At 70.7% G+C, this 57,671-nt stretch carries 47 protein-coding genes (2 of these 47 only partly in view); 10 read left to right on the forward strand and 37 right to left on the reverse strand.

Annotated features, from left to right (window positions below):
• Both ACWFR4_RS09235 and fdxA read right to left on the reverse strand, forming a co-directional pair.
• Window positions 1-245, reverse strand: the beginning of a protein-coding gene (locus ACWFR4_RS09235; protein WP_453651706.1) for a bifunctional succinyldiaminopimelate transaminase/glutamate-prephenate aminotransferase. It extends 883 nt beyond the left edge of the window; the window shows 245 of its 1,128 coding nt (coding positions 1-245); the start codon lies at window positions 243-245; its stop codon lies off the left edge, out of view.
• Window positions 246-347: 102 nt separating this feature from the next.
• On the reverse strand, window positions 348-668 hold the full coding sequence (gene fdxA / locus ACWFR4_RS09240) for a ferredoxin (protein WP_030573070.1): 321 nt from the start codon (window positions 666-668) through the stop codon (window positions 348-350).
• A 141-nt stretch (window positions 669-809) separates the two neighbouring features.
• On the opposite strand from fdxA, the gene ACWFR4_RS09245 reads away from it, so the two are divergent.
• Window positions 810-1,823, forward strand: a complete 1,014-nt coding sequence (locus ACWFR4_RS09245; protein WP_453651708.1) for a GNAT family N-acetyltransferase — start codon at window positions 810-812, stop codon at window positions 1,821-1,823.
• A gap of 11 nt (window positions 1,824-1,834) precedes the next feature.
• On the forward strand, window positions 1,835-2,677 hold the full coding sequence (locus tag ACWFR4_RS09250) for a transglutaminase family protein (protein WP_453467561.1): 843 nt from the start codon (window positions 1,835-1,837) through the stop codon (window positions 2,675-2,677).
• Window positions 2,678-2,681: 4 nt separating this feature from the next.
• On the opposite strand, the gene ACWFR4_RS09255 is transcribed toward ACWFR4_RS09250, so the two are convergent.
• From ACWFR4_RS09255 to ACWFR4_RS09290, 8 genes are all read right to left on the reverse strand, one after another.
• On the reverse strand, window positions 2,682-3,296 hold the full coding sequence (locus ACWFR4_RS09255; RefSeq protein ID WP_266560518.1) for a response regulator transcription factor: 615 nt from the start codon (window positions 3,294-3,296) through the stop codon (window positions 2,682-2,684).
• Window positions 3,293-4,465: a sensor histidine kinase gene (locus tag ACWFR4_RS09260; RefSeq protein ID WP_453651866.1), complete on the reverse strand. Its 1,173-nt coding sequence runs from the start codon at window positions 4,463-4,465 to the stop codon at window positions 3,293-3,295. The genes ACWFR4_RS09255 and ACWFR4_RS09260 overlap by 4 nt, the downstream gene beginning before the upstream one ends.
• A 5-nt stretch (window positions 4,466-4,470) precedes the next feature.
• Window positions 4,471-5,211: an ABC transporter permease gene (locus ACWFR4_RS09265; RefSeq protein WP_266673817.1), complete on the reverse strand. Its 741-nt coding sequence runs from the start codon at window positions 5,209-5,211 to the stop codon at window positions 4,471-4,473.
• On the reverse strand, window positions 5,208-6,128 hold the full coding sequence (locus ACWFR4_RS09270; protein WP_227297070.1) for an ABC transporter ATP-binding protein: 921 nt from the start codon (window positions 6,126-6,128) through the stop codon (window positions 5,208-5,210). The genes ACWFR4_RS09265 and ACWFR4_RS09270 overlap by 4 nt, the downstream gene beginning before the upstream one ends.
• 143 nt (window positions 6,129-6,271) lie before the next feature.
• Window positions 6,272-8,224, reverse strand: a complete 1,953-nt coding sequence (locus ACWFR4_RS09275; protein WP_453651709.1) for a hypothetical protein — start codon at window positions 8,222-8,224, stop codon at window positions 6,272-6,274.
• A gap of 143 nt (window positions 8,225-8,367) precedes the next feature.
• Entirely contained in the window at window positions 8,368-8,847 is a 480-nt protein-coding gene (locus tag ACWFR4_RS09280) for a DUF6113 family protein (protein WP_453467565.1), read from the reverse strand.
• Window positions 8,847-9,740 carry an N-acetyl-1-D-myo-inositol-2-amino-2-deoxy-alpha-D-glucopyranoside deacetylase gene (gene mshB / locus ACWFR4_RS09285; RefSeq protein ID WP_453467567.1) on the reverse strand — a complete coding sequence of 298 codons (894 nt, stop codon included), beginning with the start codon at window positions 9,738-9,740 and terminating at the stop codon, window positions 8,847-8,849. Before mshB ends, ACWFR4_RS09280 begins: the two co-directional genes overlap by 1 nt.
• Window positions 9,741-9,771: 31 nt before the next feature.
• Entirely contained in the window at window positions 9,772-9,966 is a 195-nt protein-coding gene (locus ACWFR4_RS09290; protein ID WP_100596611.1) for a hypothetical protein, read from the reverse strand.
• Window positions 9,967-10,131: 165 nt separating this feature from the next.
• Here ACWFR4_RS09290 and ACWFR4_RS09295 point away from each other — a divergent pair, with 165 nt between their 5' ends.
• On the forward strand, window positions 10,132-12,264 hold the full coding sequence (locus ACWFR4_RS09295; protein WP_453651711.1) for a prolyl oligopeptidase family serine peptidase: 2,133 nt from the start codon (window positions 10,132-10,134) through the stop codon (window positions 12,262-12,264).
• Between the two features lie 159 nt (window positions 12,265-12,423).
• On the opposite strand, the gene ACWFR4_RS09300 is transcribed toward ACWFR4_RS09295, so the two are convergent.
• The 13 genes from ACWFR4_RS09300 to ACWFR4_RS09360 all read right to left on the reverse strand — a co-directional run bounded on the left by ACWFR4_RS09300 (window position 12,424) and on the right by ACWFR4_RS09360 (window position 31,446).
• Window positions 12,424-13,497, reverse strand: coding sequence for an ABC transporter ATP-binding protein (locus ACWFR4_RS09300; protein WP_453468604.1), 1,074 nt, complete (start codon window positions 13,495-13,497; stop codon window positions 12,424-12,426).
• The gene (locus ACWFR4_RS09305) at window positions 13,490-14,464 is read right to left on the reverse strand and encodes an ABC transporter ATP-binding protein (RefSeq protein ID WP_453468603.1); all 975 of its coding nucleotides are present in this window, start codon (window positions 14,462-14,464) and stop codon (window positions 13,490-13,492) included. The genes ACWFR4_RS09300 and ACWFR4_RS09305 overlap by 8 nt, the downstream gene beginning before the upstream one ends.
• A 6-nt stretch (window positions 14,465-14,470) precedes the next feature.
• Window positions 14,471-15,487 carry an ABC transporter permease gene (locus ACWFR4_RS09310; protein WP_453468602.1) on the reverse strand — a complete coding sequence of 339 codons (1,017 nt, stop codon included), beginning with the start codon at window positions 15,485-15,487 and terminating at the stop codon, window positions 14,471-14,473.
• The gene (locus ACWFR4_RS09315; protein ID WP_453468601.1) at window positions 15,480-16,403 is read right to left on the reverse strand and encodes an ABC transporter permease; all 924 of its coding nucleotides are present in this window, start codon (window positions 16,401-16,403) and stop codon (window positions 15,480-15,482) included. Before ACWFR4_RS09315 ends, ACWFR4_RS09310 begins: the two co-directional genes overlap by 8 nt.
• Before the next feature lie 63 nt (window positions 16,404-16,466).
• Window positions 16,467-18,095: a peptide ABC transporter substrate-binding protein gene (locus ACWFR4_RS09320; protein WP_453651713.1), complete on the reverse strand. Its 1,629-nt coding sequence runs from the start codon at window positions 18,093-18,095 to the stop codon at window positions 16,467-16,469.
• A gap of 84 nt (window positions 18,096-18,179) precedes the next feature.
• Window positions 18,180-19,493 carry a serine hydrolase domain-containing protein gene (locus ACWFR4_RS09325; RefSeq protein ID WP_453651715.1) on the reverse strand — a complete coding sequence of 438 codons (1,314 nt, stop codon included), beginning with the start codon at window positions 19,491-19,493 and terminating at the stop codon, window positions 18,180-18,182.
• Between the two features lie 140 nt (window positions 19,494-19,633).
• Window positions 19,634-20,764 (reverse strand): ABC transporter ATP-binding protein, encoded by a 1,131-nt coding sequence (locus tag ACWFR4_RS09330; protein WP_453459043.1) that lies wholly within the window; start codon window positions 20,762-20,764, stop codon window positions 19,634-19,636.
• 27 nt (window positions 20,765-20,791) lie between these two features.
• The gene (locus ACWFR4_RS09335; protein WP_453459040.1) at window positions 20,792-21,853 is read right to left on the reverse strand and encodes an ABC transporter ATP-binding protein; all 1,062 of its coding nucleotides are present in this window, start codon (window positions 21,851-21,853) and stop codon (window positions 20,792-20,794) included.
• A gap of 10 nt (window positions 21,854-21,863) precedes the next feature.
• Window positions 21,864-22,841 carry an ABC transporter permease gene (locus ACWFR4_RS09340; RefSeq protein WP_382998426.1) on the reverse strand — a complete coding sequence of 326 codons (978 nt, stop codon included), beginning with the start codon at window positions 22,839-22,841 and terminating at the stop codon, window positions 21,864-21,866.
• A gap of 109 nt (window positions 22,842-22,950) precedes the next feature.
• On the reverse strand, window positions 22,951-24,747 hold the full coding sequence (locus tag ACWFR4_RS09345; protein WP_453459037.1) for an ABC transporter substrate-binding protein: 1,797 nt from the start codon (window positions 24,745-24,747) through the stop codon (window positions 22,951-22,953).
• Window positions 24,748-24,851: 104 nt separating this feature from the next.
• Window positions 24,852-25,883 (reverse strand): ABC transporter permease, encoded by a 1,032-nt coding sequence (locus ACWFR4_RS09350; protein WP_453459035.1) that lies wholly within the window; start codon window positions 25,881-25,883, stop codon window positions 24,852-24,854.
• 913 nt (window positions 25,884-26,796) lie between these two features.
• Window positions 26,797-28,671 (reverse strand): translational GTPase TypA, encoded by a 1,875-nt coding sequence (gene typA / locus ACWFR4_RS09355; RefSeq protein ID WP_453651717.1) that lies wholly within the window; start codon window positions 28,669-28,671, stop codon window positions 26,797-26,799.
• Between the two features lie 327 nt (window positions 28,672-28,998).
• The gene (locus ACWFR4_RS09360) at window positions 28,999-31,446 is read right to left on the reverse strand and encodes an ABC transporter family substrate-binding protein (RefSeq protein ID WP_453651719.1); all 2,448 of its coding nucleotides are present in this window, start codon (window positions 31,444-31,446) and stop codon (window positions 28,999-29,001) included.
• A gap of 401 nt (window positions 31,447-31,847) precedes the next feature.
• On the opposite strand from ACWFR4_RS09360, the gene ACWFR4_RS09365 reads away from it, so the two are divergent.
• From ACWFR4_RS09365 to ACWFR4_RS09380, 4 genes are read left to right on the forward strand one after another with little or no spacing between them, the layout of a single operon-like run.
• On the forward strand, window positions 31,848-32,135 hold the full coding sequence (locus ACWFR4_RS09365; RefSeq protein WP_453459028.1) for a hypothetical protein: 288 nt from the start codon (window positions 31,848-31,850) through the stop codon (window positions 32,133-32,135).
• 20 nt (window positions 32,136-32,155) lie between these two features.
• The gene (locus ACWFR4_RS09370; protein ID WP_453651721.1) at window positions 32,156-32,983 is read left to right on the forward strand and encodes a hypothetical protein; all 828 of its coding nucleotides are present in this window, start codon (window positions 32,156-32,158) and stop codon (window positions 32,981-32,983) included.
• A gap of 17 nt (window positions 32,984-33,000) precedes the next feature.
• Complete coding sequence (locus ACWFR4_RS09375; protein WP_453651723.1) at window positions 33,001-34,929, forward strand: fumarate reductase/succinate dehydrogenase flavoprotein subunit; 1,929 nt, start codon at window positions 33,001-33,003, stop codon at window positions 34,927-34,929.
• Window positions 34,926-35,699 carry a succinate dehydrogenase/fumarate reductase iron-sulfur subunit gene (locus ACWFR4_RS09380; RefSeq protein WP_116510382.1) on the forward strand — a complete coding sequence of 258 codons (774 nt, stop codon included), beginning with the start codon at window positions 34,926-34,928 and terminating at the stop codon, window positions 35,697-35,699. The genes ACWFR4_RS09375 and ACWFR4_RS09380 overlap by 4 nt, the downstream gene beginning before the upstream one ends.
• 12 nt (window positions 35,700-35,711) lie before the next feature.
• Here the strand turns inward: ACWFR4_RS09380 and ACWFR4_RS09385 are convergent, their stop codons facing one another.
• Together ACWFR4_RS09385 and ACWFR4_RS09390 are read right to left on the reverse strand one after the other, a co-directional pair.
• Complete coding sequence (locus ACWFR4_RS09385; protein WP_453651725.1) at window positions 35,712-36,176, reverse strand: hypothetical protein; 465 nt, start codon at window positions 36,174-36,176, stop codon at window positions 35,712-35,714.
• On the reverse strand, window positions 36,173-36,394 hold the full coding sequence (locus ACWFR4_RS09390) for a hypothetical protein (RefSeq protein WP_453651727.1): 222 nt from the start codon (window positions 36,392-36,394) through the stop codon (window positions 36,173-36,175). The genes ACWFR4_RS09385 and ACWFR4_RS09390 overlap by 4 nt, the downstream gene beginning before the upstream one ends.
• A gap of 124 nt (window positions 36,395-36,518) precedes the next feature.
• Between ACWFR4_RS09390 and ACWFR4_RS09395 the strand changes: the two genes are divergently transcribed.
• The gene (locus ACWFR4_RS09395; protein ID WP_453651729.1) at window positions 36,519-38,624 is read left to right on the forward strand and encodes a TPM domain-containing protein; all 2,106 of its coding nucleotides are present in this window, start codon (window positions 36,519-36,521) and stop codon (window positions 38,622-38,624) included.
• A 55-nt stretch (window positions 38,625-38,679) separates the two neighbouring features.
• Complete coding sequence (locus tag ACWFR4_RS09400) at window positions 38,680-39,393, forward strand: PspA/IM30 family protein (protein WP_453459014.1); 714 nt, start codon at window positions 38,680-38,682, stop codon at window positions 39,391-39,393.
• 23 nt (window positions 39,394-39,416) lie between these two features.
• Here the strand turns inward: ACWFR4_RS09400 and ACWFR4_RS09405 are convergent, their stop codons facing one another.
• From ACWFR4_RS09405 to ACWFR4_RS09430, 6 genes are all read right to left on the reverse strand, one after another.
• The gene (locus tag ACWFR4_RS09405; protein WP_453651731.1) at window positions 39,417-42,110 is read right to left on the reverse strand and encodes a SpoIIE family protein phosphatase; all 2,694 of its coding nucleotides are present in this window, start codon (window positions 42,108-42,110) and stop codon (window positions 39,417-39,419) included.
• Window positions 42,111-42,409: 299 nt separating this feature from the next.
• Window positions 42,410-42,892, reverse strand: coding sequence for an ATP-binding protein (locus tag ACWFR4_RS09410; RefSeq protein ID WP_453459008.1), 483 nt, complete (start codon window positions 42,890-42,892; stop codon window positions 42,410-42,412).
• A 185-nt stretch (window positions 42,893-43,077) separates the two neighbouring features.
• A complete protein-coding gene (locus tag ACWFR4_RS09415; RefSeq protein ID WP_453651733.1) occupies window positions 43,078-43,473 on the reverse strand; it encodes a (deoxy)nucleoside triphosphate pyrophosphohydrolase in 396 nt (131 codons plus the stop codon).
• A gap of 31 nt (window positions 43,474-43,504) precedes the next feature.
• A complete protein-coding gene (locus ACWFR4_RS09420; RefSeq protein WP_453651735.1) occupies window positions 43,505-43,696 on the reverse strand; it encodes an SPOR domain-containing protein in 192 nt (63 codons plus the stop codon).
• A gap of 195 nt (window positions 43,697-43,891) precedes the next feature.
• Window positions 43,892-45,577 carry a purine-cytosine permease family protein gene (locus tag ACWFR4_RS09425; protein WP_453651737.1) on the reverse strand — a complete coding sequence of 562 codons (1,686 nt, stop codon included), beginning with the start codon at window positions 45,575-45,577 and terminating at the stop codon, window positions 43,892-43,894.
• 154 nt (window positions 45,578-45,731) lie between these two features.
• A complete protein-coding gene (locus ACWFR4_RS09430) occupies window positions 45,732-46,484 on the reverse strand; it encodes a GntR family transcriptional regulator (RefSeq protein WP_453458998.1) in 753 nt (250 codons plus the stop codon).
• Window positions 46,485-46,756: 272 nt separating this feature from the next.
• Here ACWFR4_RS09430 and ACWFR4_RS09435 point away from each other — a divergent pair, with 272 nt between their 5' ends.
• A complete protein-coding gene (locus ACWFR4_RS09435) occupies window positions 46,757-49,426 on the forward strand; it encodes a glycosyl hydrolase family 65 protein (RefSeq protein ID WP_453651739.1) in 2,670 nt (889 codons plus the stop codon).
• 81 nt (window positions 49,427-49,507) lie between these two features.
• Here ACWFR4_RS09435 and ACWFR4_RS09440 read toward each other — a convergent pair whose 3' ends face one another.
• The 6 genes from ACWFR4_RS09440 to ACWFR4_RS09465 form a co-directional block, all read right to left on the reverse strand.
• Window positions 49,508-50,935: a sodium:solute symporter family transporter gene (locus tag ACWFR4_RS09440; protein WP_453651741.1), complete on the reverse strand. Its 1,428-nt coding sequence runs from the start codon at window positions 50,933-50,935 to the stop codon at window positions 49,508-49,510.
• The gene (locus ACWFR4_RS09445) at window positions 50,932-51,162 is read right to left on the reverse strand and encodes a hypothetical protein (RefSeq protein ID WP_453458989.1); all 231 of its coding nucleotides are present in this window, start codon (window positions 51,160-51,162) and stop codon (window positions 50,932-50,934) included. Before ACWFR4_RS09445 ends, ACWFR4_RS09440 begins: the two co-directional genes overlap by 4 nt.
• 60 nt (window positions 51,163-51,222) lie before the next feature.
• A complete protein-coding gene (locus ACWFR4_RS09450) occupies window positions 51,223-52,704 on the reverse strand; it encodes an amidase (protein ID WP_453651743.1) in 1,482 nt (493 codons plus the stop codon).
• Window positions 52,705-52,864: 160 nt separating this feature from the next.
• Window positions 52,865-53,866, reverse strand: coding sequence for an Lrp/AsnC family transcriptional regulator (locus ACWFR4_RS09455; RefSeq protein ID WP_453651745.1), 1,002 nt, complete (start codon window positions 53,864-53,866; stop codon window positions 52,865-52,867).
• Window positions 53,867-54,135: 269 nt separating this feature from the next.
• Window positions 54,136-54,534 carry an Imm7 family immunity protein gene (locus tag ACWFR4_RS09460; RefSeq protein ID WP_266744082.1) on the reverse strand — a complete coding sequence of 133 codons (399 nt, stop codon included), beginning with the start codon at window positions 54,532-54,534 and terminating at the stop codon, window positions 54,136-54,138.
• A 5-nt stretch (window positions 54,535-54,539) separates the two neighbouring features.
• Window positions 54,540-57,671 carry the 3' portion of a putative T7SS-secreted protein gene (locus ACWFR4_RS09465; RefSeq protein ID WP_453651747.1) on the reverse strand. Its footprint extends 1,533 nt past the window's final position, so 3,132 of the gene's 4,665 nt are visible here — the last part of the coding sequence; its start codon lies beyond the right edge, outside the window; its stop codon occupies window positions 54,540-54,542.

Below are 57,671 nucleotides of genomic sequence, written 5' to 3' on the forward strand. Positions count from 1 at the left end.
GCGCCGAGGCGCCGCTCGCTCCAGCCCACGAGTGCGTCCCGCAACTCGGGCGTGCCCCACACCGTGGGATAGCCCGGCGAGTCCGCGGCCGCGATCAGCGCTTTCTGGATCAGCTCGGGCACCGGGTCGACCGGCGTGCCGACGGAGAGGTCGACGATCCCGCCCTCATGGGCGGCGGCCGTCTTCTTGTACGGCTCGAGCTTGTCCCAGGGGAACGTGGGAAGGCGGTCGGAGACTGCGGACACCTGGCTCACTTCTTTCGTACGTGCATCTCGCTTGGGCAAACGCCTCGGTCCCGTACGGCGGGCGTGCCGTACGGGACCGGGGCGGCGCGATATGCGGCCCGCTTACTGGTTCTGCGGCGGAAGCGCGGCGATGAAGGCGTGGTCGCGCTCGATCAGGCCGAGCTTGCTGGCGCCGCCGGGCGAACCGAGCTCGTCGAAGAACTCGACGTTCGCCTTGTAGTAGTCCTTCCACTCTTCAGGAGTGTCGTCCTCGTAGAAGATCGCCTCGACCGGGCAGACCGGCTCACAGGCTCCACAGTCGACGCATTCGTCCGGGTGGATGTACAAGGACCGGGAGCCCTCGTAGATGCAGTCGACCGGGCACTCCTCGATGCACGCCTTGTCCTTCACGTCGACACAAGGCTGCGCGATGACGTAGGTCACGCTGTCGTTCCTCCTCGATAGGGCGCGGCGGGCCGATCTGCGGCTCCGTCCGCGTGGCGCGCGGGAGCGCGGCGTCGTCGATGCCCGCACCTAGTATCTCCGTTCCTGGGCATGATCCGAACAGGAGGGGTGGACCGAGCTGTGGAATTCACTGCGGGCGGACGGCTCGAGGTTCGCTTGACGGCCTCTGACGTGGGAAAACGCGTGTCTGTGCGCCGGCTGACCGAGGGCGGCTCGCCGGGTGCGAAGTTCACCGACACGGTCGGAGTTCTCACATCGTGGAACGACGGTGTGCTGCTCATCACAACGCGGGGCGGCGAACAGGTCCGTATTCCGGAATCGTCGCTGGTCGCGGGGAAGGTCGTGCCGGCCGCGCCCGCCCGGCGCCGCGGGCCCGCCACGTCGTACGAGGAGCTGGCGCGGGTGGCCGCGCGCGCGTGGCAGCCGGTGGAGAGCGAGCGGCTCGGCGGCTGGGAGCTGCGGGCTGCCTCCGGGTTCACCCGACGGGCCAACTCGGTACTGCCACTGGGTGATCCGGGGCTCCCCCTCGACGAGGCGCTCACGCGCGTCCGCGCCTGGTACGAGCTGCGCGGGCTGCCCGCGTACATCCAGACCGCGACTGGCGCCGAGGGCACGCAGGAGCTGCTGTGCGCGGAGCTGGAGGCGCGGGGGTGGGTGCGTGAGGTCACCGCGGAGATGTGGATCGCGGGACTCGCGCCGGTCGCGGACGGCGTGGACCCCGGCGACGGGATCGAGCTGACGCGGGAGCCGGGCGAGGCGTGGCTCGGCCGGTATCAGCGCAAGGGCGCCCGCGAGGTGGCCCTGAAGGTGCTGAGCTCCGGGCCTTCCGTGTGGTTCGCGACCATGCCGGGCGAGGGCGGGGAGCCCGAAGCGATCGGGCGGTGCGTCGTGGACGGGCGGTGGGCCGGCTTCGCGGCGGTCGAGGTGGCTCCGTCACGGCGGCGCCAGGGTTTGGCGTCTGCCGTGATGACGGCGCTCTCGCGGCGCGCACTGGAGGAGGGCGCGTCGGCGGCCTGGCTCCAGGTGGAGGCGGACAATGAGGGGGCTCGGGCGCTGTACGGGCGGCTGGGTTTCGCCCCGCACCACGCGTACCACCACTACCGCGCACCGGCCCCGGCCCCGGCCGGACACTGAGCGAGGCACGTATGTCCCCCCACATCTCACCCCGATCCGAGGAGCTGCGCCGGCGGTTCGCCGAGGAGGCGCGGACGGAGCGGCCCGATCTGTCGCTGCTGTGCCTGCTGGTGGCCGCCGAGGCGGACGGCTCGCTCGACGAGGCCGGTATGGACGCCGTCCAGATGGACCTCGACAGGCTCGCCGGGCAGATGCCGTTCCGGCCCGGCGGGCCGATGGCGTGGGCGACGGCGCTGGCCGAGCTGCTGGGCGCCCGCTGCGGTTTCCATGGCACGCCGGGCGACTACGAGCGCCTGGAGTCGTCGCTCCTGCACGAGGTGGTGCGGCGCAGGCGGGGGCTGCCCATCCTGTTGTCGGTGGTGTGGATGGAGGTCGCGCGGCGGGCGGGGGCGCCGGTGTACGGGGTGGCGCTGCCGGGGCACTTCGTGGTCGGGTTCGGCCACGCGCAGGATCAGGTGCTCGCCGACCCGTTCGACGGGGGCCGGGTGCTGACCGGCGCGGACGCGGAGCTGCTCGTGGCCGGTGCGACGGGGGCGCCGCTGAACGCGGCGATGCTGCAACCGGCCGATCCCCTGGATGTCGTGCTGCGGATCCTGAACAACATCGGCGCGTGGGCGGCCGCGCGGCCGGAGCGGTCGGACGTGGCGCTGTGGGCGGTCGAGCTGTCGCTGCTGCTGCCCGCGCACCCGGCCCGGCTGCGCTACGAACGGGCCCAACTCCTCGTCCGCAGCGGGGACTTCCTCGCGGGGGCGGCGGAGCTGGACGCGTATGCGGATGTGGTGGGCGCCGTGGACGCCCCGGCCGCCGAGACAGTGCGCGCGCAGGCGCGGGCGGCCCGGGCCATGCTCAACTGACCGGCTACAGCCACCCCTTCTCGCGGGCGATCCGTACCGCCTCCGCCCTGTTGCGCACGGCGAGCTTCTGGATGGCCGTCGAGAGGTAGTTGCGGACCGTGCCCTGCGACAGGTGCAGGGCCGCCGCCAGCTCGGCGTTGGTCGAACCGTCGGCCGCGGCGCGCAGGATCTCGCGTTCGCGGTCGGTCAGCGGGTTGGCGCCCCCGGCGAGCGCGGCGGCCGCGAGGGTGGGGTCGATGACGCGCTCGCCGGCGAGCACCTTGCGTACGGCTTCGGCGAGTTGGGCCGCGGGGGCGTCCTTGACGAGGAACGCGTGGGCGCCGGACTCCATCGCCGTACGGAGATAGCCGGGGCGGCCGAACGTGGTGAGGACGACGACCTTGAGGGCGGGCAGGTGCTCGCTGAGCTGGGCGGCGGCCTCGATGCCGGTCATGCCGGGCATCTCGATGTCCAGGAGCGCCACGTCGGGGCCGTGTGCGCGGGCCGCCTCGAGCACCTCGTCGCCGCGCGCCACCTGGGCGACGACCTCGATGTCGGGTTCGAGGCCGAGGAGCGCCGCGAGGGCCTCCCGCACCATCGACTGGTCCTCCGCGAGCAGGACCTTGATCTGAGCGCTCATGCGGCGGATCCTACGGAGCCCACGGGCACCCGGGCCACCAGCAGGAACCCGCGGTCCCGCACGGGCGCCGCCTCCAGGGTGCCGCCGACGCCCTCGACGCGTTCGCGCAGGCCCGTCAGGCCGTTGCCGGGTACGCCGCCGCCGCCCGCCGCGGCACCGGCCCCGTCGTCCTCCACCGTGAGCTCCACGACAGGGCCGTCCAGGGTCTGGCGGCGGGCGATGCCGACCGTGCAGCGGTGGGCATCGCTGTGCCGTACGGCGTTGGTGACGGCCTCGCGCAGGGTCCAGGCGAGGGCGGCCTCCTGTTCGGCGGGCAGGTCGTCGGGCGCGTCCGCGGGGACCTCGGCCTCGATGCCGGCGGCGGCCAACGCGGCGCGTACTCCGGCCAGTTCGGCGCCGAGGCGGGGGCGCCGGTAGCCGGTGACGGCCTCCCGGACGTCGACGAGTGCCTGGCGGCTGACCTGCTCGATGTCGGTGACCTGCTGGGCCGCCTTCTCGGGATGGTCGGGGAGCATGCGGCCGGCGAGCTCGCTCTTGAGCGTGATCAGGGAGAGCGAGTGGCCGAGGAGGTCGTGCAGGTCGCGGGCGAGGCGCAGGCGCTCCTCGTTGGCCGCGAGCTGGGCGACGGTGGCGCGCGCCCTGCGCAGTTCGACGGTCGTGCGCACGAGCTGCCGTACGCCCGTCATCGCGAACCCGCCGAGGAGGGCGGGCACGACCAGGCCGAGGTCCCAGCCGCGGCCGAGCGGGATCCCGAGGAGGACCATCGCGGCCGTGACCGCGACGATCGCCCAGCGGGCGTACCGCATGGGCAGCACCGCCCCGCAGGACACGGAGACGTACACGAACAGGACGAGCCAGGGGGCACCGAGCGTGAGGGACATGACGACGGCGACCGCGGCGAGCGCCCCGAGGATCGCGGCCAGCCGCCCCAGGCGCATGGCGCGGGCCGTGTGGCGGAAGACGAGGGCCAGGTAGACGCCGACGAAGGCGACCAGGCCGAGCCAGCCGAGCGCGGTGGCCCAGGCCGTGTGGCCGCCGTTGACGAGGTCGTCGATCGGATCCGCCATGAAGACCAGCCAGATGCCGATCCACAGCAGCTTGCGCAGGGCCTCACGGTGGTTGCGGGGCGGCTGCCCCATGCCGGTGAGCCTGATCTCGTCCGACGTCATGGCGTTCACGCCTTCAGGGTGTCCTTCCGGTACAGCCAGGCCGCGCCGCCGGCGAAGACCAGGAAGTAGGCGACGATCAGCGTGACGTCCTTGCCGTGCGGGGCGTTGCCCAGCTCGATGGCCTGGCCGAGGGCAGCGTACGCGTGGGTGGGCAGCCAGGACGCGATGTCGCTGAGCCACTGCGGGAAGCCGGTCGAGGGGAACCACAGGCCGCCCAGGATCGACAGGCCGAAGTAGACGATCATCGTGATGGGGCGGACGGCGTCGCCGGTCGCGAGGTAGCCGATGGCGACGCCGAGCGCGGCGAAGCACAGGCTGCCGGCCCAGATCGCGACGACGAGGGCGAGCCACTGCCAGGCGTCGAGCCGTACGCCCTTGGTGACGGCCGCCACGACGAAGACGACGACGATGGACGGCAGGCTGACCACGGCGGCGCCGGCGGTCTTGGCGAGGACGTAGCCGCGCCCGGGGAGCGTCGTCAGGCGCAGCTGGCGCACCCAGCCGCTCTCGCGCTCCTTGGCGATGCGCTCGCTGTTGCCCATGAGGACGGCGGTCAGGGCGCCGAAGGACGCCATCGACACCATCATGAACGCGGCGAGGTTCAGGCCGGTGCCGTCGACCATGGTCGAGCTGTCGGAGCTGCCCGCGATGAGCAGGAACAGGACCGACGGGTAGACGACGGAGAAGAACAGGAACTTCTTGTTGCGCAGGGCTCGGGTGATCTCGAGCTTGATCAGGCTGTTCATGACGTCCTGGCCTCCTCGGCCGTGGTGATGGCTACGAAGGCCTGCTCCAGGCCGAGGCCCGCGACCTCCAGGTTGCGCGGGTAGACGCCGAGTCCGTACAAGGCGTGCACGGTGGCGTCGGCGTCGCTCGACTGGAGGCGGACGGTGCGGCCCGATACGTCGAGGGTGGTGAGGAACGGCAGGGCGCGCAGGGCCTGTTCGTCGATGTCGCCCTCCAGGTCGAAGGCGACCTTGCGGGCACCCGCCCTGGCCTTGATCTCGGCGGCGGTGCCGTCGGCGAGGAGGCGGCCTCGGTGCAGGACGAGGACGCGGTCGGCGATCGCGTCGGCCTCCTCCAGGTAGTGCGTGGCGAAGAGGACCGTGCGGCCCTGGTCGGCCTGTTCGCGCATCGTGGCCCAGAACGCCTGGCGGGCCGAGACGTCCATGCCGGTGGTCGGCTCGTCGAGCACGATGAGGTCGTTGGCCCCGGCGGTGGCGAGGGCGAAACGGACGCGCTGCTCCTGGCCGCCGGAGAGCTTGTTGACCTTGCGGTCGGCGATCTGCGCGATGCCCGCCCGGGACATCACCTCGCCCGGCTTGTACGGCTTGGGGTGCAGGGCGCAGGCGAGCTTCACGAGCTCGGCCACGGTGACCTCGTCCATCAGGCCGCCGCTCTGCAGCATGGCGCCGACGCGGCCCTGGACGATCGCGTCCCGCGGGCTGGTGCCGAAGACGCGGACGGTGCCGGTGTCGGCGGGGCGCAGGCCGAGGAGGAGGTCGAGGGTGGTGGACTTGCCCGCGCCGTTCGGGCCGAGGAGGGCGACGGTCTCGCCCGGGTGCAGATCGAGGGTGAGCCCGTCCACGGCCCTGACGTCCCCGTAGCTCTTGCTCACCCGCTCGAAGCTGACCACCTCGGTGGCCTGTGCTGTCGTTGTCATGGAACCCATGGTGGCGGGCGGGGGCGGGTGCCCGGCAGTGTCGGGAGGCCGGTGTCCGGGATGACAGATGTCATGTCCGCGGGCGGCAGCACAGCGGGCGGGCCCCGTGAAGGGACCCGCCCGGTGTGTGACGTGCGTGCCGGCTATCCCGGGTTGGTCTCGATGACCCCGGTGCGCTCGGCGGGCGTCTTGCCCTTGAGGGCCAGCCGCATTGCAGAAGCCACGTCGTTCGCGTTCACCGGCGTCTTCTTGCCGGTGCCGCGCGTGATGAGGATGCCGTCGAACGTGTTGCCGTACAGCTTCTTCAGCGCCTGCAGGTCGTAGACGTCGACGAGCTTGCCGTTGACCGCCTTGACGCCGAGGATCTGCGGCAGCGACTTGGCGGGGCCGAACGGGATCTGCGCGTTGCCCGCCTTGATGACGACGTTCGCGGACATGGCCGGCTCCGCGAACTCCTTCATCATCCGGTCGACCTCGGCGTTCGGGACGGTCGGCCTGCGGGTCGTCGTCGCCATCGGCACGGGCCGCGAGGCGCCCGTCTCCACATGCGTGCGGTACGCCTCCTCGACGGACGAGGAGGACCGGGCGACGTCGATGCCCTTGCCCGTCTTGCCGTACACGGCGATGGCCTTGCCGGGGACGAACCTGATCGTGCCGTCGCCGGACGCGGCGGCGCCGCCCGCGGCCCGGTCGAGGGCGGCCTGGAGCTTCTCCTCGTCGACGGGCATGACCGGCTCGACGACGCGTTCGCTGCCGAACAGGGAGCCGATCACGGAGACCGGGTTGTAGTCGCTGCCCGCGGCCGCCGCCACCGTGGCCGTGCTGTCCAGGCTCAGACCCGCCTGGTCCGGCCTGAGCGGCACGGACTTGCCGTCGACCGACAGCGGGAGCGGGTCGGTGGTGCGCTTGCCGAAGGCGGTGTCGAGCTTGGCCGCGGCCTCGTCACGGGTGCCGCCGCCGATGTCGACGCCGAGCACGGTCGTGTTCTTGGGCACGTCCGAGTGGTTCATCAGCAGACCGGCGCCGTACGCGACACCGGCCAGGCCCACGACGCCCGCGCCCACGAGGACGAGCTTGTTGCGGCCCTTCTTCTTGCGGGGCGCGGCCGGGGCGCTCTGACCGACCGGGTCGGGGAGCTTCGGCGGAGTGTGCGGCAGCGGCCCTTCGGGGCGCGGGCCGCCGGGGGCGAACGGCGCGTTCGGTCCGCCGAGGCCCGGCGGGACGACCGGGATGCCGCTGGTGAGCGTCTCGCCGGAGACATGGCCGCCCGGGCCGGGCTCGGGCGCGGGCTTCTGCGGCGTGAGGATCGCGGTGTCGTCGCTCATCTGCGGCGGCCGCTGACCACCGGGAGGGCCACCGACCGGTCCGCCGGGGCGTGCCATGGGGCTGTCGCCGCCGACGGGTCCCGTGGTCGGGCCCGAGGGGCCGCGCGGGGGGACGCCGGGGCCCGAGCCGTCGGCGTTCCCGGCGAAGTAGGGCAGGTCACCGCGGTGCGGGTCGCCGGCGTTCCCGGGCTGCGGCGGACGGCCGTGCGACGCGGTGCCGCCGAGCGGCCCGGACGCGACCGCCCCGGACACGTCGAAGGCGCCGGAGCCGCCCGACGGGCCGGGCACCGCACCGGAGTTGCCCGGAGCGGGACTGCCGGAGGCGGACGCGCCCCCCTGGGGGGCGCCCGACTTGCGTGGCGCGAACCAGCTGCTCGTCTTCTCCTCCGCGGCCGGTGCGCCCTGGCCGTCACCCGAAGGAGGGGTCCGGGGAGCAGGGGCGGCGGGGGTCTGAGGTGCCGGGGCCGGCGCGGCGGCCGGGTCCGGGGTGGCGGGTCCCGCGTCCACGTCGCTCATGGGCGTGCGCATCACTACGGGCGGGATGGGGCGCGATCCGGGGATGTTGATCCGGATCCGCGTCGTCAGCGTGGTCTCCGTCTTGCGTTCCTCGGGGACGGGCCGGCCTTCGGCGGGCCGCCCGGCATCGCCGGGCGCACCGTCGCCGGGACCGGCGCCCTGGGCAGGGGTGCCGTACGGAGGCGTCCCCGAGGGGTACGCGGCACCGCCGCGCCCCTGGGGCCCGGAGGACGAACTGTCAGTTTCACGGCTCAAAGCAGGATCTCCCGGTTGGCTCCGCCGCCCGTCTCGACCTCACGCGGGCTGCTCGGCGGCGCGCACCACCATACTGGCCGCGGCCGGAGCGTATCCGGTGACCGCCGACGAAACCCGTGCGGGGCACGGGCCGAAGTGGTACGTCACTTCCCAAGTCGGGCGGCGGGCCCCGGTGGTTGCCGCGACAGACCAAGGGTGGCGCACATCACAGCGACTGCCATCCCGCCGAGAAGGAACAGATAGGAGCCGACTCCCGCACCGAAGAGGAAGTCGCCCTCGGGCCGGCTCGCCGTGAGCAGGATGACCGCGACGGCCCAGCCCACGGCGGGTGCGACGGCCCCTCCCCTGGTGCCCGTCGCTCGCGCCCCGCCGAGGAACGCGCCGGCCGCGCCGAGCAGCGCGAGCAGCAACCCGCCCGGGAACAGGCCCCCTTGGACGAGTGAACCGGCCACACCGACGAGCGCGCCGAGCACGAGGAGCCCTGCCAGCACGGCGATGTGCCCGGCGTCGAGGCCGGTCGCCGCCGGCCGGACGGGCGGGCCGCCCGCGGGCTTCGCGGCGCCGCTCGACGCCGCCGCCCGGCCGGACTTGGCCGGATTGCCCGACTTGCCTGCGCCACTCATCACGCCACCACTCCCGCGAACAGGTCCGTCTCGTACGGCGCCTCTGCCTCGCCCCGCGCCAACTCGTAATACTCCACGTCGAAGACGGGCTGGGCGAGCCCGTTCGACAGGGCGAAGACCGGCTCGCCGCCGGGTGCGATCTCGACCTGGGTGGTGTGGGCGCGCATCGCGGCGGTCTTGGCCGCGACGAAGGCCCTGCCGTCGATCTCGGCGGTGACCCGCTCGTCGTCGACGACACCCGGCACGTCGCCGATCTCGGCCGCGGTCTCGTACGGGGTCGAGCCGAGGACACCGGCCAGCCACCGGAAGCGCTCCTCGGCCACGGACCGGGGCACACGGTTCCAGTAGATCTTCGCGACGGTGTGGGTGTCACCCAGGTCCCGCCGGAACGCGGGCTCGGCCGCGAGTTCGGCGGCGCGCATGGCGACGCGGTGGGCCTGGATGTGGTCGGGGTGGCCGTAGCCGCCGTCCGGGTCGTAGGTGACGAGGACCTGGGGACGGACCTCGCGGATCACCTCGACGAGATACGCGGCGGCCTCGTCCAGGTCGGCGGACCAGAAGGCGCCCGGCCGGTCGTTCTGCTCGGCGCCCATCATCCCGGAGTCGCGGAAGCGTCCGGGGCCGCCGAGGAAGCGGTGGTCGGTGACCCCGAGCTCCTTCATGGCGGCGGTGAGCTCGCCGATGCGGTGCGGGCCGAGGATGTCCTCGCGGTCCGGGGCGAGGTGCGCGAGAACGTCCGGGATGACCTCGCCCTCCTCGCCGAGGGTGCAGGTCACCAGGGTGACGTGGGCGCCGTCGGCCGCGTACTTGGCCATGGTGGCGCCATTGTTGATCGACTCGTCGTCGGGGTGCGCGTGCACGAGGAGCAGACGCCGGTCGGGCAGTTCCGTCATGCGCCCCAGCCTAGGACGCCCGACGGCGCGACTAGAACTTGATCCCGCCGATCATGCCCGCGACGTTCGTCGTGAGCTCGCTGATGGTGGGGGCGATGGAGGAGCTGGCGAGGTAGAACCCGAGCAGGACGCAGACGATCGCGTGTCCGGCCTTCAGACCCGACTTCCTGATCAGAATGAAGACGATGATCGCGAACAGCACCACTGCCGAAATCGAGAGTGCCACAGCGGTCCACCTCCCTTGATCCGAGTCCAACTGCCGTACGCCACGCGGTATCCGAGGGTTTCTTGCCCACGCAGCGCTATGGATCATAACTATCCGTCCCGACGCATGAGTCGGTGCATGGCAGCAAGGGGGGCGCACGGCGGCACGGCCCCATAGGGTCGGGGGATGACCACCGAGCCTCTCTCCTTTCCGCGCCAGCACGCCCGCACCCAGCGCTTCACTCTCGGCGCACCACGGGCGTTCACGGTGGCGCCCGACGGCGAGCGCGTCGCCTTCCTGCGGTCCGGATCCGGTACCGATCGGGCGAACGCGCTGTGGGTCCTGGACGTGGCGTCCGGCGAGGAGCGGATCGCCGCCGATCCGCGGGTCCTCCTCGGCGGCGCCGAGGAGGATCTGTCGGACGAGGAGCGCTCGCGGCGCGAGCGCAGCCGCGAGGGCGCCGCGGGCATCGTCGCCTATGCGACGGACGCGGCCGTGGAGCTGGCCGCGTTCGCGCTGTCGGGGCGGCTGTTCACCGCGGAGCTGCGCGCGGGCACGACCCGCGAACTCCGCGAGCCCGCACGTCATGGTCCGCTGATCGACCCGCGCCCCTCTCCGGACGGCCGCCACGTCGCGTACGTGTCCGGGGGCGCCCTGCGCGTCGTCGGCGCGGACGGCGAGGGCGACCGGGCGCTCGCCGATCCGGGCGAGGACGAGGCGTCGACCGTCACGTACGGGCTCGCGGAGTTCATCGCGGCCGAGGAGATGGGCCGCTCGCGGGGTTTTTGGTGGTCGCCCGACTCGGACCGGCTCCTGGTGGCCCGGGCGGACGACGCTGCGGTGCGGCGCTGGTGGATCGCGGATCCGGCGCACCCGGACCGCAAGCCCGCCCGCAACGCGTACCCGGCGGCGGGCACGCCCAACGCGGAGGTGCGACTCTTCGTCTTCGGTCTGGACGGGTCGCGCACCGAGGTGTCGTGGGACCGGGCCAGGTACCCGTATCTGGCCCGGGTGCACTGGTCGGCCGGCGGGGCGCCGCTGATCCTCGTACAGGCCCGTGACCAGCTCAGCGAGCTGTATCTCGCGGTGAACGTCGAGGACGGTTCGACGCGGATGGTGCACGCCGACGAGGACGGGCAGTGGCTGGAGCTGTTTCCCGGTGTGCCGTCGTGGTCGCCGAGCGGGCAGCTCGTGCGGATCGCGGACGAGGGCGGGGCGCGCGTCCTCGCGGTCGGCGAACGGCCGCTGACCGGGCCGCAGCTGCATGTGCGGGCGGTCCTGGACGTGGGTGAGAGCGACGTGCTGATCTCGGCGTCGGCGGGCTCGGCGGCGCCGGACCGGGAGACCGGCGAGGTGCATGTGTACCGGGTCAACGAGCTGGGCGTGGAGCGCGTCTCGGACGAGCCGGGCGTGCACTCCGCGGTGCGCGCGGGCGGCGTGACCGTCCTGGCGTCCGCGCGCACCGACGAGCCGGGCACCCGGGTGCGGGTGATGCGGGACGGCAAGCAGATCGCGACGGTCGCCTCGCACGCCGAGCGTCCCTCGCTGAGCCCACGTCTGACGCTCGCGGAAGCGGCCGGCATCCCGTGCGCCGTCCTGCTCCCTTCCTCGTACGAGCAAGGGGACGGGCCGCTGCCGGTGCTGCTCGACCCGTACGCCGGCCCGCACGGGCAGCGAGTGCTCGCCGCCCACAATCCGCATCTGACGTCGCAGTGGTTCGCCGACCAGGGCTTCGCGGTGGTCGTCGCGGACGGCCGCGGCACCCCCGGCCACTCCCCCGCCCGGGAGAAGGCGATCCGCGACGACCTCACGCTCACGCTCGACGACCAGATCACGGCACTGCACGCGCTGGCCGACGCCTTCCCGCTCGACCTGAACCGGGTGGCGATCCGCGGGTGGTCGTACGGCGGGTATCTGGCGGGACTCGCGGTCCTGCGCCGCCCGGACGTCTTCCACGCGGGCATCGCCGGCGCCCCGGTCACGGACTGGCGGCTCTACGACACCCACTACACGGAGCGTTACCTGGGCGACCCGAAGACCTCGCCGCAGGTGTACGCGAAGAACTCGCTGGTCACCGACGACGGTCTGGCCGAGGCGGCGGGGCAGCACCGGCCGCTGATGATCGTGCACGGCCTGGCCGACGACAACGTCGTGGTGGCCCACAGCCTGCGGCTGTCGTCGGCGCTCCTCGCCGCGGGCCGCCCGCACGAGGTGCTGCCGCTGTCGGGCGTGACGCACATGACGCCGCAGGAGCAGGTCGCGGAGAACCTGCTGCTGCTCCAGGTGGACTTCCTGAAGCGCTCGCTGGGGCTGGTCTAGAAAGGCGACCGGCCGGGGCGACATGGCGCGCCCCGGCCGGTCCACGGCACCCGCACGGCCGTACGCTGTTCAGCCTGACGCGTTCGTATATCGGTGCCGCGACAGCCAAGTTGCCTGTGTGTTAACGAAGTTGATGTGCATTTGTCGCGACACGTACGCCTACTCGGTGGGGACGACGCGCTTCTCCTCGGCGAAGTGGCAGGCCGAGTCGTGCTTCGCCGGCGAGTCCCCGATGCGGAACACGGCGGGTACCGCGAGCGCCGGCACCTCCAGTTCGCACCGCTCCTGCGCCTTCCAGCAGCGGGTGCGGAAACGGCAGCCCGAGGGCACATTGGCCGGGGACGGCACGTCGCCGGTGAGGATGATCCGCTCGCGGTGCTCGCGCGCCTCCGGGTCGGGGACGGGCACGGCGGACAGGAGCGCCTGCGTGTAGGGGTGCGTGGGGTGTTCGTAGATCTGCTCGTCGGTGCCGATCTCGACGATGCGCCCGAGGTACATGACGCCGACGCGGTCGGAGATGTGCCGCACGATCGACAGGTCGTGGGCGATGAAGACGTACGAGAGGTCGAACTCGTTCTGGAGGCTGTCGAGCAGGTTGATGACCTGTGCCTGCACGGAGACGTCGAGCGCGGAGACCGGCTCGTCGGCGACGATGATCTCGGGACGCAGGGCGAGGCCGCGCGCGATGCCGATGCGCTGGCGCTGGCCGCCGGAGAACTGGTGCGGGTACCGGTTGATGTACTCCGGGTTGAGCCCGACCACGTCCAGGAGGTCCTGCACCTTGCGGCGCCGGTCGCCCTTGGGCGCGACCTCGGGGTGGATCTCGTACGGCTCCCCGATGATGTCGCCGACGGTCATGCGCGGGTTGAGGGACGTGTACGGGTCCTGGAACACCATCTGGATGTTGCGGCGTACGGCCTTCAGGGCGCGCCCGGACAGCTTGGTGATGTCCTCGCCCTTGTACTTGATCTGCCCGGCGGTCGGCCGCTCCAGGTTGACCAGCATCCTGGCGACGGTCGACTTGCCGCAGCCGGACTCGCCGACGATGCCGAGGGTCTCGCCCCGGCCGAGCACGAAGTCGACGCCGTCGACGGCCTTGACCGCGCCGACCTGCTTCTTGAACAGGATCCCCTGGGTGAGCGGATAGTGCTTGACCAGCCCGATGACCTCGAGGATCGGCTCGCCGGCCGGCACAGGGGCGGCGCCGTGCGCCTCTTTCGCCAGGTCAGCCATCGAGCGTCTCCTTCCAGAAGTAGCAGGCGCTCCGGCGCGTCGGGCTCACCTCGAAGAGCGGGGGAACGTCCGCGCGGCACACGTCCTGGGCCATCGGACAGCGCGGGTTGAAGGCGCAGCCGGACGGGATGTGCATCAGGTTGGGCGGCAGGCCCTTGATCGCGTACAGCTCCTGGCCCTTCTGGTCCAGGCGCGGGATCGATTCGAGCAGGCCCTTGGTGTACGGGTGGGCGGGCGCCTTGTAGATCTCGTGCACGGGCGCCGTCTCGACGATGCGGCCCGCGTACATGACGGCGATCTTGTCGGCCACGTCGGCGACCACGCCGAGGTCGTGCGTGATGAGGATGAGGCCCATCCTTAGCTCGCGCTGAAGTTCGGCGAGCAGGTCCATGACCTGGGCCTGGACGGTGACGTCGAGGGCGGTGGTCGGCTCGTCGGCGATGATCAGGTCCGGTTCGAGGGCGAGCGCCATCGCGATCATGATGCGCTGGCGCATGCCGCCGCTGAACTGGTGCGGGTACTGGCCGACCCGCTCCTTGGCAGCGGGGATCCTGACGTGGTCCATCAGCTCGATGGCCTTGGCCTTGGCGTCCTTGCGGGACATCCCCTTGTGGACGGTGAACATCTCGCCGAGCTGCTCGCCCACGGACAGGACTGGGTTGAGGGAGCTGAGCGCGTCCTGGAAGATCATCGCCATCTTCGCGCCGCGGATCTTGCGCCGCCCGTCCTCCTTGAGCTTGAGGAGGTCCGTGCCCTGGAAGAGGATCTCGCCGCCGGTGATCTTCCCGGGCGGGACGTCGAGGATGCCCATGATCGCCTGGGCGGTCACGGACTTGCCGGACCCCGACTCGCCGAGCACGGCGAGGGTCTCGCCCTCGTCCACGGTGTAGCTGACGCCGTTGACGGCGTTGGCGATCCCTTCGCGCGTCCGGAACTCCACGTGCAGATCGCGCACTTCGAGCAGCATGGGCGCCTACCTCAGCTTGGGGTCGAGGGCGTCGCGCACCGCGTCGCCGAGCATGATGAAAGCGAGCACGGTGATCGCGAGGGCGCCGGCGGGCCAGAGCAGCATGTGCGGGGCGTTGCGGATGTACTGCGACGCCGAGGAGATGTCGATGCCCCAGCTCACGGTGGGCGGCTTCAGGCCGACGCCGAGGTACGAGAGCGTCGCCTCGAGGGAGATGTATGTGCCGAGCGCGATGGTGGCGACGACGATGACCGGCGCGATCGCGTTGGGCAGGATGTGCCGCAGCATCATCCGGGAGTTGGAGGCGCCGAGCGCCCGCGCCGCCTGCACGTAGTCGTTCTGCTTGGCCGTGATGACGGAGCCGCGGGCGATGCGGGAGAGCTGCGGCCAGCCGAGCAGCACCATGAACCCGATGACCGGCCAGACGGTGGAGCTGGTGACCACGGACAGGAGCACCAGGCCGCCGAGGACGACGGGGATGGCGAAGAAGACGTCGGTGAGGCGGGACAGGATCCCGTCCCACGCCCCGCCGAAGAACCCGGCGAGCCCGCCGAGGACGCTGCCCAGGAGGGCGACTCCCACGGTGGCGCAGACGCCGACGGTGACGGAGGTGCGGGCGCCGTACACGGTGCGCGTGTAGACGTCGCAGCCCTGGCCGTTGAAGCCGAACGGATGGCCGGGCTGGGAGCCCTCCTGGGCCTTGGCGAGGTCGCAGGAGAGCGGGTTGCCGGAGGCGATCAGCGAGGGCCAGATGGAGATGACCACGAGGAAGACGATGATCAGGCCCGAGATGATGAAGATCGGGTTGCGGCGCAGATCGCGCCAGGCGTCCGACCAGAGGCTTCTCGGCTTGCCCGCGGGTCCCGTGCCTTCGGGGCCGCCCGGAGTCTTCTCCAAGGTTGTCCCCTCGCTGGTGGCGAGGTCCATGGCGCCGCCCGCGCCCGTCGCGGCGATGGCTCCTCCGTCGTCCGGGACACGGCCCCCGCCCGACGAGTAGGGCTCCGGCGGCTCGGGTTCAGGCATAGCGGATCCTCGGGTCGAGTACGGCGTACAGGAGGTCGACGATCAGGTTGGCCGCCAGGAAGACGAGGACGAGTACGGTCACGAAGCCGACGACGGTCTGGGTGTTCTGCCGGACGATGCCCTGGTAGAGCTGGTAGCCGACACCGTGGATGTTGAAGATCCGCTCCGTGACGATGGCGCCGCCCATCAGGGCCCCGACGTCGGTGCCGATGAAGGTGACGACCGGGATCAGCGAGTTGCGCAGCAGGTGCCGGACGATGACGCGACGGCGCGGCAGACCCTTGGCGATGGCCGTACGGACGTAGTCGGCGCGGCGGTTCTCGGCGATCGAGGTCCTGGTGAGCCGGGTGACGTAAGCGAGGGAGACCGAGGCGAGCACGAGGCCGGGGACGATCAGTTCGGAGAACGTCGCCTCCGTGGACACCGCGGGTTTGATGATCCCCCACTCGACGCCGAGCAGGAGCTGGAGGAGCAGACCGGTGACGAAGGTCGGGACGGAGATGACGACCAGGGTGAGCAGCAGCACGCTGGTGTCGACGGGACGTCCGCGGCGCAGGCCGGTGACGACGCCGAGCGAGATGCCGATGACGATCTCGAAGAGGATCGCCACGATGGTCAGGCGGATCGTCACGGGGAAGGCGGCCGCCATCAGTTCGGTGACCTTCTGGCCGTTGAACGCGGTGCCGAAGTCGCCGGTGAAGACGTTCCCCATGTACGTCAGGTATTGCTGCCAGACGGGTTTGTCGAGGCCGAACTCCTTCTCGAGCTGCGCGGCCGTGGCGGGGTCGCACTGCTTCTCGCCGCACAGTCCCGCGATGGGGTCGCCCATCACGTTGACCATCAGGAAGATGAGCAGCGTCGCGCCGAAGAAGACCGGGATCATCTGCAGCAGACGCCTGATCACATAACGTCCCATACGGGCTCCCGAATCGGGGGGAGCGGCCGCCCTTCAGGGCCCCGGACTGCCGCTCCCCGGGCGTCAGCTGACCTTGATCTCGTTGTAGACCGGAACGCTGAACGGGTTGAGGGCGACGTTGGAGACCTTGTCGGAGTAGCCGGCGCTGCCGTTCTGGTACCAGAGCGGGATGGCCGCCATGTTGTCCCTGACGACACCTTCGGCCTGCTGGAAGATCTTGACGGCCTTGGCACGGTCGGACTCGGCGTTGGCCTGGTCGACGAGCTTGTCGAACTCCTTGTTGGACCACTTGCCGTCGTTGGACGAGGCGTTCGTGTAGTACAGCGGCTGCAGGAAGTTCTGGATGAGCGGGTAGTCCATCTGCCAGCCGGCGCGGAACGGGCCCGTCATCTTCTTCTGCGTGATCTTGTTGCGGAAGTCGGCGAAGGTGCCGGTGGGCAGGCCGACGCAGGCCTTGTCGTTGCCCAGCGCGTTGTTGATGCTGTTGCAGACGGCGTCGACCCACTCCTTGTGGCTGCCGGTGTCGGCGTTGTAGCCGATCTTCACCTGGCCGCCGGGGATGCCGCCGCCCTCCTGGATCAGCTTCTTGGCCTCGGTGGGGTTGTAGTCGCAGCTGTCGCCGCACAGGCCGTCCTGGAAGCCGCCGTCCTTGCCGAGGACCGGCGAGGTCCAGTCCGTGGCCGGGGTGCGGGTCTTCTGGAAGATCGTCTCGGTGATCTGCTTGCGGTTGATCGCCATCGACAGGCCCTTGCGGACCTTGTCGCTGTCCGCCTTGTTCCACGCGGGGTCGTAGAAGGGGAAGGCGAGCGTCTGGATGATGCCGGCGGGGGTGTTGATGTACCGGCCGCTGAGGTCGGCGTTGACGTTCTTGAGCTGCGAGGCCGGGATGTCGTCGACGAGGTCGAGGTTGCCGGCCGTCAGGTCGGTGTACGCCGTGTTGTTGTCGGTGTAGACCTTCAGGTCCACGCCGCCGTTCTGCGCCTTGTCGGTGCCCGGGTAGGCGTCCCACTTGCGCAGGGACATCTGGGAGCCCTTGGTGTAGCTGTCGATCGTGTACGGGCCGTTGCCGACCGGCTTGCTCACCCACGCGTCGTGGTTGTCGAAGAAGGCCTTGGGGAGCGGGGCGAAGGCCGCGTAGCCGAGGGTGTCGGGCCACAGCGAGAACTTCTGGTTGAGCTTGACCGAGAAGGTGAGGGGGCCGGTGACCTTGAGCCCGGACAGGTTGGTGGCACTCGGGGTGCCCGAGTCGGGGTGGACCTTGTCGTAGCCGTCGATCTGGCCGAAGAAGTAGGCGTTCTTCTGGTTGTTCTTCAGGTTCGCGCCGTAGTTCCAGGCGTCCACGAAGGACTGCGCGGTGACCTTCTCTCCGTTGGAGAACGTCCAACCGTCCTTGACCGTGATCTTGAAGTTGATCGAGTCCGTCGTCTCGATCTTGTCCGCGAGCATGTCCTCCGCGGCGCCCGTCTTCGAGTTGTAGCGCTTCAGACCACGGAAGAGCATGTCCATGACCTTGCCGCCCTGGACCTCGTTCGTGTTCGCGGGCTCCAGCGGGTTCTGCGGGTCGCCCCAGGACGAACGGACGACCCCTGAGCCGCCACTGCCGCCACTGCCGCCCCCACCACCACAGGCCGTCGCGGCGAGAGCGACGGCCACCGCGCATACGGCCCACTTGGCGTGCGTGGCTCCACGCATGAAGTGCCTCCTCGGAGTGCTTCTGGGTCGGCGCCTTACGGCACTTAGGCCCAAATATCGTCCTTACAGGCACATAACGCACTTTCAGCCCGGCCGTACGAGCCCCAGTTCGCACGGGTGGGTCAGCAGGTTGCCGAGCAGTCCCTCCCGGTCACCATCTTTGTAGACGCGGGCCACCCCGGTCAGCCGGCCCGCGTCCGGACGCAGTTCCAGACCGAGCACCGGACTGCTGACCCTGGCGTCGGCGGTCGGCAGCTGTACGGGGAAGGAGCCGCGCAGCGCGAGGGTGGCCGTGGCTTCGACGGGGGCGGTGGCGGTCTCGTCGCCGGTGGTGAGTTCGGCGCGGGCGCCCGGCAGGATCCGTAGCCGCAGCGGGACCTCGCCCTCCGGTGTCGAGGCGTGGCCCGCCCACTCCCCCTCCTCCAGGGACAAAGGGCGTGCGGGCACGGAGAACGCCGGTGAGATCAGCTCGGGAGCGAAGCCGGGTACGAGCTCGCCGAGGACGTGGTCGACGACCGCGTCGCGGGCCGCCTTCGCCGTCGTGTTCGTCAGGACCGCCACGGACAGGCCGAGCTCCGGCGCTGACACCGCCATCGCGGCCACGCCGCCCATGCCGCCGCCATGGCTCACCAGAAGGGGCCCTTCGCCGCGCGAGACGCACCAGCCGAGGCCGTACCCGAGGTGCTCGCCGATCGGGACGGCGTCGAGGACCGCGGCGGCTGTCTCCGGCTTCAGGAGCCGCGGCCAGGACTGGGCGAAGAGGGCGAGCTGAGGGGCCGTCGCCCAGCCGAGCGTGGCGCCGGGATGGCTGGTGCGCAGGCCTTCCGGGTAGGGGCGCCCGTCAGGGGTGTAGCGGGTCGCGGCGCCCGGGCAGGCCGTGGCGATGCGGAAGCCGTCGAGCCCGAGCGGCCCGAGGACCCGCTCCCGGACGTATGCGGCGAGGTCCTGCCCGGTGGCTTCCTCCAGGAGCCGGCCGAGGAGCCGGTAGCCGAGGTTCGCGTACTCGAAGCCGGAGCCGGGGGCACGGTGGAGCTGCGTGTACGGCTCCGCGTCCACGGCCGGCTCGCCCTCGTCGCCGTAGTGGAAGTCGTAGTGCGCGCCGAGCCCGCCCCTGTGCCGCAGGAGCTGACGAGGGGTGGCGCCGAGCGGTCCCGGTGCGTCCAGGCCGAGCAGCCCCTCGTCGGCCGCGACGCAGACCGCCGTGGCCGTGACCGGCTTGGTGACGGAGGCGAGGGCGTACGGGGTGTGCGCTGTGGCGGGGATCCCCGTGCCGGTGTCGGCGAGCCCGTAAGCCTGGGCGAGGATCACCTCGCCGTGCACCGCGACCGCGACCGAGACGGACGGGCACCCGTGCTCCGCCATCCCCTGCGCGCACCATGCCTCCAGGTCGTCCAGCATTGCGGCCCCTCTCCCTCGCCCGCTCGTTCCTGGATCATCGCCCACACCGAGGCCGCCACGACCGCCGGCCCGGGATACGCCGACGGCCCGTCACCGGTGTGTCACCGGTGACGGGCCGTGGTCGGCCGGAGCGTGGACGCTCAGGCGTCGCGGCCGGACTCGTTCTCGAGGGCCGCGAGGGCCGGGTCGAGCACGATGTCCTCGCCGCGGTCCACCGTCGTCGGGTCCTCCGGGAAGTGACAGGCCGTGAGGTGACCCTCGCGGCTGCCGGAGATCTGGACGAGCGGCGGCTCCTCCGTGGCGCACTTGTCCTGCGCCTTCCAGCACCGGGTGCGGAAGCGGCAGCCGGACGGCGGCGAGATCGGCGAGGGGACGTCGCCCTCCAGGCGGATCCGCTCCTTCTTCACCGCGTCGATGTCCGCGTCCGGCACGGCCGACATCAGCGCGTGCGTGTACGGGTGGCGGGGGCGGTTGTAGAGCGAGTCGCGGTCGGCGATCTCCACGATCTTGCCCAGGTACATCACCGCGACGCGCTGCGAGAAGTGCCGCACGATGGCCAGGTCGTGGGCGATGAAGACGAACGCGATGCCCATCTCCCGCTGCACCTTCTGCAGCAGGTTGACGACCTGGGCCTGGATCGACACGTCGAGGGCGGAGACCGGCTCGTCCGCGACGATCAGCTTCGGCTCGAGGGCCACGGCCCTGGCGACGCCGATGCGCTGCCGCTGGCCGCCCGAGAACTCGTGCGGGAAGCGGTTGTAGTGCTCCGGGTTCAGGCCGACGATCTCCAGCAGCTCCCGCACGCGCGCCTCGCGGCCGCCGGGCGGGTTGATGCCGTTGATCTCCATCGGCCCGGCGATGATCGAGCCGACCGTCTGCCGCGGGTTCAGCGACGCGTACGGGTCCTGGAAGATCATCTGGATCTCGGACCTGATGGGCGCCAGCTGCTTGCGGTTGGCCGTGCTGATGTCCTGGCCGTTGTACGTGATCGTGCCGTCGGTCGGCTCGTACAGGCGGGTCAGCATGCGGCCCGTCGTCGACTTGCCGCAGCCGGACTCGCCGACGAGGCCCAGGGCCTCGCCCCGGAAGACGTCGAAGGAGACGCCGTCGACGGCCTTGACGGCGCCGATGGTCCGCCGGATCGGGAAGCCGCCCTTGATCGGGAAGTGCTTCTTCAGGTCCTTGACCTGGAGGAGCGGTGTGCTGTCCGCGTCCCGCTGCTGCGGGATCGCTTCCGCGACCGCTGTGGTGGTCTGGTTGTTCTCGCTCATGGTCATGCCCCAGTCGCCGGTTTCAGCTCAGCCCAGCCGGGGCTGAATCGTCTCGATGAACACCTGCTGCTTCTGATCTGCCGTCAGGTGGCAGGCAGATCCGCGGCCGTCCGGCAGCGTGGGCCTGTCGCCCTTGCACTTGCCGCCTTCCACCTTGTCGGTGAACGCACACCGGGGGTGGAAGGGGCAGCCGCTCGGCGGGTTCAGCAGCGACGGCGGCGAGCCGGGGATCGGCAGCAGGGGTTCGTCGACGTCCGAGTTGAGGCGCGGCATGGAGCCGAGCAGCCCCCAGGTGTAGGGGTGTTCGGGCGACTTGAGCACCTCGCGCACGGAGCCGCGCTCCACGGCCCGGCCCGCGTACATCACGAGCAGGTCGTCGGCCATGTTCGCCACGACGCCGAGGTCGTGGGTGATCATGATGATCGCGGAGCCGAACTCCTGCTGGAGGTCCTTGAGGAGGTCGAGGATCTGCGCCTGGACGGTCACGTCGAGCGCGGTGGTCGGCTCGTCGGCGATCAGCAGGTCGGGGTTGCAGACCAGGGACATGGCGATCATGGCGCGCTGGCGCATGCCGCCGGAGAACTGGTGCGGGTAGTCGTCCACCCGCTGCTTGGGGTGGGGGATGCCCACCTTCTCCAGCATCTGGATGGCCCGGTCCCGGGCCTCCTTCTTGCTGGCCCCGGTGTGCTTGCGGAACGGCTCGGAGATCTGCCGGCCCACCGTGTAGTACGGGGACAGGGCGGTCAGCGAGTCCTGGAAGATCATCGCCATCTTGTTGCCGCGGAGCTTTTCGAGCTCGGGCTCGGTGGCGGTGATCAGTTCCTTGCCCTCGAGGAGGATCTCGCCCTCGACGTGGGTGCTCTTGCGGTTGTGCAGGCCGAGCACGGTCAGGTTCGTCACCGACTTGCCGGAGCCCGACTCGCCGACGATGCCGAGCGTCTTGCCGCGCTCGATGTCGAAGGAGAGCCCGTCCACAGCCTTGACGATGCCGTCCTCGGTGGAGAACTGCACCTTCAGGTCGCGTACCGAGAGGAACGCGTCGCCGCCGGTGGGGGCCGGGGCGTCCTCGGTCTTGGTGAGTGTGGTCACGGTCGTTCTCCTAGGACAGACGCACGCGCGGGTCGACGACGGCGTACAGAGCGTCCACGACGATGTTGCAGACGATGATGAAAGCGGCGCTGAGGATCATGACGCCCATGAGGACGGGGAGGTCCTTGCCGATGACCGAGTCACGGGCGAGGCGGCCGATGCCGGCGAGGCCGAAGGTCAGCTCGGTGACCATGCCACCGCTGAGCAGACCGCCGATGTCCATGCCCAGGATGGTGATGATCGGGATGAGCGAGCCGCGCCAGGCGTAGCGGAAGAAGGCGTAACGGCTGCTCATACCCTTGGCCTTGGCAGCTCGGACGTGCTCTTCCTGCAACTGCTCGATCATCGAGGAGCGGGCCATACGTGTGTAGTTGGCCGTGAAGATGGTCGCCATGACGATCCAGGGGATCAGCAGGCCCATGAACCAGCCCCACGGATCCTCGCTGATCGGCACGTACTTGGGCTTGTCCAGCCAGCCGGTGCTGAAGACCAGGAGGCCCATGACGACCGGGCCGATGAAGTAGATCTGGAACGAGCTGGTGACCAGCGAGGCGCCGCTGAAGGTCTTGTCGAGCCAGGTGCCGCGGAAGCGGGCGGCCATCAGGCCGGCGCCGAGACCGGCGAACAGGAAGACGATGAGGGAACCGAAGGTGAGGGAGACCGTCAGCGGGAGACGGTCCATCATGGTGTCCCACACCATCTGGTTGTTACGGAACGAGACGCCGAAGCAGGGTGCGGAGCAGTGGCCCACCGCGAAGTCACGTCCGGCGAAGATGCCGGAGAGGTAGTCCCAGTACTGAACGGGGACCGGCTTGTCGAGGCCGAGGTTCTTGTGAATGAGCGCCAGCGCATCCGGAGTGCAGTTCTTGCCACATGCGAGCGTCGCCGGGTCCTGTGGGATGGCGAAGTACATGAAGTACGTGAAGGCGCTGATCAGCAGAAGGATGAGTGCTGCGCCGAGCGTCCGGCGTATGAGAAATCGAAGCATGGCAATGAGCTGCTCTCAGGACGGCGGCGGTGGGAGGCCAGGAGGGAGCCGGCGACCCGGGGATGAGGGCACCGCCGCGCCCTCATCCCCGGGAACTGCCTTGTACTGACTACTTCTTGAGGTAGACCGCGGTCGGGTCGGTGTAGCTCGTCACCGTCGAGTACCGCAGGCCACCGACGTTGGAGCCGGCGATCTGGAACACCTTGGTGTAGTAGATCGGGGCAGCCGGGTTGATCTTGGTGCTGATGTACTGGGAGAGCTTCTCCCACTCCTTGGCCGACTCGGCCGTGTCCGTGATCTTCTGGATGCGCGCGATCTCGTCGTTCACGTGCTTGTCGTTCGTGTGCGAGTAGTTCGACGCGCCGTCCTGGATCTGCGCACCGTCGAAGGACGGCGGGAAGACGGTGTTGCCGGACGCCCAGTCCTGACCCCAGCCGGTCATGTAGAGGTCAAAGCCGTTCTTGACCTTGCCCATCTGCTCGTACCAGGTCGCGGCGTCGACTTCCTTCTTCTGGATGTCGAGGCCGATGCGCTTCAGGTTGTTGATGATGAGGTTCGCCTGGGTGGTACGCACCGGGGTGTTGGCGTACGCGTAGACGAGCTTCTTGCCCTTGGCGCCGGCCTCGTCGATCAGCTTCTTCGCCGCGGCGATGTCACCGTTCGGCTTCTTGGTCCGGTTGAACGGGTCGAAGGTCTTGTCGTAGCCCGGCGTGGTGGGCGACATCAGGCTGGTCGCGGGCTCGCCGCCGTAGGCACCGCCGTCGGCGCGGCCGGCCGCGGTGGCCGGCATCGCCAGGGCGATGGCGTCACGGATGCGCTTGTCCTTCACGCGGTCCATGTTGAAGTTCAGCTGCCACACGTACGGGGCGTAGCCCTGCACCGTGCGCTTCATGACCGCCTTGTCGGTGGTGATCTTCTGCAGCTGGGTGGCGTCGATCTGGCCGGTGAACATGATGGCGTTCTTGGCCTCGGCGCGGTCGGCCAGGATCGTCTTGGTCTGCGTGGCCTTGTCCTGGTTGTAGTCGATGTTGAAGCCATCGACGTACTGGTGACGCATCGGGTCCGTCTTCGCGTCCCAGTTGGTGTTGCGGACCAGCTTCATGTTCTTGCCGGACTTGTAGTCCGAGATCTTGTACGGACCGGTCGCGACGGGCGCCTGGTCGTACTTCTCCTTGGTGTCCGTCTTCTCGGGAACGACCGAGTAGGCGGCCATCGCCATCGCCTGCGGAGTGTCCGTCTGCGGCTTCAGGAAGTGGAAGACGATCGTCTTGTCGTCCGGCGTCGCGATGACCGAGTCCGGCAGGTGCTTGCCCTTGTACGGACCGGCGTACGCCTTGCGGTACTTGGTGCCCGTGCCGGACAGCCACTGCTGGACGTAGGTCGGGCCGTCCGTCTCGAAGGAGGAGTAGAGGCGCTCGAACGTGTGGCGGATGTCGCCCGACGTGATGACGTTGCCGTTCTGGTCCTTCACGCCGTCCTTCAGCGTGTAGGTCCAGGTCTTGCCGCCGTCCGAGGACTTGCCGGCGTCGGTGGCGAGGTCGCCGACGACCGTCGAGTTGCCCTTGTCGTCCTCGACGTACGTGGTCAGGCCACGGTAGAGGAGCTTGGAGAGGAGACCGCCGTCGGAGACGTAGATCTGGCCCGGGTCCAGGTGGGAGAAGTCCGTCTCCTGGTAGACCTGGACGGTGCCGCCCTTACGGGCGCCCGGCACCTCCTTGGCGGGGCCGACGGACTGCTGGGCGGTGCCCATGATGACCGGCTTGGCCTGCGCGAGGGCGTCCTTCTGGGACTTGCCCGCGGGCTTGTCGGAGCTCTTGCTGCCACTGCTGCAGCCGGTGAGTGCCAGCGCGCCGGCGGTCACCGCGACGACCGTTGCCTGCGCCGTGCGCGTACGAAGGATGCTCATGGAGTTAGATCCACCTGCCTGTGAGTAGTGATCCTTTGGTGCTGCCTGGCGCATCCGGTGTGGGCCGGCGCCCGGGTGGCAGCTCCCCCTCGGATGGGCTGGGTTCAGCGGCCCGTCTTGGGATCGAACGCATCCCGGACGGAGTCCCCGAGGAGGTTGAACGCCACGAAGAAGACGACCATGGCGACACCCGGGAAGAACATGTAGGTCGGGTCCTGCTCGTAGATGTTCGCGCCGGTGGCGAACATCAGGCCCCAGTCGGGGGTCGGGTCCTGATACCCGACGCCGACGAAGGACAGGAAGGCGACCGAGAGGATGGTGCTGGGGAGCAGGTACGTGCCCTGCACGATGATCGGCGTGATCAGGTTGGGGAGCAGCTCCTTGCGGATGATCCGCCAGGGCGAGGCGCCCGCGACCTTCGCCGCCTCCACGAACTCGCGCTCACGCAGGGAGAGCGTGACGGCGCGCACCAGGCGGGACAGGCTCATCCAGGTGAGGAGCCACATCACGCCGAGGATGGCGAGGAAGCGGATGTAGACCGGCGTCTCCTCGTCGGGCGCCACGAAAACCGTGACCACGACGGGCATCACCGCGACCATGAACAGCTGGCTGGGCAGGGCGAGCATGAAGTCGGTCAGCCGCCCGAGCCAGTAGTCGATCTTGCCGCCGAAGTACCCGGAGACGAGACCGATGAGCACGCCCACGATGACGATGCCGATCGTGGCGAGCAGCGCCGTGTAGAGCGACGTACGCATGCCGTAGAGCAGGTACGAGAACACGTCGCGGCCGTAGTTCGGGTCGATGCCGAACCAATGCTCGGGCGAGATACCGCCGTTGGGACCGGCCGGCAGGTTGAACTCGTTGAGGAGTGTGGGGTCGTCCTGCCCGTAGAAGGTGTACGGGTCCTTGCCGTACACCTTCGCGATGACCGGCGCGAGCGCGGCTATCAGGAAGAAGAACAGGACGATGAAGGCGGAAACGACGCCCGTCTTGTCCCGTTTGAAGCGACGCCACATCAGCTGTCCGGGGCTGCGCCCCTCGAGCTTCTTGGGCCCCTTCGCGTCAGCCTGCAGCGCGCTGTCCTTGTCCAAGACGGAAGAGGTCTCGGCGCCCTCAATCTCGATTGGACTCGTCATGATTCGTCCATTTCACAGGTGTTGGAGGTCGTCGGCACACGGCGGGCTCCTCCCTGTGGGACGGAGCACCGGACCGACGGCCGTCGCACGGCGTACGCCACTCCAGTTGGATTGCCACCAGGGGGTACGACGACCTACGGGCGGTACACGGCAACCCAAGGCCGGATGCGCGCGGTTGAGCTACGACTGGGGTGAACTCACCCCGGGGGAACCTGACCCGAACGGGCAGGCCGTGCCGTCAGAGACTGTCGCGGCGCTTGAGCGCCGTGCCGACCACGGAGCTACTGCCCGCAAGTCCTGTACCTGCCATCGGGGACGACGCGACCCATATGGCGCTTGTGGCACCTCGCATGGGTTCCTCCTCATGAGTCCACTTTTGTTCACTACAAGTGGAGGCACATGCCACCTTGCCGACACCCCTGACGGCGAGGATTCAAGTGCCCCAGTGCGCTCGCGAGTCGGCACTCCCCACAGTGCGTGACCCATTGACCCGAGCTCTACGCGCTCAACTATCTGGCATGAGAATCGGACCGACCACAGTGTTTTGGTCTCGGTTCGATCACACCTGATGCGTACTTAGCCCAAAATCCGGACAAAGCGATACGCGATAGATCCCTGCGAAACGGACTCGTTACACATCTATCGGTCAGAGGCGTCCGGATTCCGGACGGCTGCCCTTGGAAAACGAGTTGCACATCACGAGCCCTTACGCAGGGCTGTGGGAAGACTCTCAGCGGGCGGATCAACGCGCGTGGATCGCGCGGGAACGCGTCCAGGATGCCACGAGGGTAGTGAAGTACCACCTGGTGCGGGCGATGATCCTGTAAAAACTCCTGCGCGGACCTCCTGGCGCAGGACATACGACAAAGGCCCGGGCCCCCCGAAGGGGAGCCCGGGCCTTTATGCCGTGAGATCAGCCGTTCTTGGCCCGCGAGGCCGTGCGGCCACGCTGCTTCTGGTCGAGGACGACCTTGCGGATACGGACCGTCTCCGGGGTCACCTCGATGCACTCGTCGTCGCGGCAGAACTCCAGGGACTGCTCGAGCGAGAGCTTGCGGGCGGGCACCACGTTCTCCGTGGTGTCCGCGGAAGCCGCACGCATGTTGGTGAGCTTCTTCTCCTTGGTGATGTTCACGTCCATGTCGTCGGCGCGCGAGTTCTCGCCGATGATCATGCCCTCGTAGACCTCGGTGCCGGCCTCGGTGAAGATGACACCGCGCTCCTGGAGGTTGACCATCGCGAACGGCGTCACCGTGCCCGAACGGTCCGCGACGAGCGAGCCGTTGTGACGGGTGCGCAGGTCGCCGAACCACGGCTCGTGGCCCTCGAAGATCGAGTGCGCGATACCGGTGCCGCGGGTCTGCGTCAGGAACTCGGTACGGAAGCCGATGAGGCCGCGGGACGGGACGATCCACTCCATGCGGACCCAGCCCGAACCGTGGTTGGTCATGGTCTCCATGCGGCCCTTGCGGGTCGCCATGAGCTGCGTGATGGCGCCGAGGTGCTCCTCGGGCGAGTCGATCGTCATGCGCTCGATCGGCTCGTGCGTCTTGCCGTCGACCTGCTTGGTGACGACCTCGGGCTTGCCGACGGTCAGCTCGAAGCCCTCGCGGCGCATCTGCTCGACCAGGATGGCGAGCGCGAGCTCACCACGGCCCTGGACCTCCCAGGCGTCGGGGCGCTCGGTGTCCAGGACACGGAGCGAGACGTTACCGACCAGCTCGCGGTCGAGGCGGTCCTTGATCTGGCGGGCGGTGACCTTGTGGCCCTTGCCGCCCTTGCCGACCAGCGGCGAGGTGTTCGCGCCGATGGTCATCGAGATGGCCGGCTCGTCGACCGTGATGAGCGGCAGCGCGATCGGGTTCTCGGTGTCGGCCAGGGTCTCGCCGATCATGATGTCCGGGATACCGGCGATGGCGCAGATGTCGCCCGGGCCCGCCATCTCGGCCGGCTTGCGGGTGAGCGCCTCGGTCATCATGAGCTCGGTGATGCGGACGTTGGACATCGTGCCGTCGCGCTTGATCCACGTGACGGTCTGGCCCTTGCGCAGCTCGCCCTGTTCGACGCGGCAGAGCGCGATACGGCCGAGGAAGTTGTCGGCGTCCAGGTTGGTGACGTGGGCCTGGAGGGGGGCCTCCTCGTCGTACTCCGGGGCCGGAACGTGCGACAGGATCGTGTTGAAGAACGGCTCGAGGTTCTCGCTGTCCTGCGGGACGGTGCCGTCCTCGGGCTTGGTCAGCGAGGCGACGCCGTCACGGGCGCAGGCGTAGACGATCGGGAACTCGATCTGGTCCTCGTCCGCGTCCAGGTCCAGGAACAGGTCGTACGTCTCGTCGACGACCTCGGCGATCCGGGAGTCGGGGCGGTCCGTCTTGTTGATGCACAGGATGACCGGCATCTTGGCCGAGAGCGCCTTGCGCAGCACGAAGCGGGTCTGCGGCAGCGGGCCCTCGGAGGCGTCGACGAGCAGCACGACCGCATCGACCATCGACAGGCCGCGCTCGACCTCACCACCGAAGTCGGCGTGGCCGGGGGTGTCGATGATGTTGATCGTGATGGCGTCGCCGCCATCCTTCGGGTGGTACTTGACCGCCGTGTTCTTGGCCAGGATCGTGATGCCCTTCTCACGCTCCAGGTCATTCGAGTCCATCATGCGGTCGTCGAGCGACTCGGCGGCGTGCGCCGCGAAGGCGCCGGCCTGCTTGAGCATGGCGTCGACCAGCGTGGTCTTGCCGTGGTCGACGTGGGCGACGATGGCGACGTTACGGATGTCGTGGCGCGTGGCCATATTGCGGCGTACTCCCGGAGTGAGTGGACGGCTGCGCGTACGTCTCTTCGTACACGCGCCCTGCCGGGCTGGACACGCCACGGCCTCACCCCATCGTACGGGGCTTCGGCCGGGTAGGCCTTCTGGGGCTCTGGGGTCAAGGATGCACAGTGAGTGAACGTCGCGGAGAGGCGTGGGGGGCGCCCCTGAGAAACCGCAGGTCAGTGGTGATACGAACCTTGCCCGCCGGAGGGACCGGCGGGCAAGGGACTTGAGCGAGATCTGAGCTGGGTGATCTTCGGGACGATCCCCCAGGGGGACTCAGGGCCACTCAGGGTGCGATGTGCGTCACTCCTCGGACGGCTTCTCGGACGGGCTCCCGGACGATTTCCCGGCCGGGCTCGCGGAGGAGTTCGCGGAGGAGTTCGCGGACGCGCTCGCCTTGCCGGAGGCGTTCGGCTCGGCACCCGGCCGCGCACCCGCCTTCAGGAAGCCGATGTCCTCGTAGTCGGGCTCCTGGAAGCCGAAGGCTCCCGCGTTGGCGACGCTGCGACGGGCGGCCACCAGCTCCGGGCGCTGGTAGAGAGGAATCGATCCTGCTGCGGCCCAGATACGGGCGTCGGCCTGCTGGACCAGGGAGCGCTCCTCCCCCTCGTCGAGCTCACCGATCGCCTGGTCGAAGAGCTGGTCGATGTGGTCCGTACCGACCCGGGTGTAGTTCTGCTCGACCGTGAGCGAGCCGTCCGCCGCGGGCACCGGCTTGGCGTAGATCGGGCGGGCGTCGGTGGCCGGGAAGGCCGAGACGGGCCACGAGTAGAGCGCCAGGTCGTACTGCCCGGACGCGATGTGGTCCTTGAAGTAGCTGGCGTCGGCGACCTTCGACGTCTCCGTGCGGATACCGATCTTCTCCAGCATCTGCGAGATCCGGTCGGCGACCGCGCGCAGTGAGCCCGAGCCGGGGCCCGACGGGAGCACGAAGCGCAGCGTCAGCGGCTTGCCGTCCTTGGCGAGCGGCCCGGCGGGGGCACCGGCGGGTGCGGCCGTCCCCTTCGGGGCGTACGCGCCCGGGGCGCCACCCTGGGCGGCCTCCTTCGCGTACTGATCCGCGTGCTTCTTCTCCTTGTCGGCCTCGCGCAGCTTCCGCGCGTCGGCCTGGTGCAGGAGCGCGGTGTACCGGTGGGCGGCGGTGCGTCCGGGGTCGAGCAGCGGGGGCTGCCGGTCGCCCGGCTTCTGGTCGCTCTCGCCGACGATGTACGTGCCGTCGTCCGAGTCGGAGGCGGCACCCTTCTTGTCCTCCGTGCCCGCCTTGCTCTTCTTGCCCTCGCTGCTCTTCTTGCCCTCGCTGCCGGACTCGCCGTCGGACTCGCTGCCGGCCGTCTTCGGCTTGGTCGTCGCGGTCTCCTTCTTCAGCGGACCGCCCTGCACCCAGCCCGCGTCCGCGAGCAGCGCCCGGGCCTCGGTGGTGTCCTGGCTGCCGAGCGCACCGCTGCTGTCGGCGTACGCCTGCTGCCCGGCGAGGGCGAGATGGCTGCCGACGGGGTGCGCGGGCAGGCCGAGCGGCTTGAGGACGACCTCGGCGAGCTTCTTGCGGTCGATCGCGCGGGCGACGGCGCGGCGCACCCGCTCGTCGGCCAGGGGCCCCTCGGCGCCGTTCAGCGCGAGCTGCGTGAAGGCGGGTTCGAGAGACTTGCGGACGACGTAGTCCTCCAGGCGCGACTGTTCCTTCTCGTACTTGTCGGCGGCCTTGCGGGTCTTCGCGCGGGCGCCGAGTTCCGCGTCGGCCGCGTCCTCGTCGTCGCCGTGCGCGACGGCCCAGGAACGCATCGACTGGGCGGGGGTGAGCGCGCCGGGGCCGTGGGCGAGCGGGCCCGAGTTGCCCTTGTCGCGGTCGGCGAGGGAGATGCGGGATGCCTCTTCCGGGTCGACGGCGGCGAGGTCGACCTTCCCCGCGACGAGCGCGGCGGCACGGTCCTCGCGGGGCACGGCCCGCAGGACGAGCTGCTCCAGCTTGGCCTGGCGGCCCCACCAGCGCGGGTTGCGCACCAGCGTGATGTCCTTGGCGCCGCGGTCGATCCCCTTGATCGAGAAGGGGCCGGCGGTGACCTTGAGCTTGCGCCGGGCTTCCTCGTTGAAGGCGTCCGGGGTCCCCATGACGTCCTTGGGGTACAGCGGCGAGAACAGCGAGCGCCAGTCCGCGTACGGCTTCGCGAAGGTGACCCGCACCTCCAGGTCGTTCTTGCCGCGCTCGATCTTCTCGATGCGGTCGTAGCCCGCGTTGTGGGCCGTCCAGTACGCGGAGTTCTTGCCGGACAGGGCGCGCCACTGGGCGGCGAAGTCGGCGGCGCCGATCTCGCGGCCGTCGCTCCACACCGCCTGCTGGTTGAGCTTGTACAGGACGACCTGCTTGGGCTCGCGCTCGATGACCTCGGCCTTCTCCAGGAAGTCCGGGTCGCGCACCGCCCTGCCCTGGTTGTCGAGCCGGTACATAGAGGGCAGCACGGCGCCGGCGACGCGGGACGTGCCCGCGTCGGCGTCGGCCTGGAAGGAGTTGAGGGTCACCGGCAGGGCGTCGACGGCCCAGCGCAGGGTGCCGCCGTCGGCGATGTCGCCGCGGGCCGCGGGCGCGATGTCCTGGGCGGCGGCCGGACTGCTGGACTCTGCTTCGTCGTCGCCCGAGCTGCAACCGGCCAGGGCCGTCACCGCGAGCGCCCCCGACACGAGGAACGCGGCCGAGCGCAGGACGGGACGCCGCGCTGGACGCCTGGCGGGGCGATATGTGGCGCCGTCATGGGACATCACGGGTACCTCCGGGGCTAGCCCGGCCGCCCGCTTACCAGGACCGGGCCGGGTTTGTTCACGTTTGGCCGTATATGGAGCTGATCACATCTATCGCCCCACTGAAGGGGACGGGTCGAGCAGGCAGTCGGCGACACGGCGCTGCGGTGCCAGAACCCCACTCGTGCGGCCCAATGACGGCCCCGTCAGGGGCGCGGGGAACCGCGCGACAAGCCTCCACAGCCCCGCACCCGCCGGCGAAACCCCACCACCCAGCCCCTGAGGCACCGCCCCCCGAAGGGGGCGCACGAAGACCCGCACTCCAGCAATCCGCGCAGATCCCTTCACAAGGCGTGATGTGACGCGCGACACTCGCAGGCGCATGAGCATCTCCGCCGCACCAGCGGAAGCGAGGGCAAGTCATGTCCCTGAACGACGACTTGACGGCAGCCGAGCGCTGCCTCGACGAACTGTGCCGGACCGTGGGGCGCCTGGAGCGGCAGCTCGACGGCGGCCTCGACGTACGGCGCGTACGCACCGACGCCGACCATCTGCGCGAGAGCGTCGCGCTGCTGCGGGCGGCTGCTGCCGCTCCGCCGCCAACGCGCCGGCCCGAACTCGTGCCCGTCCCCGACACCCCGTACGACAGTTCGCTCTGGACCGACTCGGACGACGAAGGACTCGGCGCCCGGGACCGGCACGCCCCCTGACCCTCTGAGCGGAGGCTTCGTTGGCCACCGGCACGGAACCCCATCCCCAAGCGGGCGCGCACGGCGTCCGGCACAGGACGCGCGCCGCGATCGCGTCCGGGCACCTGCGCACCGACCGCTGGTGGCTGGCGCCCGCCAGTACCGCCGCGGGACTGCTCGCCTTCATCGTCTACTCGACGTGGCGGGCCTTCGCGAACACGGACTACTACCACGCGCCGTACGTCTCGCCGTTCTACTCCCCGTGCATCGCGGCGAACTGCAAGCCGATGCACGCGGGCCCCAACTGGGAGATATTCGGCGGCTGGTGGGGTCTGTCCCCCGCGCTGCTCATCCTGATCTTCCCGCTCGGCTTCCGGCTGACCTGCTACTACTACCGGAAGGCCTACTACCGCGGGTTCTGGGCGTCTCCGCCCGCCTGCGCGGTCGCCGAGCCGCACAAGAAGTACACGGGCGAGACCCGCTTCCCGCTGATCCTGCAGAACATCCACCGCTACTTCTTCTACGCGGCGATCCTCGTGGCGGGCATCCTCACGTACGACACCGTGCTCTCGTTCCGCGACGAGACGTACGCGTGGGGCCACATGGGTCTCGGCACGCTCGTCTTCCTCCTGAACATCACGCTGATCTGGGCGTACACCCTGTCCTGCCACTCGTGCCGGCACATCGTCGGCGGCAAGCTCAAGCACTTCTCCAAGCACCCGGTGCGCTACCGGATGTGGCAGTGGGTCGGGAAGCTGAACGATCGTCACATGCTGCTCGCCTGGGCGTCGTTGATCAGCGTCGCGCTCGCCGACTTCTACGTTTTCCTGCTGTCGTCCGGCGCCTTCGACGATCCGCGCTTCTTCTAGATGGGGTGGCACTTCTGATGTCTCAAGTGGAGCGGCAGCAGTGGGACGTCGTCGTGGTGGGGGCGGGCGGTGCGGGCCTGCGCGCGGCGATCGAGGCGCGCGAGCGCGGCGCGTGTACGGCCGTCATCTGCAAGTCCCTCTTCGGCAAGGCGCACACCGTGATGGCCGAGGGCGGCATCGCCGCGGCCATGGGGAACGTGAACTCCGGCGACAGCTGGCAGGTCCACTTCCGCGACACGCTGCGCGGCGGAAAGTTCCTCAACCAGTGGCGGATGGCCGAGCTGCACGCGCGTGAAGCACCCGACCGTGTATGGGAGTTGGAGACCTGGGGCGCCCTGTTCGACCGGACGGCGGACGGCCGGATCTCGCAGCGCAACTTCGGAGGCCACGAGTACCCGCGCCTCGCGCACGTCGGTGACCGCACGGGCCTGGAGCTGATCCGCACGCTCCAGCAGAAGATCGTGGCGCTCCAGCAGGAGGACTTCAAGGAGTTCGGCGACTACGAGGCGCGCCTCAAGGTCTTCCAGGAGTGCACGGTCACCCGTGTGCTCAAGGAGGGCGAGAAGGTCTCCGGCACGTTCTGCTACGAGCGCGAGAGCGGCCGTTTCTTCGTCCTGGAGGCGCCGAGCGTGGTGCTGGCGACGGGCGGGATCGGCAAGTCGTTCAAGGTGACGTCGAACTCGTGGGAGTACACGGGCGACGGCCACGCGCTGGCGCTGCTCGCGGGGGCGCCGCTGCTGAACATGGAGTTCGTGCAGTTCCATCCGACGGGCATGGTCTGGCCGCCGTCGGTGAAGGGCATCCTCGTCACGGAGTCGGTGCGCGGCGACGGCGGGGTCCTGCGCAACTCCGAGGGCAAGCGGTTCATGTTCGACTACGTCCCCGACGTCTTCAAGGAGAAGTACGCCGAGTCGGAGGACGAGGGCGACCGCTGGTACGACGATCCGGACCACAACCGGCGCCCGCCCGAGCTGCTGCCCCGCGACGAGGTGGCGCGCGCCATCAACTCCGAGGTGAAGGCGGGCCGCGGCTCCCCGCACGGCGGCGTCTTCCTCGACGTCTCCACGCGCATGCCGGCCGAGCGCATCCGGCGCCGGCTGCCGTCGATGTACCACCAGTTCAAGGAGCTGGCGGACGTCGACATCACGGCCGAGCCGATGGAGGTCGGCCCGACCTGCCACTACGTGATGGGCGGCATCGCCGTCGACTCGGACACGGCGGCGGCGCGCGGCGTCCCCGGCCTGTTCGCGGCCGGCGAGGTGGCGGGCGGCATGCACGGCTCGAACCGCCTCGGCGGCAACTCGCTCTCCGACCTCCTCGTCTTCGGCCGCCGCGCCGGGCTGCACGCGGCCGAGTACGCGGCCGGGCTCGACGAGCGCCCGGCCATCGACGCGGACCAGGTCGACACGGCGGCGGCGGAGGCACTGCGCCCGTTCTCCGCGGAGGGTCCCGCGGACGGGGGCGTCGCCGAGAACCCGTACACGCTCCACCAGGAGCTTCAGCAGGCGATGAACGACCTGGTCGGCATCATCCGCCGCGAGGAGGAGATGGCCGAGGCGCTCGACCGGCTCGCCGGGCTGCGGATGCGGGCGCGGCGGGCCGGGGTGGAGGGGCACCGCCAGTTCAACCCCGGCTGGCACCTCTCGCTCGACCTGCGCAACATGCTGCTCGTCAGCGAGTGCATCGCGCGGGCCGCCCTGGAGCGCACGGAGTCGCGCGGCGGTCACACCCGCGAGGACCACCCGACGATGGACCGCCGCTGGCGCCGCACGAACCTGCTGTGCCGCCTCGTCGATCCGACCGGCGGCCTCGCGGCCACGGACCCGGTCCGGGGCCAGATCGACCTCGTGCGCGACACCACCGAGCCCATCCGCCCGGACCTGCTCGCCCTCTTCGAGAAGGAAGAGCTGGTCAAGTACCTCGCCGAAGAGGAGCTGTACGAGTGAGTTCGTACGATGCGCGTTTCAGGGTCTGGCGCGGTGATGCCGAGGGCGGTGACCTGACGGACTTCTCCGTGGAGGTGAACGACGGCGAGGTCGTCCTCGACATCATCCACAGGATCCAGGCGACCCAGGCCTCCGACCTCGCGGTCCGCTGGAACTGCAAGGCGGGCAAGTGCGGTTCGTGCTCGGCGGAGATCAACGGCCGGCCCCGCCTGATGTGCATGACCCGCATGTCGGTCTTCGACCGTGAGGACGTCATCACGGTGACGCCGCTGCGCGCCTTCCCCGTGGTCCGCGACCTGGTCACGGACGTCGGCTTCAACTACGCGAAGGCCCGCGAGATCCCGGCGTTCGTCCCGCCGGCCGGGGTCGGTCCGGGCGAGTACCGCATGCAGCAGGAGGACGTGGACCGCTCGCAGGAGTTCCGTAAGTGCATCGAGTGCTTCCTGTGCCAGGACACGTGCCATGCGGTGCGCGACCACGAGGAGAACAAGGCGGCGTTCGCGGGCCCTCGCTTCCTGATGCGGGTCGCCGAGCTGGACATGCACCCCCTCGACGCGGCGTCGGACTCCGGCCTCGACCGCAAGCGCACGGCCCAGGAGGACCACGGCCTCGGCTACTGCAACATCACGAAGTGCTGTACGGAGGTCTGCCCGGAGGGCATCCACATCACGGACAACGCCCTGATCCCCTTGAAGGAACGAGCGGTCGACCGCAAGTACGACCCGGTGGTGTGGCTGGGGAACAAGATCCGGCGGAGGTCGTCCTCGTAAGGCCGCGCGGCGCTACGGAGTGCTCACCCGGCGCATCAGCGCGCCTATGTCCCCCGCCACGAGCGGCCGCAGCCGCTCCGGCGTGACGCGTCCCCCGGCCGGTGCGGTGCTGACGCTCAGGGTGAACTCCGCGTCGCCGTCCAGGACGTGGACCGTCGCCGTCCGGCCATGGACGACCGTGTACGCCCGGTCGCCCAGGCCCTTCGCCGTCCGCACCTCGGTCCGGCCCGGGATCCGCTCGGCGGCCGTCGTGCGCGCCGCGTCGAACTCCGCGCCGGGGTCCGTCCGCTTGTGCAGGACCATGGACGCCGTGATGGTGCCGGCCCGTCCCGTGCCCTCCTTGCGTTCCAGCTCCCCCGAGCAGTCCGCCGTGTCCACCGCTGCGCTGCTGCTCCGCGTGGACTCCCAGCGGGATCCGCGGTCGAAGGCCGTGGCGAGGTGGGACATCGCGAGGAGGGAGCAGAGGCGGTCACTCACCCGGTAGCCCTCAGGTCGGGGCCCTGCGCGCCGAACGCGTACAGGCCGGCGCCCCAGACGGCGGACGCGGCGAGCGCGCCGACGAGCAGCGCGCCGAGGGGACGCCGCCGCTGTGCGGCAGGCAGGAGCTCGGGGCGGTTCGCAGGGGCCACGGGTCCGGACACGACAAGCTCCGGTTCGCTGATCGCGCCGCCTGCGGTCCAGGGTCCGTTCTCCATGCCGGAAACCTATGTTGAGCAGCGGTTTTACCGGAAGGTCCGGCGATAACGATGCGGATTCGGCACAACCGGACCGGGCGGATCCCGGTCGCGGTACCCCAGATCCGGTCATACGCTCCCAACTGTGACGCCGCCTCCGAGTCGCCCCCGTCCGGTACGGATAGCCGCGCGGTCGGCTGTGGCCGCCGTGCTCGCGCTCTGCTGGACGCTTCTGCCCGCCACGACCGCCCGTGCCGACGACCCCGTCACTCTGTCGAGAACCGGCCAGATCACCGACAAGGTGGACGCCCTCCGCGACCGTGAGCCCGATGTCGCCTCGGCCCTCGACTCGCTCGACAGCGAGCACAACACCCAGCTCTTCGTGGTCTACGTACGCGACTTCTCCGGCCGCTCCGCCCAGGACTGGGCCGACGACACGGCCGCCAAGAACGGCCTCGGCCTCAACGACGTACTCCTCGCCGTCGCCACGCACGACCGGCAGTACGCCTACTCCGTCGACCAGGACTCCCAGCTCACCGACGCGCAGCTCAAGGATGTCGCGCAGACCGCGATCGAACCGGCGCTGCGCAGGAACGACTGGGCGGGCGCCGGGATCGGCGCGGCCAACGGCATCTCCGCCACGCTCGCGGGCCGCCCCGTCCCCGCCCCGACGATCACCCCGGGCCCGGCCGACCCCGGCGGCTCGGACACGAATCCCAGCGCGGCCGACCTCGCCCTGCCCCTCATCGTGGTCGGCGGCGCGGGCGCCCTCGCGGCGTTCACGTACACCCGCCGCAAGAGGCGTGCGCGTACCCGCACCACGCCCGGCGGCGGCTGGGGCGGGGGCGCAGGACCGAAGGTCACGCCGCTGCCCGAGCTGGACAAGCAGGCCAGGCAGCTGCTGGTGGAGAGCGACGACTCGATCCGCACGAGTACGGAGGAACTCGGCTTCGCCACCGCCCAGTTCGGCGACGAGGCCGTCAAGCCGTTCACCGAGGCGGTGGCGTACGCCCAGTCGGAGCTGACGGCGGCCTTCCGGCTGCGGCAGCAGCTCGACGACGCGCACCCCGAGGACGACGCGACGAAGCGGCAGATGCTCGACGAGATCATCAGCCGCTGCACCGAGGCGGGGCGCAGGCTCGACGCCGAGGCCGCGGACTTCGACCGGCTGCGGGCCCTGGAGCGCACCGCGCCCGAGGCCCTCGCCCACGCGGAGCTCACCTCCCGCGACCTGGCCGCCCGCACGGCGACGACCGAAGAGACGCTGACGGCGCTCGGTTCCCGCTACGCGCCCTCCGCGCTGGTTCCCGTGGCGGGCCACATCGAGCAGGCCAAGGACCGGCTGGTGTTCGCCACGACGAACCTCGAACAGGCGCGGAGCTGCGTCGACGCGGGCGACAACGGCAGGGCCGCGGTGTTCCTGCGGGCCGCCGAGTCGGCCGTCGACCAGGCGGGCACCTTCGTGGACGCGGTCGACCGGCTCGGCCACGAACTGGCCGAGGCCGCCGGGAAGCTGCCTGCCGCGCTCACCGAGTCCGACACCGACCTCGCGGACGCCCACGGACTCCTCGCGGGCATGACCGAGGGCGCGTCCACGGCCGATCTGCGCGGCCGCATCGCACGCGTGGAGACCGTCGCCGCGGGCGTGCGCAAGGAGATGGCCGCCGGCCCCTACGACCCGATCGACGCGCTGCGCCGCGTGGAGGAGGCCGACTCGGCGCTCGACGCCTCCCTGGACGAGGCCCGCGAACGCGAGTCCGGCACCGCCCGCGCGCGCTCCCTGCTCGACCAGGCGGAACTCACGGCCCGCAGCAGCGTCGGCGCCGCGTCGGACTTCATCACCACGCACCGCGGGGCGGTGGGCAGCGAGGCCCGTACGCGCCTGGCGGAGGCGCAGCGGCACCTGGAGTACGTACGGTCGGCGGCACAGGCGGATCCCGCCGCCGCCCTGGCCGGCGCCCAGCGGGCCGACGCGCTGGCCCGGCAGGCACAGCAGCTCGCCGAGCAGGACGTGCGGTCCTTCGGGAATCCGTACGGCGGCGGGGGCGGGCGGGGCGGAGGGGGCATGGGGGGCGCGGTGCTCGGCGGGATCATCCTCGGCGAACTCCTGGGCGGCGGGCGGTCCGGCGGAGGGTTCGGCGGGCGGTCCGGCGGGGGCGGCGGCTTCGGGGGCGGGTTCGGCGGCGGCGGTCCGGGGAGTTTCGGCGGGGGCGGGACCCGTGGCCGCAGGGGCGGCGGCGGGCGGTTCTGACCCGGCGGCATTCACCGAGTTCCCCACGTATCTCCCTCGTACAAGGAGCACCCTCATGACCAAGCAGACCATTCTCGGCCGCGTCACCCAGCTGGCGAAGGCGAACATCAACGCCCTTCTGGACGGCGCCGAGGACCCGCAGAAGATGCTCGACCAGCTGATCCGCGACTACTCGAACAACATCGCCGAGGCCGAGCAGGCCGTCGCGACGACCATCGGCAATCTGCGGATGATGGAGCAGGACCACAAGGAGGACGTCGAGGCGGCCGCCGAGTGGGGCGGCAAGGCGCTCGCCGCGAGCAAGAAGGCCGACGAACTGCGGGCGGCGGGCAGCGCCGCGGAGGCCGACAGGTTCGACAACCTCGCCAAGGTGGCGCTCGGGCGGCAGCTGAGCTCGGAGAAGGAGGCGAAGGACGCCGAGCCGACGATCGCCGCGCAGAACGAGGTCGTCGGAAAGCTGAAGTCCGGCCTCGACCAGATGAAGACGAAGCTGGTCGAACTCCAGTCGAAGCGGGACCAGTTGGTGGCGCGTGCGAAGACGGCGCAGGCCCAGAACCAGATGATGGACGCCGCCAGGAACATCAACGTCCTCGACCCGACGAGCGAGCTGAGCCGCTTCGAGGAGAAGGTGCGCCGCGAGGAGGCCAAGGCGCTCGGCAAGCAGGAGCTCGCCGACTCGTCGCTCGACGCGCAGTTCGAGCAGCTGGAGGGGCTGGGCGACACGGCGGAGATCGAGGCGCGCCTGGCGGCGCTCAAGACGTCTGCGTAGGGCCGAGGAGGCGGCGCGCCCGGTCAGTACAAGCTGAGCAGCGCCTCCGTCGGGTCCACGGCCGCCGAGTCGCCGTCCGGCAGCGGGAGTTCGAACCAGACGGTCTTGCCGCGCGGCGTCCTGCGCGAGCCCCAGGAGGCGCTGAGCAGGCCGACCAGCTGAAGCCCGCGGCCGCCCTCGTCCGTGTCGCGCGCGCGGCGGCGGCGCGGCTGGACGAGGCCCGCGTCCCACACCTCGCACACGAGGGTCCGGTCGAGCAGGAGGCGCAGCCTGATCTCGCCCTCGCCGTACCGCAGGGCGTTGGTGACCAGCTCGCTGACCAGCAGTTCCGTCGTGTCGACGAGCGGCTCCAGGTCCCATTGGGTCAGCTGCGCACGGGTGAACTCGCGGGCTCGGCCCACCGAGCGGGGCTCGCGCGGCAGCGTCCAGTCGCCCACGGCGTCGGCCGGCAGGCCCTGCACGCGGGCCATCAGCAGCGCGATGTCGTCCTCGCCGTGGTGGGTCTCGAGCGTGGTCAGCACGTGGTCGCAGACGTCTTCGAGCGCGGGCGAGGGATCGTCCAGGGCGCTGCGGAACGCGGACAGGCCCTCGTCCAGGGGATGGTCGCGGGACTCGACGAGCCCGTCGGTGTAGAGGGCGAGGAGCGATCCCTCGGGCAGCTCGACCTCGACCTCCTCGAAGGGCTCCCCGCCGACGCCGAGCGGCATGCCCGGGGGTACGTCGAGCATGAGCGCCCCTTCGCCGGGCTCGACCAGGACGGGCGGCAGATGCCCCGCGTTGGCGAAGGTGCAGCGCCGGGTCACGGCGTCGTAGACCGCGTACACACAGGTGGCGAGATAGACCTCGGAGAGGTCGGCGTCGCCGGTTCTGCGGGCGGCGCGGGTGGCCTGCTGGACGCCGCCGCCGGGGCCGGGGGCCGGGGACGACGGGCTGCCGGGCGCGCCGAGGCCGCGGGCGATCTCGTCGAGCGCGGAGAGGACCTCCGCGGGTTCGAGGTCGAGGAGGGCCAGGGTCCGTACGGCGGTGCGCAGTTCGCCCATGGCGACGGCGGCGCGCAGGCCGCGGCCCATGACGTCGCCGACGACGAGCGCGGTTCTGTGTCCCGGCAGCTCGATGACGTCGAACCAGTCGCCGCCGACCTCCGTGGCCGCGTTGCCCGGCAGGTAACGGCAGGCGATGTCGAGGCCGGACGCCTCGGGGTCGTCCGGCGGGAGCAGCGACCGCTGGAGTATCAGGGCGCGCTCGTGCTCGCGCCGGTAGAGGCGGGCGTTGTCGATGCAGACGGCGGCGCGGGCGGCGAGTTCGACGGCGAGGGCGCGGTCGCGGTCGTTGAAGGGCTCGCTGCCCTTCGTACGGGCGAAGCGCGCGAGGCCGACGACGGTGTCGTGGGCGACCATCGGCACGGCCAGCGTGGACTGGATGAGGCCGCCGGACTCGGCGGGGACGAACTGGGGGCGGGCGGTGCGCAGGGCGTCCGCGCAGGGCGAGTTGAAGGAGTAGCGGTGGACGGCCCCGACCTCGACGACCCCGTCGCCACCGGACGCTTCGAGGTACGGCACGTCGGCAACGGCGCTCGCGGCGGCGACCCTGCGCAGCTCGGCGCTGCCGTCGGCGAGGCTGCGGCTGTTGAGCGCCGACTCGTCGCCGGCGAGGAGCCCCTGGTAGAGGTCGACGGAGGCGAGGTCGCAGAAGCCGGGGACGACGACGTCGAGGAGTTCGCGGGCGGTGGTCTCCAGGTCGAGCGAGTTGCCGATGCGGGCGCCCGCTTCGTTGAGGAGGGCGAGGTTGCGGCGGGCGTGGGCGGCTTCGCGGGCGGCGGCGTGCCGCCGGGTGACGTCGGTGGCGAGCCCGGCGACGCCGATGGGCCGGCCGCTGCCGCTGTGCACGCGGTAGAGGTTGATCGACCAGTGCCGGCGCTCGGCGGAGTCGGGCGCGGGCCCGACGAGCTGCATGTCGGTGACGGACTCACCGCTCTCCAGGACGCGGCGCAGCGCGGCCTGGACGCGGTCGGCCTCGCCGCGGGGCAGATAGTCGTGGACGGTGCGGCCGCGATGGTCGTCGGCCCGGCCGCCGAAGACGGCGGCGAAGGGCCGGTTGGCTCGCTGCACCTTCAGGTCGGTGCCGAACAGCAGGAAACCGAAAGGAGATTGGCCGAAAATGGCCTGCGACGCGGCGAGGTCCGTCTCGATGCGGCGCAGGGCGCGGACGTCGACGACGATGCAGACAGCGGCGTGCTCGCCGGACTCCGTCTCGGTCGGCATCACATAGACCTCGGCTATCCCCTCCGTATACGGAGCGGGGCCGTGCTGACCGGGGACGTACAAATCGCCATCGCCGGACGCCGATCCGCCCGCGTCCGCCGCCCGGCCCCTGGGCATCCGGAAGGGGACGACGCCGGTCCACTCGCGGCCGTCGAGGATCTCCGCCATCTTGCGGTGGCCGCGCTCGCGCAGTTCCGTGGAGACGAAGGCCTCGATGGGGTCCTTGCCCACGGCTTCCTGCGCGCAGACGCCGAAGAGCTGCGCCGCGCGCCGGCTCCACTGGTCGATCAGCCCGTCCGGGCCGATGGAGAAGGAGGCGACCTTGATGTAGTCGTACATGGAGCCGGGCGGACTGCTCTGCCACGTCTCGGCCCGGGGCGGGCCTGCCGCATCGCGCGCGGCCGTCCCGCCCGAGGTGCCCTCGGACGACGTGACCTTCGCTGGTATCTCGCTCACGCGAACCGTCCCCTCCAGCTCACCGCGTCCGGCACCGGTCACCGGGGCGGCTGCCCGCAGTATCCAGCACTACGGCGCCGCGCAACACGGTGTTCACGATCACACCACGGTCCCGACGCTTTTTGGCCCGTCCCCACGTAACAGGACGACAACCAGATCCGCGGCTGTCCCGTGCCTTTTCCTGGCCGGCCCTTCGCCGATCAGCATGCTCCCTGTCTCCTAACCAGGGAGGGTTCCTCTTAACCGGCGCGACGCCACCGGTTCCGGCCGCAGGTTCCGGCCACCGGTAACGGCCGCGGTCAGTGCCGGCCGGGCAGCGACAGTTCGAACCAGACCGTCTTGCCCGCGTCACCGGGCCGCGTCCCCCACCGCCGTGCCGCCCCCGCGACCAGCTGGAGCCCCCGCCCGCTTTCCTCTTCCGGCCCCGCGACGCGCTCCAACGGCGGATCCGGAAGGGGATCGGAGACCTCCACTCGCAAGGTGTGGGCCGGCTCCGCCGACCTCAGGAGACGTACACCGATGGGTCCGGAAGCGTGCCGGAGCGCGTTGGTCACCAGCTCACTGACGAGCAGTTCGGTGACATCGCCGAGCGAATCGAGGCCCCAGACGCCGAGCTGGCCGCGGACCGCGGCACGAGCGGAACGGACTGCGCCCGGTTCCTCGGGGAAGACCCACTCGGCGCACCCCCCGTCGGTGTCGATCACGCCGATCACTTCCCAGGCAGCAGTAGAACCCCGTCCACCCCTTCGGATCGCGTCCGATTTCATAGGGTTAATCGGCATATACCCGGGTGGCCGTTGGCGCTACCGTCTCACACGAACACTCCGGGAAGGGCGGCACGAACGGAGCACTCGCGACGGTACGACGGGTGACACAACCAGCAGCACGACGGTGGCAGCCGACGGCACGACGCTGGCGGCCCGCGGCACGACGACCGGCACCACGGACAGGACTGCCGGCGGACGGATCACGGCCGCTGCGCCGCGAGCACCGCCTTCACCGCCGGTACGTCCTGGTCGAGCCAGTCCACGGACCAGATCTCGTCGGGCCCGAGCCAGCGCAGCTCGTCGTGGTCCTCCAGGGGGCGCGGGCGGCCGGACAGCAGGCGCGCGGTCCACACCCGCAGCACGTATCCGGGCTTCAGGGGCCACTCCCCCGGGACGCGCGCCACTGGCTCGGCGCTGATCCCGAGTTCCTCGCGCAGCTCCCGCACGAGAGCCCGCTTCGGGTCCTCGCCGGGCTCGACCTTGCCGCCGGGGAGTTCCCAGCGGCCCGCGAGCTCGGGGGGCGCACTGCGTCGCGCGGCGAGCAGACGGCCGCTGTCCTGGAGGGCCGCCGCGACGACGACGGTCGGTTCAGTCATGTGCCGGAGCCTACGGCCGCGGGCGGGGACGTCAGCGCGCGGTGCCGTTCTGCGCCTGGCCGAGGCGCTCGACCCAGTAGAGCTGCTTGTGGCCGCGGCCGTCGAGACTGTCGGCGATCCTCTGGGCTTCCACCCTGGTCGCGTACCTGCCCACGCGATAGCGGTTGCCGTTGTCGTCCTGGCGTATGACGAGCCACACAAGCGTGGTCGTGCCCTCGTTCATCGCACCCCTCCACTCCCCGACCCCGGCTCGCACAGCGCCCCGCTTCCTGAGGAAACCCCACTCCGCATATGCCCGAGCGTACGCCTGACCTTCACGCAGCGGATACGCATTGGCACAAAGAGATACGCAACCAGCCAATCCGCAGGGGGCGCACTCCGAAGAGTGCGCCCCCTGGACGTGCCTCAGTTTGGGCGGTCAGCCGGTACGCACCGTCGGCATGGGCATCAGCACCGGGCCGGCCTGCGGCTCCTTGCGGCAGGCGTCGCCGCACTCCGCGTCGAGCGAGCAGCACAGCGAGCAGACAGGGCCCGACCGGACGGGGCAGTCCGCGATGTCCGGGAGTTCGTACGCCGTCTCGCAGACGCTGCACGTGTGGGTCGCCGTGATGTCGGCGATCTCGACGTCGGGGCCGTTCACCGGGTTGGGCCTGGCCAGGTAGTACTTGCCCTTGGTGGCCCAGGCGATCAACGGGCAGAGCGTCAGGGCGAGTCCGGCCGCTATGAACGTCGAGAAGGCCTCCGCGTACTCGCCGAACACCCCGAAGAACGCGACGATCGAGACGGCCGAGGCGATCACCATGGCGCCGAAGCCGGCCGGGTTCACGGCATACAGATAAGCCCGCTTGAACTCGATGTACTTGGGGCTCCAGCCGACCCGCTTGTTGATGACGAGGTCGGCGGCGACGGCCGCGATCCAGGCGATGCCCACGTTCGAGTAGAAGCCCAGCAGCTTGTTCAGGGCGGCGAACATGTTCATCTCCATCAGCGTCAGCGCGATGGCGAGGTTGAGGAAGATGTACCAGACGCGGCCCGGGTGGCGGTGGGTGATGCGGGAGAAGAAGTTCGACCAGGACAGCGAGCCGCTGTAGGCGTTGGTCACGTTGATCTTGATCTGGGAGACGACCACGAAGAGCGCCGCGGCGGGCAGGGCGACCGATCCGAGCCACGGCTTGAGCGCCTCGACCTGCGGCGCGATGGGTTCCAGCGCGTGGGTCTTGCCGACGGCTTCGACGGCGACGAAGGCGAGGAGCGCGCCGCCGAGTTGCTTGGCGGCGCCGATGATCACCCAGCCGGGTCCGGCGGCGAGAACGGCCAGATTCCATCGCTTCCTGTTCTGCTCGGTCCTGGCCGGCATGAAGCGCAGGTAGTCGGCCTGCTCGCCGATCTGCGCGATGAGGGAGAGCGCGACGCCGGTGCCGAGGCCGAAGCCGAGCCAGGAGAAGCCGCTGCCCGCACCCTCCGTGCCGCCGAAGTGGGCGAAGTCGCCGAAGGAGCCCGGCGAGTGGAAGGCCAGGATCACGAAGGGCAGCACGAGCCCGATGAGCCAGACCGGCTGCGTCCACGCCTGCACCTTGGCGAGGGCACCCATGCCGCGGAAGACGATCGGGATGACGATGAGCGTGGTCAGCAAGTAGCCGACGGGCAGCGGCAGTCCGACGATCTCGTGCAGGGCCTGCGCCATGATCGAGCCTTCGAGGGCGAAGAAGATGAAGGTGAACGAGGCGTAGATGAGGGACGTGAGCGTCGAGCCGAAGTAGCCGAAGCCCGCGCCCCGGGTGATGAGGTCCATGTCCAGGCCGTACTTGGCGCAGGCGCGGGCGATGGGGATGCCGGTCAGGAAGATGATCGTCGCCGCGCACAGGATCGAGGCGAGCCCGCTCGTGAAGCCGTACGTGAAGACGATGGAGGCGCCGATCGCGAAGTCGGCGAGGTAGGCGATGCCGCCGAGCGCAGTGGACGCGACCATGGTCGGGGACCAGCGCCGGTAGGAGTGGGGCGCGTAGCGCAGCGAGAAGTCCTCGCGGCTCTCGTCCGCGGCGAGCTTGGCGTAGCTGCGCCGCGGCGGGGCTGCCTCTGTGTCACGGGTGACCGTGTCCGTCATGAGGGTTCCTGTCGTCCGGCCGATTGCGGGTACGGACGGAAGTTAGGAGCCGTGCATGACAATGCGGGGCGGCCGGTGATTGCCCCGGCGTTACGGGAGGCGGCCGCGGGTTAAGTCGCCGTCACGCGCCCCGGACAGGGCGTTCGCGTATCGGTCACTTCACGGGCAGGTGGTATGCGATCCGGTACCGGTCGGCGGGGACGACGACGTCCGCCGTCTCGACCGGTCTGCCCGACGCGAAGTACGTGCGCTGGATGACGAGGACGACATGGCCGGGCACTCCGCCGAGCGCCATGAGCTCCTCGGCGAGGCCGGGGCGGGCGCCGACCTCCTCCGTCACGTTGTCCACGATCACGTCGATGGCGGCCATGCGCTCGACGACGCCGCAGCCGCCGAGGGGGCCCTCCTCGGGGAGCATCACGGGGGTGCGTCCCGTGACCGCGAGGGGCTCCCAGGACGTGGAGAGCATCATCGCCTCGCCCGCGTCCCGGTAGACGTACTTCGTGCACATCACGCGGTCACCGGCGCGGACACCGAGGCGCTCCGCGATGACGCTGCTCGCCTCGACCTGTTCGCTGCGGGAGTCCCACGTGCCGCGCGCCGTCTCGTCGGCCTGCTCCTGCTTGAAGGGGGTGGAGCCGCTGGTCGGCCGGTATCCGGAGCGGGCGACGCGACGCGGCACCGGTGTCTCGCGCACATACGTGCCCGATCCCGAGCGCCCCTCGACGAGGCCCTCGGCCATCAGCACCTTGCGGGCTTCGAGGGCGACGGTGTCCGAGACGCCGTACTCCTCACGGATCCTGGCCTGTGACGGGAGCCGGGTGTGCGGTGGCAGCGATCCATTGACGATCTTCTTGCGAAGATCACCCGCGACGCGCAGATACGCCGGCTGCTCACCGAATGTCACTGGCTGCACTCCCTAAGACCCATGGCGACCCGTCAGGTTGACAGACAGCAACAGCGTCGCAACCCAGGGTTGTGCGCCGCAAGCAAAGGCCAAAGAATCACTCGAAGTGATGACATACGCGGGCGCAGGCCTTTACGCAGGGAGTTTCTCCGGGTAAGGGAATCCTTACGCCTGGCCGTTGAGACTGGTGGCGGCGGGGACACCCGCCATCCGTGGGACCTCCGGCGCGGGTTGCCCGACTCCCGTCCGCAACCGCCCGCATCGTCGGATGCGTGACCCGACCCCGCCGATCCCCCGCCCGCCTCACCGTCCTCCTCGCGCTCGCGGTGCTCGGCGCCTCACCGGGCGCAGCCCTGGCGACGCCCGGCCCCGGCCCGGCGCCCGCCCCCGCACCCGCGGGCTCCCCCGCCAAGACCTCTGAGGTCTCCGCGGCCTGCACCGGCGACCCCGCCTGGGCCCCGGCCACCACCCGTATCGACCCCGCGAACACCTATCACGCGTACACCGGCAACGGATATCTCGGCGTGCGCGTCCCGCCGTCCGGCACGGGCTACGCCGAGCCCGGCGACAGGACCGGCTGGCCGCTCTACACGCCGCGCTACGACGGGGCGTTCGCCGCCGGGCTCTACGCGCGCGGCCCCGAGAACACCGCACACCGCGAGGCCATCGCCGCGCTGCCGGACTGGACCGCGCTCGACCTGACGGTGGGCGACGAGACGTACGGCCCCGGCAGCCGGATCTCGCACTACCGGCAGACCCTCAGCCTGCGCTGCGGATTCGTCCGTACGTCACTGACCTGGACACACAAGGACGGCCGGCGCACCGACCTGACGTACGACGTGCTGACCGACCGCTCCCACGCGCACGCCGGAGCCGTGCGGCTGCGCGTCACGCCGCACTGGAGCGGTGAGGCGACCGTCACCGACTGGATCGACGGCCGCGGCGCCCGCCGGATCGCTCCCACCGGCGGCGGCCCCGCGGGCAAGCGCACGATGGCGGTGGGCTTCCGCACCGACGGCACCCGCCAGGACGGCGTCGTCGCCTCCACCCTGCGCGCCCCCGGCCGCACCCGCGCGGCGGGCCGTACCGATACGTTGACGAACCGTCAGTCCGCCACCTTCTCCGTCGACACGGGCCGCACGTACACCGTCACCAAATACGTCGGCGTGGACACGGCTCTCACCTCCCGCACCCCGCACGACTCGGCCGTCGGCGCCTCGCAGCGGGCGGCCTCTGTCGGATGGGACGAGGTGTTCCGCCAACACGTCGCTGCCTGGCGGAAGTTGTGGACGTCGGACATCGAGGTCCCGGACCGCCCCGACCTCCAGCAGCAGGTGCGGGCCGCGCGGTACGGGCTCCTCACGGCGGTGCGCGCCGGCGGTCGCGACAGCCTCGCGCCCTCCGGGCTCACCAGCGACGCCTACGCGGGCATGATCTTCTGGGACGCCGAGACATGGATGTTCCCCGCGCTGCTCGCCGACCGGCCCGAACTGGCGCTCCCCGTCCTCGAATACCGCTACCGCACGCGCGAGGCGGCCGCCGACAACGCCCTCAAGACGTCGGTCAAGGGCCTCATGTACCCGTGGACCAGCGCGAGCCGCGGCGCCCTGTGGACGGAGTGCCAGAGCTGGTACCCGCCGCACTGCGTCACCCAGAACCACCTCCAGGGCGACATCGCGCTCGCCGCCTGGCAGTACTACCTGGCCACGGGCGACCGCGCCTGGCTGCGCTCGCGCGGCCGGCCGCTGCTCAATGGCCTTGCGGAGTACTGGACTTCACGTGTCACGAAGAACGCCGACGGCTCGTACTCCATCAAGGACGTCGCGGGCCCCGACGAGTACAGCAACGGCGTCGACGACGGGGTCTACACGAACGCCGTCGCGGCCACGGCCCTGCGCTCCGCCGCCCGCGCCGCCCGGCTCGTGGGCGCCGCGCCCCCGGCCGCGTGGACGACGATCGCCGACGGGCTCCGCATCCCGTACGACCCGAAGCGCAAGATCTTCCTCCAGTACGAGGGCTACAACGGCTCGACGATCAAGCAGGCCGACGCGGTCCTGCTGCTGTACCCGCTGGACTGGAAGCCGATGCCGAAGGGCGCGGCGGCGGCGACCCTGGACTACTACGTCGCGCACACCGACCCGGACGGGCCCGCGATGACGGACTCCGTGAACGCGGTGGCCGCCGCGTCGGCCGGGGAGCCGGGCTGTGCCACGTACACGTTCCTGCGGCGCGCCTCGAAGCCGTTCTTCCGGGAGCCGTTCGGGCTCTTCTCGGAGGCGCGCGGCACGAAGGCGGGGTCCAGCGACCCGCTCGCGGGCACGCCCGCGCAGGACTTCCTGACCGGGAAGGGCGGCTTCCTCCAGGTGTTCACGCACGGCCTGACCGGCCTGCGCCTCGAGGAGGACGCCCTGCGCCTCGACCCGTCGCTGCCGCCGCAGCTCGGCAGGGGCGTGACGCTGCGCGGACTGACCTGGCGCGGACGCACGTACGACATCGCGATCGGGCCGGAGCGTACGACGGTCAGGCTGACCGCGGGCGAGCCGTTCCCCGTCGTCACGCCCACCGGGCGCGCCACCGTCAACCGCGGCGGGCTCGTCCTGCGCACCCGGCGCCCCGACCTCGAACCCACCTCCGACCTGGCCCGCTGCCGCACCGCGACGGCGACGTCCGAGGAGCCGGGCCTGTACGCGGAGGCGGCGGTGGACGGCAATCCGGTCACCCCCTGGCAGCCGGCGACCGCGCACGCCTCCCTCACGGTCGACCTCGGCCGGACCGGGAAGGTCTCCGGGGTGGACGTCACGGGCACGCGCGCGTACGCGGTGACGACGTCGGCCGACGGGGCGTCCTGGCGGGCCTTCACGCCGGGGCGCACGGCCCGGTACGTCCGCATCACCGAGAACGGCGAAAAGCCCGAGCCCGTCGATGAGTTGAGGGTGAGGTAGGGCCTGCCGCCCGACCGGCAGGCCCTGGACCGCCGGTCGCCGCGCGCGGCCCCACACCGCGCGACGGCGCCCGGCGGCCGGTCAGTTGGCCTCGGCCGGCACGGCGGCCAGGGAGCGGGACCGCACCACGAGTTGTGCGACCGCCGTCACCACCAGGTTCGGGACGAGCGCGATGAGCCCGGTGTCGACCGTGCCGACGTCCACGCTCCCGAAGGTGAGCCAGATCAGGACGCCGACGCCGGTCAGGATGCCGAGCAGTGCGGGCACGGCGTCCAGACGCACCTTCTTGGCCAGGCCCATGACGATCGCCGGGGCGAGCTGGGTGAGGCCTCCGTAGGTGAGCAGCAGAAGATCGGACAGGAGTCCGGGCCTGGTCAGGCCGAGCACGAGGGCGAGCGCGGCGGCCGCGACCACACAGAGGTGATTGGTGCGCAGCTGCGTACGTTCGTTGCGCGCGCTCAGCAGGTTGCGGGACAGCAGGCTGGAGATGCCCACGACGATGGCTGCCGAGGGGACCATGGCGGCCGAGGCCGCGGCGACCGCGACGACGCCGACGAGCCAGCCGGGCAGAGTCTGGCCCGCGAGGGTGAGGGCGACGGAGTTCGCGGGCGAGCCCGGCTTCACCATGAGGATTCCCGCGAAGCCGACGATGACCGGGATGCCGAGTGCTATCTGATAGAGCGGCAGCCAGACGGCGTTCTTGCGCAGGGCGCGCCCGCTGACGGCGGCGAGGACCGGCGGCCACAGGTGGGCCATGGTGCCGAGTCCGCCGCCGATGCCGGAGATGATGACGGCGGTGACGAAGAACGTGGCGTCATAACCCTCCTGATGGAACGTCAGGAGCTGTGGGTGGGTGTCCCGTATGGTCTCGAAGAGGCCGCCGATGCCGCCCCGCACGGAGACCGCGACACCGATGAGCAGCACCACGAGCCCGAAGATCATCAGGGCGTCCTTGAGGTAGGCGACGCGGGCGATGCCGCGGATCCCGGACCACAGGACGAAGGCGACGGTGAGGACGGTCGCGAGGACCATGCTGAGGTTGCCGCCCGTGCGGCTGCCGGTGGCGAGCTGGACGATCATCCCGAGCCCGGTGATCTGGAGCTGGAGGTACGGCAGCAGGAAGACGGCGCCGACGACGGCGACGACCTTGCCGAGCAGGGGGCTGCGGTAGCGGTCGGTGAAGAAGTCCGCCTGCGTCAAGTAGCCGCCCTTGCGGCCGAGTTCACGCATCCGGGGTGCGGTGAAGTACTGCAGGATGAAGTTGATCGCGAGGTAGCACAGCGCGAACGCGGCGGCGACACCTCCGCCGAAGGCGATGCCGGCGAGACCGAGGAAGCTGAAGGTCGTGAAGGCCTCGCCCGCCTGGAGGAACCAGGTGGTGAAGGTGGAGAACTTCCGTTTCCCCACCGTCCATTCGCCGAGTTCCCCGCTGCGCGGTCTGCGCCCGCTCACGCCGACGACGGCGATGGAGACCATGCCGATGAGAGTGATGGCCATGGTGGTGTTCATGCGGCGGCCTCCTCGGCCTCGTCGCGGTCGGCGCGTTCGTTGTCGGTCCGCGCGAAGTGCTCGACGAGGGCGAGCGACGCCGTCGTACCGGCCGTCCACAGCAGGCACCAGGCCAGGACGGAAGGGATGCCGAACCAGAGGTACGGGCCGTTGACGAAGGGCAGGAACGGGGTGCCGAGGAAAGCCAGTACAGGCACGACGGCCCAGATCACGTGCGGTTTTCTCATCAGGGCTCCATACTGCTGCGGAAGGTACGGCTGCGGAAGGTACGGCTACGGGAGGTGCGGCTACGGGAGGGAGGGGCGACGGCGTCCGTGCCCGGTGGCGGCCTCGTAGGCGGCGCCGACCTCGAGCACGGCCCGCTCGGCGCGGGGCGGGCCGACGATCTGGAGCCCTACGGGGAGCCCGGCTCCGGTGAAGCCGGCCGGTACGGAGAGGGCGGGTGCGCCCAGGACGGAGAGGAAGTACGCCGAGCGCATCCAGTCGAGATAGGTGTGCTGCGGCTGCCCGTCGATGACGGTCGGGTACTCCGCCTCCACGTCGAAGGGGGTGACCTGGCTGACGGGCGCGACCAGTACGTCGTAGCGCTCGAAGAAGCCGACGGCCGCGAGGTGGATGCGGGCGTGCTCGGCGGTCGCGCGGGCGAGGTCGGCGCCGGTCAGGCGCCGCCCCTCCTCGATGTTCCAGACGAGGCTGTCCTTCAGGGAGGCGCGGTCGCTGTCGAGGAGCGCGCCGAGGCCCTGGTTGAACTCCTGCGCGCGCAGCGTACGGAAGACGTCCTCGGCGCCGTCCAGGTCGGGGCAGTCCTCGGCAACGACGCAGCCGAATTCCTCGAAGACCTCGGCCTGCCGCTCGAAGACGTCGCGCACGTCGCGGTCGACGGCGACCCGCCCGCCGAGGTCGGGCGCGAACGCCACCCGCAGCCCGGCCGCGTCCCGCCCGAGCGGTGCGCGGAAGGGTGCGCCCGGCCCCTCCAGGGAGATCGGGACGCGCGGGTCGGGCCCGGCCATGACGGACAGCAGCAGCGCGGTGTCGGCGACGGTGCGCCCCATGGGCCCGGCGACGGCGAGGGTCTCCCACAGGTTGCCGGCTGGGTGCGAGGGGACGCGGCCGGGGGTGGGACGCAGGCCGACGACGTTGCAGAAGGACGCCGGGTTGCGCAGGGAGCCGCCCATGTCGCTGCCGTCGGCGAGCGGCTGGAACCCGGCGGCGAGCGCGGCCGCGGCCCCGCCACTGCTGCCGCCCGCCGACCGCTTCGTGTCGTACGGGTTCCTGGTCGCGCCGAAGACGGGGTTGAAGGTGTGCGAACCGGCGGCGAACTCGGGGACGTTGGTCTTGCCGATGCGGATGGCGCCCGCGTCCTGGATGCGCCGCACGAGCAGCTCGTCCTCGTCGGGGACGTGCTCGGCGAAGAGGGGTGAGCCGTGCGTGGTGCGCATGCCGCGGGTGAGGTGGGTGTCCTTGAACGCGATGGGCAGGCCGTGCAGCGGTCCGAGCTCCTCACCTCGCGCCTGACGCTCGTCGGCGGCGGCGGCCGCGGCGAGGGCGCCCTCGGGGTCCAGGGTGACGATCGCGTTGACGGCGGGGTTGAGGCGTTCGATGCGGTCGAGGTGGGCCTGGACGACCTCGCGGGCCGACAGCTCACCACGACGGACGCGCGCCGCGAGGTCGACGGCGTCGAGGACGCAGAGTTCGTCCTGTACCGGAGCGGAATCGGCGGGGCCGGTGGCGGCGGGGCCGGAGTCGGCGGGACCGGTGGAAACGGGCATGGCAGTCCTAGGGCAGCGGGCAGAGAGGCGCGGCCGGCCGGGGCGGGATCGGCGACGCGTGTGCTGCACCACACTGAAGGCGCTGACGTTTTCAGTCAACACCTAAAGTTGTATGAACTTTTAAGACGCCAAACTCACCACTGTGAAGGTTTCAGTCGCATTACCAAGGTCTGCGGCTGGACGTCGGAAACTCCACCCCGCTGCGCTTGAACGCGTCGACCACCAGATGCGACTGCACGGCCTCCACATGCCGCACCCAGGGCGAGGCGGTCAGGAACTCGTACAGCGCGGCCTTCGACGGCTGCGTCACGTCGACCAGGAGCTGGTGCTCACCCATGACCACGGCGGCGTACCGCACGAGCGGCGACTCGACGAGCAGCCGGCCCACCTTCTCGACCTCGTCGGGCCGGGTCCTGATCCACAGGAGCGCCTCGACCGGGAGGCCGAGCAGCGCGGGCTCGACGGCGGCCCGGATGCTCACGTGCCCGTCGCGGGTCAGCGTCTCGACGCGGCGGCGGGCGGTCGCCACGGAGACGCCCGCGACGGCGGCCAGGTCCTCGTGGGTGCGCCGCCCGTCCTCGGCGAGCGCGCCCAGGATCGCCCGCTCCTCGGGCCCGACCTCGACCTCCGGCAGCCCGATCTCGTCGACGCTCCCGGACGGCCCGCCGAGCGCCTCGATCTCCCCGGCGTCGAGGATCCCCGGCGACCACTCGTGCACGGTCCTGAAGTACCGCAGCACCGGCGACACGCTCTGCGAGAAGAGGCCGGGCAGCGCGGGCACCTCGTCGAGCATCAACGGCCCCAACTGCCCCTGTGGAAACTGGAGTTCGGCCACACAGTCGACCGGTCCCGCGAGCGCGTACGAGAAGATGCAGTCCGCTCGCCGGGCGGCCGCCACGGCCGCGTCGCGCACCGACCCCGGCCGGCAGGTCATCCGCAGGATCACGGTCTCCCCCCGCACGACGAGCCCCCGCACGGCCACGTCCCCACTCTCCAGCAACCGCAGCCCCCGCCGCGCCACCTTCCGCTCGGGCTCCCCGATCGCGGCCGCGATCCGCCGCCACGACGCCCGCCCGTCGATCTGCAGGGCGGCAACGATGCGCCGGTCGAGGGGGTCCAGGGGAGCGGGGGCGGTCGGGGTGGCCGGTACTGGGTGCGTCACAGGACTGACCATAACGAGCGGGGGCGGCGGGGCGGATCGGAACCGGGGCCCAGCACTCACACCCGTCCGAACAACGGCCCAAGGCCCCCGAAGAGGCGGACCCCGGATGACCTGCGAGTGAGCACGTCGCTGCGCCGCTGCACGGCCTTGGGACGGCAGAGCGGACCATCCGCCAGAGAAGGCGCGGACGCCGGAGAAGTGCCAGGGGCCGGACAGTGTGTGATGGTCCGGCCCCTCGCCCGGGAGGCTCCCGGCGCGCCTCGTAGGGTTCAGTCCTCGATCACCGGATTGCACGGCGAGAGGAAGGGGTCGAGGCGCTCCTCGACGGCCCCCCTGCGCACGACGCGCACCCGGAACGCGTTGTCTGCGTTCGGGATGTCGTTTTCGTCGGAGCGGTCGTGGAGCAGCCCCCATGCGCCGGGGAAGCGGCGCGCGATGTACGCCACCAGTTCGTCCAGCTGCTCGGCTTCGTAGCCCTTGTGGTTGGTCTGGCCGGCGGCGGTGACGACGGGCAGCCCGTTGAAGACGTCGAGCACGACCTTGCAGCTGGAGGACCACTGGACCGCGTCGATCCGTGCGCGCAGTTCCTCGACACCCGACCGCAGGGACTGCGCGTCGTCCTCGTACGGGTCCTCGGAGATACCGAACCAGCCATGGAACTCGTACATGCCCTCTACTCCAGCGGATTCGTGTCGATCACCGGCTCGACGCCGTACCGGCGTCCGTATTCCTGGAGCTTATCGATCACCCCTGGTCCGGGCGGTCCGTCGAACTGGAAGTACGGCGTGCGGCCACTCTGGATCGCCGCCTCGAACGTGGCTTGCGCCTGCTTGCGGAACTTCTTGTTCAGGGTGAAGTCCGCGGGCTTCGCCTGGGCCACGTACTTGTCGCTGATCGCGTCGAACTCACGTCCGTCCGGGTCGTTCGCGAACCTCCTGCGGGGCTCTCCGCCGAGCTTCTCGGCCAGCTTGTCCGCGTCGGGGTCGGGCTTGTTGACCTCGTGGAGTTCGCCGAGCCCTCCGTTGTCCTCGTACGGCGCGAGGCCCAGCGGATCGCTGAACCGGTGCGGGTTGTGCACGTACGCCGTCGGGTTGGGCGCGGGCGCGAGGCCCAGCGGGTCGGGCGTGGTGTACCGGGCGGTCTGCGGGTCGTAGTAGCGGTGGTGGTTGTAGTGGAGGCCGGTCTCCGGGTCGAAGTACTGGCCGGGGAACCGCAGCGGCGTGTACGCGGACGCGTCGGCGTTCCACGTCGTGATGCCCCACAGCGTGGTGCGGCTCTGCCAGGCGATGCGCCCGTCCTCGTCGATGAGCTCGGTCGGGGTGCCGATGAGGTCGGTGGCGATCGCGAAGAACCGCGCGTCGATCTCCCGCTGCGTGGCCACGTCGGTGAGCCGTTCGGTCTGGGCGACCGGGGTCAGGCCCTCGTGGTCCCAGCTCAGCGTGGTGTGGTGAGGCAGCTCGCCGGGGAACTCCGTGGTCTGCTCGGCGAGCACGGGACCGTCCCAGACGAAGCGCGTGCGCTCGGCCACCGCTTCGCCGTCGGCCGCCATCCGCTCCTTGGCGATGCGCCGGCCGAGCGGGTCGTACCGGTAGCGCCACGCAGTGCCGTCCGGGGTCGTGACGTCGGTGAGCCGGTCCTCGGCGTCGTACGCGTACGTCCACACGTCACGCTTCTTCGACAGCCGGGTCTTCGAGCGCCGGATCAGCCGGCCCGCCTCGTCGTACACGTAGCGGTTGGCCCCGGCCTGCGTGATCCGGGTGCCGGTGTAGGAGCGCTCGCCGCGCGCGCCGCCACTGGCGTGGCGGTCCGGCCAGGCGGCGGAGATGTTGTTGCCGCCGCTGTCGTACGCGTAGGACTCGCTCCACCCGTCGGCCGTGACGGCGGTGACCCGGCCCGTCGCGTCCAGGCCGAAGCGGCGCGGGCCGCGCAGGGCGTCGTCGGCCGCGACGAGATGGCCGTCCTCGCGGTACGCGTACGTCCGCAGGTTCAGCCGGTGGCCGCCGCGGGCGATCTCCTGAGCGGTGAGCCGGCCGGCGTCGTCCCAGTCCGACGTCAGCGTCAGCGTCTGTCCGACGCTGCGGGTCAGCTCGCGCCCCGCGGCATCACGCGTGAACACGATGTCGTGGCCCGCGACGGTCAGCGCGGCGGCACGGCCCGCGCTGTCGTGCGTGTACGAGGTGACATGGCCGCCCGGGGTGACGCGCCGGTTGCGGCGCCCGGCCACGTCGTACGAGAACGACAGCGCACGCCCGTCGGTCAGCTCGGACTTGACGTGGCCCCGGCGGTCGTACGCGTACGTCAGCTCCGCGTCGGGCCCGATGGCCCGAAGGAGCCGGCCCGCGGGGTCGTACTCGTACGTCGTCACGGCGCCGCCGGCGTCCTTGCGGACGACCCGGCCGAGCAGGTCCCGCTCGTAGCGGACGGCCGCGCCGAGCGGGGTGGTTCGGGTCAGCACCCGGCCGAGCGGATCGACGTCGTAGGCGAGCGTCCGGCCGTCGAAGTCGGTCTCGGCGACGAGGCTGCCGACCGGGTCGTAGGTGTAACTCCACCGCAGGCCCAGGGGGTTGCGGACCTCGGTGAGGCGCAGCTCGGTGTCGTGCGTGAACTCGTGGCGGGTGCCGTCGGGGTCGGTGCGGGCCGTGAGCAGGTCGAAGTGGGTGTACTCGAAGGCCGTGGTGCCGCCCTCGGGGTCGGTGTGGCGGACGCAGTTGCCCTCGCCGTCGTACGTCCACGACTCCACGGCGCCGTCCGGGCCCGTCAACCGCGCGAGCCGGCCCTCGGGGGTCCACTCGAAGAGGGCGGCGGCGCCGCTGGGTCCGGTGCGCTCTGTGATCCGGCCGAAGGCGTCCCGCACGTACGACGTGCGGCCGCCGTCCGGGGCGGTCTGCTCCAGGAGAAGGCCTGCGGCGTTGTGGCGCAGCAGGGTCGTGGCACCGAGCGGATCGGTAACCGAGGTGACGTGGCCGAGCGCCTCGTGGGTGTAGCGGGTGGTGCGCCCGGCGGGGTTGGTGACCGCGGCCCGGTTGCCGCGTTCGTCGAACTCCTGCTTCCAGCGCAGCCCGCCCGGCTCGACCAGTTCGACCGGGCGGCCGTCACCGTCGTAGGCCGCCGTCTGCACGCTGCCGTCGGGACGGGTCGTCGAGACGAGACGGCCCTCGTCGTCCCAGCGGAACTCGGTGCGCGCGCCGAGGGGGTCGGTACGGGACAGCAGCCGGTCGTCACGGTCGTAGGCGTACCGGATCGTCGCGCCCGTGGGCCAGGTCTCGGCGACGACCTGTAGGTGGCTGTTGACCGTGTAGCGCCAGGTGTGGCCGAGGGAGTCGGTGACCGTGGTGGTGGTCAGGCCCGTGCCGAGGTGCGGGTCGCTGTAGTGGAACTCCGAGGCCAGGTGCCCCTCGGCACCGGTCTGGGACACGCACCGGTCGTTGTCGTCGTACACGAAGCTGTAACTGGAGCCGTTCGTGTCGGTCCAGGCGGCGATGCGGCCTTCGGTGTCGTAGGCGAACCGGGTGGGGACGCCGGAGGACTTGGTGACCTCGGTGAGATGGCCCTCCTCGCTGTATCCGTACCTGGCGATCTCGGTGCCGCCGAGGCTCAGCGAGGTGATCCGGCGGTTCTCCGTGGTGAACGTGAGGCGGTAGCCCCCCGAGTGGGTGAGGGCGAGCGGGGCGCCCTCCTCGTCGTACTCGGCGATGATCGTGCGCCCGTGCCGGTCGGCGATCTCGGCGAGCGGCGCTGTGCCGTTGTCACCCGGCTCGGTTCCGGGCGGGGCGAGGAAGTGCCGGACGGTGCCCGTGTCCGGGTC

The sequence above is a fragment of the Streptomyces sp. NPDC055140 genome, from assembly GCF_053607285.1.

Excerpts from the sequence above, each read along its gene's own strand:
- ACWFR4_RS09250 (WP_453467561.1), top strand. The coding sequence starts at position 1,835 with ATGTCCCCCCACATCTCACCCCGATCCGAGGAGCTGCGCCGGCGGTTC.
- ACWFR4_RS09255 (WP_266560518.1), bottom strand. The coding sequence starts at position 3,296 with ATGAGCGCTCAGATCAAGGTCCTGCTCGCGGAGGACCAGTCGATGGTG.
- ACWFR4_RS09260 (WP_453651866.1), bottom strand. The coding sequence starts at position 4,465 with ATGACGTCGGACGAGATCAGGCTCACCGGCATGGGGCAGCCGCCCCGC.
- ACWFR4_RS09265 (WP_266673817.1), bottom strand. The coding sequence starts at position 5,211 with ATGAACAGCCTGATCAAGCTCGAGATCACCCGAGCCCTGCGCAACAAG.
- ACWFR4_RS09270 (WP_227297070.1), bottom strand. The coding sequence starts at position 6,128 with ATGACAACGACAGCACAGGCCACCGAGGTGGTCAGCTTCGAGCGGGTG.
- ACWFR4_RS09280 (WP_453467565.1), bottom strand. The coding sequence starts at position 8,847 with ATGAGTGGCGCAGGCAAGTCGGGCAATCCGGCCAAGTCCGGCCGGGCG.
- mshB (WP_453467567.1), bottom strand. The coding sequence starts at position 9,740 with ATGACGGAACTGCCCGACCGGCGTCTGCTCCTCGTGCACGCGCACCCC.
- ACWFR4_RS09295 (WP_453651711.1), top strand. The coding sequence starts at position 10,132 with ATGACCACCGAGCCTCTCTCCTTTCCGCGCCAGCACGCCCGCACCCAG.
- ACWFR4_RS09300 (WP_453468604.1), bottom strand. The coding sequence starts at position 13,497 with ATGGCTGACCTGGCGAAAGAGGCGCACGGCGCCGCCCCTGTGCCGGCC.
- ACWFR4_RS09305 (WP_453468603.1), bottom strand. The coding sequence starts at position 14,464 with ATGCTGCTCGAAGTGCGCGATCTGCACGTGGAGTTCCGGACGCGCGAA.
- ACWFR4_RS09310 (WP_453468602.1), bottom strand. The coding sequence starts at position 15,487 with ATGCCTGAACCCGAGCCGCCGGAGCCCTACTCGTCGGGCGGGGGCCGT.
- ACWFR4_RS09315 (WP_453468601.1), bottom strand. The coding sequence starts at position 16,403 with ATGGGACGTTATGTGATCAGGCGTCTGCTGCAGATGATCCCGGTCTTC.
- ACWFR4_RS09320 (WP_453651713.1), bottom strand. The coding sequence starts at position 18,095 with ATGCGTGGAGCCACGCACGCCAAGTGGGCCGTATGCGCGGTGGCCGTC.
- ACWFR4_RS09325 (WP_453651715.1), bottom strand. The coding sequence starts at position 19,493 with ATGCTGGACGACCTGGAGGCATGGTGCGCGCAGGGGATGGCGGAGCAC.
- ACWFR4_RS09330 (WP_453459043.1), bottom strand. The coding sequence starts at position 20,764 with ATGAGCGAGAACAACCAGACCACCACAGCGGTCGCGGAAGCGATCCCG.
- ACWFR4_RS09340 (WP_382998426.1), bottom strand. The coding sequence starts at position 22,841 with ATGCTTCGATTTCTCATACGCCGGACGCTCGGCGCAGCACTCATCCTT.
- ACWFR4_RS09345 (WP_453459037.1), bottom strand. The coding sequence starts at position 24,747 with ATGAGCATCCTTCGTACGCGCACGGCGCAGGCAACGGTCGTCGCGGTG.
- ACWFR4_RS09350 (WP_453459035.1), bottom strand. The coding sequence starts at position 25,883 with ATGACGAGTCCAATCGAGATTGAGGGCGCCGAGACCTCTTCCGTCTTG.
- typA (WP_453651717.1), bottom strand. The coding sequence starts at position 28,671 with ATGGCCACGCGCCACGACATCCGTAACGTCGCCATCGTCGCCCACGTC.
- ACWFR4_RS09360 (WP_453651719.1), bottom strand. The coding sequence starts at position 31,446 with ATGTCCCATGACGGCGCCACATATCGCCCCGCCAGGCGTCCAGCGCGG.
- ACWFR4_RS09365 (WP_453459028.1), top strand. The coding sequence starts at position 31,848 with ATGTCCCTGAACGACGACTTGACGGCAGCCGAGCGCTGCCTCGACGAA.
- ACWFR4_RS09375 (WP_453651723.1), top strand. The coding sequence starts at position 33,001 with ATGTCTCAAGTGGAGCGGCAGCAGTGGGACGTCGTCGTGGTGGGGGCG.
- ACWFR4_RS09390 (WP_453651727.1), bottom strand. The coding sequence starts at position 36,394 with ATGGAGAACGGACCCTGGACCGCAGGCGGCGCGATCAGCGAACCGGAG.
- ACWFR4_RS09400 (WP_453459014.1), top strand. The coding sequence starts at position 38,680 with ATGACCAAGCAGACCATTCTCGGCCGCGTCACCCAGCTGGCGAAGGCG.
- ACWFR4_RS09410 (WP_453459008.1), bottom strand. The coding sequence starts at position 42,892 with ATGCCGATTAACCCTATGAAATCGGACGCGATCCGAAGGGGTGGACGG.
- ACWFR4_RS09415 (WP_453651733.1), bottom strand. The coding sequence starts at position 43,473 with ATGACTGAACCGACCGTCGTCGTCGCGGCGGCCCTCCAGGACAGCGGC.
- ACWFR4_RS09420 (WP_453651735.1), bottom strand. The coding sequence starts at position 43,696 with ATGAACGAGGGCACGACCACGCTTGTGTGGCTCGTCATACGCCAGGAC.
- ACWFR4_RS09425 (WP_453651737.1), bottom strand. The coding sequence starts at position 45,577 with ATGACGGACACGGTCACCCGTGACACAGAGGCAGCCCCGCCGCGGCGC.
- ACWFR4_RS09440 (WP_453651741.1), bottom strand. The coding sequence starts at position 50,935 with ATGAACACCACCATGGCCATCACTCTCATCGGCATGGTCTCCATCGCC.
- ACWFR4_RS09445 (WP_453458989.1), bottom strand. The coding sequence starts at position 51,162 with ATGAGAAAACCGCACGTGATCTGGGCCGTCGTGCCTGTACTGGCTTTC.
- ACWFR4_RS09450 (WP_453651743.1), bottom strand. The coding sequence starts at position 52,704 with ATGCCCGTTTCCACCGGTCCCGCCGACTCCGGCCCCGCCGCCACCGGC.
- ACWFR4_RS09460 (WP_266744082.1), bottom strand. The coding sequence starts at position 54,534 with ATGTACGAGTTCCATGGCTGGTTCGGTATCTCCGAGGACCCGTACGAG.